Annotated in this window: 53 protein-coding genes (2 of these 53 running past the window's edge); 19 read left to right on the top strand and 34 right to left on the bottom strand. The window is 72.9% G+C overall.

Annotation, left to right across the window (positions count from 1 at the left end; translation table 11 throughout):
* Positions 1–1,335: the 3' portion of an AAA family ATPase gene (locus AAH991_RS23530; protein ID WP_346228061.1), read on the top strand. It extends 1,041 nt beyond the left edge of the window; only the last 1,335 of its 2,376 coding nucleotides appear in the window; the start codon falls outside the window, past its left edge; it ends in the stop codon at positions 1,333–1,335.
* Positions 1,335–1,679, top strand: coding sequence for a hypothetical protein (locus AAH991_RS23525; RefSeq protein WP_346228060.1), 345 nt, complete (start codon positions 1,335–1,337; stop codon positions 1,677–1,679). The genes AAH991_RS23530 and AAH991_RS23525 overlap by 1 nt, the downstream gene beginning before the upstream one ends.
* 4 nt (positions 1,680–1,683) lie before the next feature.
* Here AAH991_RS23525 and AAH991_RS23520 read toward each other — a convergent pair whose 3' ends face one another.
* Together AAH991_RS23520 and AAH991_RS23515 are read right to left on the bottom strand one after the other, a co-directional pair.
* On the bottom strand, positions 1,684–3,222 hold the full coding sequence (locus AAH991_RS23520) for a serine/threonine-protein kinase (protein WP_346228059.1): 1,539 nt from the start codon (positions 3,220–3,222) through the stop codon (positions 1,684–1,686).
* 24 nt (positions 3,223–3,246) lie between these two features.
* Positions 3,247–5,145, bottom strand: coding sequence for an N-6 DNA methylase (locus tag AAH991_RS23515; RefSeq protein ID WP_346228058.1), 1,899 nt, complete (start codon positions 5,143–5,145; stop codon positions 3,247–3,249).
* Between the two features lie 290 nt (positions 5,146–5,435).
* On the opposite strand from AAH991_RS23515, the gene AAH991_RS23510 reads away from it, so the two are divergent.
* Both AAH991_RS23510 and AAH991_RS23505 read left to right on the top strand, forming a co-directional pair.
* Positions 5,436–7,382 (top strand): hypothetical protein, encoded by a 1,947-nt coding sequence (locus AAH991_RS23510; RefSeq protein WP_346228057.1) that lies wholly within the window; start codon positions 5,436–5,438, stop codon positions 7,380–7,382.
* Between the two features lie 68 nt (positions 7,383–7,450).
* Positions 7,451–8,758 carry a serine/threonine-protein kinase gene (locus AAH991_RS23505; protein WP_346228056.1) on the top strand — a complete coding sequence of 436 codons (1,308 nt, stop codon included), beginning with the start codon at positions 7,451–7,453 and terminating at the stop codon, positions 8,756–8,758.
* Between the two features lie 7 nt (positions 8,759–8,765).
* Here the strand turns inward: AAH991_RS23505 and AAH991_RS23500 are convergent, their stop codons facing one another.
* The gene (locus AAH991_RS23500; protein WP_346228055.1) at positions 8,766–10,598 is read right to left on the bottom strand and encodes a serine/threonine protein kinase; all 1,833 of its coding nucleotides are present in this window, start codon (positions 10,596–10,598) and stop codon (positions 8,766–8,768) included.
* Between the two features lie 186 nt (positions 10,599–10,784).
* On the opposite strand from AAH991_RS23500, the gene AAH991_RS23495 reads away from it, so the two are divergent.
* From AAH991_RS23495 to AAH991_RS23485, 3 genes are read left to right on the top strand one after another with little or no spacing between them, the layout of a single operon-like run.
* Positions 10,785–11,450, top strand: coding sequence for a DUF4352 domain-containing protein (locus AAH991_RS23495; protein ID WP_346228054.1), 666 nt, complete (start codon positions 10,785–10,787; stop codon positions 11,448–11,450).
* Positions 11,447–12,493 carry an ADP-ribosylglycohydrolase family protein gene (locus AAH991_RS23490; protein ID WP_346228053.1) on the top strand — a complete coding sequence of 349 codons (1,047 nt, stop codon included), beginning with the start codon at positions 11,447–11,449 and terminating at the stop codon, positions 12,491–12,493. The genes AAH991_RS23495 and AAH991_RS23490 overlap by 4 nt, the downstream gene beginning before the upstream one ends.
* Before the next feature lie 20 nt (positions 12,494–12,513).
* Positions 12,514–13,113, top strand: coding sequence for a hypothetical protein (locus AAH991_RS23485; RefSeq protein ID WP_346228052.1), 600 nt, complete (start codon positions 12,514–12,516; stop codon positions 13,111–13,113).
* 12 nt (positions 13,114–13,125) lie between these two features.
* Here the strand turns inward: AAH991_RS23485 and AAH991_RS23480 are convergent, their stop codons facing one another.
* Together AAH991_RS23480 and AAH991_RS23475 are read right to left on the bottom strand one after the other, a co-directional pair.
* Positions 13,126–14,046 carry a DUF7669 domain-containing protein gene (locus AAH991_RS23480; protein ID WP_346228051.1) on the bottom strand — a complete coding sequence of 307 codons (921 nt, stop codon included), beginning with the start codon at positions 14,044–14,046 and terminating at the stop codon, positions 13,126–13,128.
* Positions 14,047–14,119: 73 nt separating this feature from the next.
* Positions 14,120–14,419, bottom strand: coding sequence for a nucleoside triphosphate pyrophosphohydrolase (locus AAH991_RS23475; protein ID WP_346228050.1), 300 nt, complete (start codon positions 14,417–14,419; stop codon positions 14,120–14,122).
* A 133-nt stretch (positions 14,420–14,552) separates the two neighbouring features.
* On the opposite strand from AAH991_RS23475, the gene AAH991_RS23470 reads away from it, so the two are divergent.
* Positions 14,553–15,539 carry an HNH endonuclease gene (locus tag AAH991_RS23470; protein ID WP_346228049.1) on the top strand — a complete coding sequence of 329 codons (987 nt, stop codon included), beginning with the start codon at positions 14,553–14,555 and terminating at the stop codon, positions 15,537–15,539.
* A gap of 32 nt (positions 15,540–15,571) precedes the next feature.
* Here the strand turns inward: AAH991_RS23470 and AAH991_RS23465 are convergent, their stop codons facing one another.
* From AAH991_RS23465 to AAH991_RS23450, 4 genes are all read right to left on the bottom strand, one after another.
* Positions 15,572–17,170, bottom strand: a complete 1,599-nt coding sequence (locus AAH991_RS23465; RefSeq protein ID WP_346228048.1) for a peptide chain release factor 3 — start codon at positions 17,168–17,170, stop codon at positions 15,572–15,574.
* Positions 17,171–17,342: 172 nt separating this feature from the next.
* Complete coding sequence (locus AAH991_RS23460) at positions 17,343–18,500, bottom strand: acetyl-CoA C-acetyltransferase (protein WP_346228047.1); 1,158 nt, start codon at positions 18,498–18,500, stop codon at positions 17,343–17,345.
* Between the two features lie 11 nt (positions 18,501–18,511).
* A complete protein-coding gene (locus AAH991_RS23455; protein ID WP_346228046.1) occupies positions 18,512–19,129 on the bottom strand; it encodes a TetR/AcrR family transcriptional regulator in 618 nt (205 codons plus the stop codon).
* A gap of 14 nt (positions 19,130–19,143) precedes the next feature.
* Positions 19,144–19,917 carry an SDR family oxidoreductase gene (locus tag AAH991_RS23450; RefSeq protein ID WP_346228045.1) on the bottom strand — a complete coding sequence of 258 codons (774 nt, stop codon included), beginning with the start codon at positions 19,915–19,917 and terminating at the stop codon, positions 19,144–19,146.
* Between the two features lie 113 nt (positions 19,918–20,030).
* Between AAH991_RS23450 and AAH991_RS23445 the strand changes: the two genes are divergently transcribed.
* From AAH991_RS23445 to AAH991_RS23430, 4 genes are read left to right on the top strand one after another with little or no spacing between them, the layout of a single operon-like run.
* Complete coding sequence (locus AAH991_RS23445; protein ID WP_346228044.1) at positions 20,031–20,909, top strand: enoyl-CoA hydratase; 879 nt, start codon at positions 20,031–20,033, stop codon at positions 20,907–20,909.
* Positions 20,899–22,029, top strand: a complete 1,131-nt coding sequence (locus AAH991_RS23440) for an acyl-CoA dehydrogenase family protein (protein WP_346228043.1) — start codon at positions 20,899–20,901, stop codon at positions 22,027–22,029. Before AAH991_RS23445 ends, AAH991_RS23440 begins: the two co-directional genes overlap by 11 nt.
* The gene (locus AAH991_RS23435; protein WP_346228042.1) at positions 22,026–23,039 is read left to right on the top strand and encodes an acyl-CoA dehydrogenase family protein; all 1,014 of its coding nucleotides are present in this window, start codon (positions 22,026–22,028) and stop codon (positions 23,037–23,039) included. The genes AAH991_RS23440 and AAH991_RS23435 overlap by 4 nt, the downstream gene beginning before the upstream one ends.
* A gap of 18 nt (positions 23,040–23,057) precedes the next feature.
* On the top strand, positions 23,058–23,237 hold the full coding sequence (locus AAH991_RS23430; protein WP_346228041.1) for a hypothetical protein: 180 nt from the start codon (positions 23,058–23,060) through the stop codon (positions 23,235–23,237).
* Here the strand turns inward: AAH991_RS23430 and AAH991_RS23425 are convergent.
* The 6 genes from AAH991_RS23425 to AAH991_RS23400 all read right to left on the bottom strand — a co-directional run bounded on the left by AAH991_RS23425 (position 23,223) and on the right by AAH991_RS23400 (position 28,073).
* Positions 23,223–24,050 (bottom strand): MBL fold metallo-hydrolase, encoded by an 828-nt coding sequence (locus AAH991_RS23425; protein WP_346228040.1) that lies wholly within the window; start codon positions 24,048–24,050, stop codon positions 23,223–23,225. The genes AAH991_RS23430 and AAH991_RS23425 overlap by 15 nt on opposite strands.
* Positions 24,047–24,634 carry a TetR/AcrR family transcriptional regulator gene (locus tag AAH991_RS23420; protein ID WP_346228039.1) on the bottom strand — a complete coding sequence of 196 codons (588 nt, stop codon included), beginning with the start codon at positions 24,632–24,634 and terminating at the stop codon, positions 24,047–24,049. The genes AAH991_RS23425 and AAH991_RS23420 overlap by 4 nt, the downstream gene beginning before the upstream one ends.
* A 19-nt stretch (positions 24,635–24,653) precedes the next feature.
* The gene (locus AAH991_RS23415; RefSeq protein WP_428834013.1) at positions 24,654–25,652 is read right to left on the bottom strand and encodes an NAD(P)H-dependent flavin oxidoreductase; all 999 of its coding nucleotides are present in this window, start codon (positions 25,650–25,652) and stop codon (positions 24,654–24,656) included.
* Between the two features lie 68 nt (positions 25,653–25,720).
* Positions 25,721–26,473 carry a CoA-transferase subunit beta gene (locus AAH991_RS23410; protein WP_346228038.1) on the bottom strand — a complete coding sequence of 251 codons (753 nt, stop codon included), beginning with the start codon at positions 26,471–26,473 and terminating at the stop codon, positions 25,721–25,723.
* Complete coding sequence (locus AAH991_RS23405; RefSeq protein WP_346228037.1) at positions 26,470–27,324, bottom strand: CoA transferase subunit A; 855 nt, start codon at positions 27,322–27,324, stop codon at positions 26,470–26,472. The genes AAH991_RS23410 and AAH991_RS23405 overlap by 4 nt, the downstream gene beginning before the upstream one ends.
* Positions 27,324–28,073: an enoyl-CoA hydratase family protein gene (locus AAH991_RS23400; RefSeq protein ID WP_346228036.1), complete on the bottom strand. Its 750-nt coding sequence runs from the start codon at positions 28,071–28,073 to the stop codon at positions 27,324–27,326. The genes AAH991_RS23405 and AAH991_RS23400 overlap by 1 nt, the downstream gene beginning before the upstream one ends.
* 91 nt (positions 28,074–28,164) lie before the next feature.
* Between AAH991_RS23400 and AAH991_RS23395 the strand changes: the two genes are divergently transcribed.
* On the top strand, positions 28,165–29,079 hold the full coding sequence (locus AAH991_RS23395) for an SDR family oxidoreductase (protein ID WP_346228035.1): 915 nt from the start codon (positions 28,165–28,167) through the stop codon (positions 29,077–29,079).
* Positions 29,080–29,341: 262 nt separating this feature from the next.
* A complete protein-coding gene (locus AAH991_RS23390) occupies positions 29,342–29,797 on the top strand; it encodes a hypothetical protein (RefSeq protein ID WP_346228034.1) in 456 nt (151 codons plus the stop codon).
* Between the two features lie 32 nt (positions 29,798–29,829).
* On the opposite strand, the gene AAH991_RS23385 is transcribed toward AAH991_RS23390, so the two are convergent.
* Entirely contained in the window at positions 29,830–31,257 is a 1,428-nt protein-coding gene (locus AAH991_RS23385) for a phospholipid carrier-dependent glycosyltransferase (RefSeq protein WP_346228033.1), read from the bottom strand.
* 155 nt (positions 31,258–31,412) lie between these two features.
* Here AAH991_RS23385 and AAH991_RS23380 point away from each other — a divergent pair, with 155 nt between their 5' ends.
* Both AAH991_RS23380 and AAH991_RS23375 read left to right on the top strand, forming a co-directional pair.
* Positions 31,413–32,069 carry a response regulator transcription factor gene (locus AAH991_RS23380; RefSeq protein ID WP_346228032.1) on the top strand — a complete coding sequence of 219 codons (657 nt, stop codon included), beginning with the start codon at positions 31,413–31,415 and terminating at the stop codon, positions 32,067–32,069.
* On the top strand, positions 32,066–33,223 hold the full coding sequence (locus AAH991_RS23375; protein ID WP_346228031.1) for a sensor histidine kinase: 1,158 nt from the start codon (positions 32,066–32,068) through the stop codon (positions 33,221–33,223). Before AAH991_RS23380 ends, AAH991_RS23375 begins: the two co-directional genes overlap by 4 nt.
* Here the strand turns inward: AAH991_RS23375 and AAH991_RS23370 are convergent.
* Entirely contained in the window at positions 33,220–34,512 is a 1,293-nt protein-coding gene (locus tag AAH991_RS23370; RefSeq protein WP_346228030.1) for a condensation domain-containing protein, read from the bottom strand. The two genes, AAH991_RS23375 and AAH991_RS23370, sit on opposite strands and share 4 nt — an antisense overlap.
* Positions 34,513–34,915: 403 nt before the next feature.
* Here AAH991_RS23370 and AAH991_RS23365 point away from each other — a divergent pair, with 403 nt between their 5' ends.
* Positions 34,916–35,428 carry an FG-GAP-like repeat-containing protein gene (locus AAH991_RS23365; protein WP_346228029.1) on the top strand — a complete coding sequence of 171 codons (513 nt, stop codon included), beginning with the start codon at positions 34,916–34,918 and terminating at the stop codon, positions 35,426–35,428.
* On the opposite strand, the gene AAH991_RS23360 is transcribed toward AAH991_RS23365, so the two are convergent.
* A complete protein-coding gene (locus AAH991_RS23360; protein ID WP_346228028.1) occupies positions 35,425–37,017 on the bottom strand; it encodes a FadD3 family acyl-CoA ligase in 1,593 nt (530 codons plus the stop codon). The genes AAH991_RS23365 and AAH991_RS23360 overlap by 4 nt on opposite strands.
* On the opposite strand from AAH991_RS23360, the gene AAH991_RS23355 reads away from it, so the two are divergent.
* A complete protein-coding gene (locus AAH991_RS23355; RefSeq protein ID WP_346228027.1) occupies positions 37,016–37,909 on the top strand; it encodes an SDR family oxidoreductase in 894 nt (297 codons plus the stop codon). The genes AAH991_RS23360 and AAH991_RS23355 overlap by 2 nt on opposite strands.
* Here the strand turns inward: AAH991_RS23355 and AAH991_RS23350 are convergent.
* The 16 genes from AAH991_RS23350 to AAH991_RS23275 form a co-directional block, all read right to left on the bottom strand.
* The gene (locus AAH991_RS23350; RefSeq protein WP_346228026.1) at positions 37,888–38,721 is read right to left on the bottom strand and encodes a MaoC/PaaZ C-terminal domain-containing protein; all 834 of its coding nucleotides are present in this window, start codon (positions 38,719–38,721) and stop codon (positions 37,888–37,890) included. The genes AAH991_RS23355 and AAH991_RS23350 overlap by 22 nt on opposite strands.
* A complete protein-coding gene (locus tag AAH991_RS23345; RefSeq protein WP_346228025.1) occupies positions 38,718–39,893 on the bottom strand; it encodes a lipid-transfer protein in 1,176 nt (391 codons plus the stop codon). Before AAH991_RS23345 ends, AAH991_RS23350 begins: the two co-directional genes overlap by 4 nt.
* Complete coding sequence (locus tag AAH991_RS23340) at positions 39,890–40,315, bottom strand: MaoC family dehydratase (RefSeq protein ID WP_346228024.1); 426 nt, start codon at positions 40,313–40,315, stop codon at positions 39,890–39,892. The genes AAH991_RS23345 and AAH991_RS23340 overlap by 4 nt, the downstream gene beginning before the upstream one ends.
* Entirely contained in the window at positions 40,312–41,424 is a 1,113-nt protein-coding gene (locus AAH991_RS23335; protein WP_346228023.1) for an acyl-CoA dehydrogenase family protein, read from the bottom strand. Before AAH991_RS23335 ends, AAH991_RS23340 begins: the two co-directional genes overlap by 4 nt.
* The gene (locus AAH991_RS23330) at positions 41,424–42,353 is read right to left on the bottom strand and encodes an FAS1-like dehydratase domain-containing protein (protein WP_346228022.1); all 930 of its coding nucleotides are present in this window, start codon (positions 42,351–42,353) and stop codon (positions 41,424–41,426) included. Before AAH991_RS23330 ends, AAH991_RS23335 begins: the two co-directional genes overlap by 1 nt.
* Positions 42,353–43,513, bottom strand: a complete 1,161-nt coding sequence (locus tag AAH991_RS23325; protein WP_346228021.1) for an acyl-CoA dehydrogenase family protein — start codon at positions 43,511–43,513, stop codon at positions 42,353–42,355. Before AAH991_RS23325 ends, AAH991_RS23330 begins: the two co-directional genes overlap by 1 nt.
* A 12-nt stretch (positions 43,514–43,525) precedes the next feature.
* Positions 43,526–45,187 carry a steroid-22-oyl-CoA synthetase gene (gene casI / locus AAH991_RS23320; RefSeq protein ID WP_346228020.1) on the bottom strand — a complete coding sequence of 554 codons (1,662 nt, stop codon included), beginning with the start codon at positions 45,185–45,187 and terminating at the stop codon, positions 43,526–43,528.
* 2 nt (positions 45,188–45,189) lie between these two features.
* Positions 45,190–46,431, bottom strand: a complete 1,242-nt coding sequence (locus tag AAH991_RS23315) for an NADH:flavin oxidoreductase (RefSeq protein WP_346228019.1) — start codon at positions 46,429–46,431, stop codon at positions 45,190–45,192.
* A 98-nt stretch (positions 46,432–46,529) separates the two neighbouring features.
* The gene (locus AAH991_RS23310; RefSeq protein ID WP_346228018.1) at positions 46,530–46,886 is read right to left on the bottom strand and encodes a hypothetical protein; all 357 of its coding nucleotides are present in this window, start codon (positions 46,884–46,886) and stop codon (positions 46,530–46,532) included.
* 3 nt (positions 46,887–46,889) lie between these two features.
* The gene (locus AAH991_RS23305) at positions 46,890–47,597 is read right to left on the bottom strand and encodes an ABC transporter ATP-binding protein (RefSeq protein WP_346228017.1); all 708 of its coding nucleotides are present in this window, start codon (positions 47,595–47,597) and stop codon (positions 46,890–46,892) included.
* The gene (locus AAH991_RS23300; RefSeq protein ID WP_346228016.1) at positions 47,594–48,337 is read right to left on the bottom strand and encodes an ABC transporter ATP-binding protein; all 744 of its coding nucleotides are present in this window, start codon (positions 48,335–48,337) and stop codon (positions 47,594–47,596) included. The genes AAH991_RS23305 and AAH991_RS23300 overlap by 4 nt, the downstream gene beginning before the upstream one ends.
* Positions 48,324–50,558 (bottom strand): ABC transporter permease, encoded by a 2,235-nt coding sequence (locus AAH991_RS23295; protein ID WP_346228015.1) that lies wholly within the window; start codon positions 50,556–50,558, stop codon positions 48,324–48,326. The genes AAH991_RS23300 and AAH991_RS23295 overlap by 14 nt, the downstream gene beginning before the upstream one ends.
* A 66-nt stretch (positions 50,559–50,624) precedes the next feature.
* Positions 50,625–52,043, bottom strand: a complete 1,419-nt coding sequence (locus tag AAH991_RS23290) for an ABC transporter substrate-binding protein (RefSeq protein ID WP_346228014.1) — start codon at positions 52,041–52,043, stop codon at positions 50,625–50,627.
* A gap of 61 nt (positions 52,044–52,104) precedes the next feature.
* Positions 52,105–52,866, bottom strand: coding sequence for an SDR family NAD(P)-dependent oxidoreductase (locus AAH991_RS23285; protein ID WP_346228013.1), 762 nt, complete (start codon positions 52,864–52,866; stop codon positions 52,105–52,107).
* Positions 52,867–53,210: 344 nt separating this feature from the next.
* Entirely contained in the window at positions 53,211–54,038 is an 828-nt protein-coding gene (locus AAH991_RS23280) for a phosphoenolpyruvate hydrolase family protein (RefSeq protein ID WP_346228012.1), read from the bottom strand.
* A gap of 1 nt (position 54,039) precedes the next feature.
* Complete coding sequence (locus AAH991_RS23275) at positions 54,040–55,323, bottom strand: Tm-1-like ATP-binding domain-containing protein (RefSeq protein WP_346228011.1); 1,284 nt, start codon at positions 55,321–55,323, stop codon at positions 54,040–54,042.
* A 117-nt stretch (positions 55,324–55,440) separates the two neighbouring features.
* Between AAH991_RS23275 and AAH991_RS23270 the strand changes: the two genes are divergently transcribed.
* Positions 55,441–55,558, top strand: the start of a protein-coding gene (locus AAH991_RS23270; protein ID WP_346228010.1) for an aminotransferase-like domain-containing protein. Its footprint extends 1,286 nt past the window's final position; only the first 118 of its 1,404 coding nucleotides appear in the window; it begins with the start codon at positions 55,441–55,443; its stop codon lies off the right edge, out of view.

Below are 55,558 nucleotides of genomic sequence, written 5' to 3'. Positions count from 1 at the left end.
TGCCCCACCTGCGGCACACCCGGCGCCCTCGGCGAGGACTGGGCGGCGCGGGCGGCCGAGGAGGTCGCCAGGCTGCGGCGGGAGGCCGCGGACGCGACGGCGGCCCGGCGGGAGGTGCGGGAGGCGGACGAGGCCGCGCGCGGGCTCGTCGCCGGCCCGCCGCCCGGCCTGCCGGAAGGAGCGGCGGAGGTCTGGCGGGCGTGGACGGCCTGCCGTACCCCGGGCGTCCTCGACCCCGGCCTCTTCGAGGCCGCCGGGCTGCGCCTGGCCGCCGAGTGCGCGGCCGTACGGGAGGAGGCCCGCCGCCGCCTGGCCGAGCTGGACGGCGACTGGCGGCGGCTCGCGCCCGAGCTGGCGGCCTGGTGCCGGGACGCCCGCGCGGGGCAGGAGGCGAAGGCGCGGCTCGCGCTGGTGAAGAAGGCCGATGCCTGGGCCCGCGACCTGCACGACACGTTGCGGGCCGAGCGGATGGCGGCACAGGGCCAGGAGGCGCGCCTCTACTGGCAGATCATGCGCGGGCACAGCAACGTGGCGCTGCGGGAGATCCGTCTGGAGGGCAGGGGCAACCAGCGCCGCGCGGAGCTGAGCGTGGCCGTGGACGACATCCCCGGCGCGGCGCTCGGCGTGATGAGCCAGGGCGAGCTGCACGCGCTGGCCCTGTCGCTGTTCCTCCCCCGCGCTCTCGCCGGCCGCAGCCCCTTCCGTTTCCTCGTCATCGACGACCCCGTCCAGTCGATGGACCCCGAGAAGGTGGACGGGCTGGCGCAGCTGCTCGACGAGGTGGCCAGGCACCGGCAGGTGGTCGTCTTCACCCACGACACGCGGCTGCCGCAGGCGATCCGGCGTCTGGGGATCGAGGCCGCCATCCTCGAGGTCCGCCGTGGGGAGCGCTCCGAGATCGACGTCGCCGTCGACCTCGACCCGGTGGAGCGCGCGCTGCGGGAGGCACGCGGGGTCGCGCTGAACCCCAGGCTCCCCCGCGACGTGGGCCAGGCGGTCCTGCCGGGGCTGTGCCGCGTGGCGTTGGAGACGGCGTTCGTGGAGGCGGCCCGGCGCCGGTTGCCGGCGGAGGGGACCGACTACGCGGAGACCGAACGCCGCATCTCCGCCGCCCGGTCGACCGGTGAGATCGCCGCCCTCGCCCTCGGCGTACGGCGCGAGGAGGTGCCGGTCCGGCTGGACCGCCGCTTCGGCGGCTGGGCGGGCGCGGTCTACCGGGCGTGCAACCAGGGCGCTCACAACCCGCAGCGCTTCTACGACATCCTGCGCGGGCACGGCGATGACCCGATCGGCAACGTCACACGGCTGGCCCGTGCGCTGCGGGAGGTTCGCTGATGTCCCGGTGCGTCGCGTTCCTCGACGACGCGGACGCCCTGCTGCGCGGCAGGGGGGACACGACATGGCCGCGCGCGGCCGCGTTCCTCATCCGGCTGGCCCTCGAGGCGTGCCTCGCCGACTACTGGCGGAGGACGGCGCCGGGCCTGGAGCGCTGCGACACGCACGTCCAGATCGTGTGCCTCAAGGGCTACGGCGATCCCGTCGCCGCCCGGCTCGCGGCGGGTTGCTGGGCCGCGTTGAGCCGCGCCTGCCACTATCACGGCTACGAGCTCAGCCCCACCGCCGCGGAGCTGCGCGGCCTGCACGGGGAGGTGCGGACGCTGGCCGGGCGCCTGGGGTGACGGTCTACAGGCCGGCCAGGATCTCGCGTACGCGCTCGGTGGCCGGGTGTGCGGCGCCGTAGAGCGCCGTGAGGTCGCCGAGCAGGCTGTCGAGCGTCCGCCGGGCCGCCTCGTGCCGTCCCGCGGCGATCTCCAGCTCGCCGACCTGCCGGCGCAGCTCCAGGGTCCGCGGGTCGTCCTCGGGCGAGGCGTGCGCCTCGCCCGCCAGCAGCTCACGCGCCAGCCGCAGGGCCGTCTCGGTGTCGCCGAGATGCAGGAAGCAGGTCGCCTCGCGCATCCCGAGCTGGAAGGCCCGGTCGTCTGCCGGGCCGAGCTGCGCGGCGAGCTGGTGGAACGCCTGCGCGGCCGCCAGATGCTCGCCGCCCTCGAAGAGCACGTCGGCGAGGTGGACGCCGAGGCTCAGCACCTCGCTGTCGTCCGCGCCGAGCACCCGGCCGGCCGGGGCGACGGCCTCGGTCAGCACGGCGGCCGCCTCCGCGTACCGGGACTCACGGACGAGCGAGTCCGCACGCTGCCGTGCGCGGCGCAGGTCGCCGCGGCTGAACCCGTCCTGCCCGCCGCGACGGTCCCCGTCCCGGGACGCGGCGGGCGTGGCCGCCGTGCCGCCCGTGCCGCCCGTGCCGCCCGTGCCGGTACGGCCGGCCGCGGCGGCGTACATCCTGGCCGGGCTCGGCGCGGGCGAGGTGAACCCCGGGAGCGGCGCGGTGTCTGTCAGGTACGGCATGAGCCGGTCGTGGACCTCCCCGGCGCTCGCGGGCCGGTCCCGCGGGTCCTTGGCCAGCATCGACAGCAGCAGGTCGTCCAGCCCGGCGGGCACGCCGTCCCGCCATCGGCCCGCGGGCGCGGCCGGCACGCTCACCTGCTGCCGCATCACGCTGAAGAGGGTCGGGCCGGTGAACAGCGCCCGCCCGGTCAGCAGTTCGTGCAGCACGCAGCCCAGCGCGTACAGGTCGCTGCGGGCGGTGGGCTCCTCCTGACGCACCTGCTCGGGCGACATGTAGGACTCGGTGCCGAGCCACTCGCCCGTCCGGGTCAGCTTCGTCAGCGCGGGGTCGTGCATGATCGCCAGCCCGAAGTCGACCACCCGGACCGAGCCGTCGCGGCGCAGCATCAGGTTGGCCGGCTTGAGATCGCGGTGCAGGATCCCCCCGGCGTGCGCGGCGTCGAGCACCGCGGCCACCTGCGCGCCGATCGACGCCACCCACCCCACGGGCAGGGCCCCGATCTCGGCGACGACGTCGTCGAGCCCGGCCCCCTCGACGTACTCCATGACGATGAACTGCCGCCGCCCGCGCAGCGGGTCGTCGTACGCCCCCATGTCGTGGACGGCGGGCGTGCCCGGGTGGCACAGCCTCGCCATGATCGTGGCCTCGTGCCGGAAACGGGCCTCCCAGTCGCGGTCGGGCACGTCACCGGGGAACCGCACGAACTTGATCGCGACCCGGCGCCCCAGTCGCTCGTCGACGGCACCCCAGACCTCGCCCATGCCGCCCCCGCCGGCCCGTGCCGGATCGAGCCTGTACCTGCCGGCGATGAGGGTCACCCGCGCCTCCCCGGGACTGTCAGATCATTCGAGTCGCAGGGTGCCATCGAACAGGCCGTCGAAGCCGGCCGCAACCAGGGTCTCGCTCATCTCCCGCGCCGACCTCATCGCGTCCTCGAACTCGAGCAGCCGGCGGAAGGCCTCGCCGTACCGGCGCTGCTCCTCGACGGCGAGCCGGGGTAGCTGCGCGCGGCGGGGATCGAAGCGCATCGAGGAGCCCAGCCTGGTCGAGGTGCCGCCGGCCGCGCGCAGGCATCCCGCGAGGAAATGCGGGTCGAGCCGCTCGGGATCGGCCCGGATGAGCAGGAGCTGGGCGCCCAGCACCGCGCCGGACCCCGTCATCACGCGCGGGACCGGGCCGCTTCCCGCGATGAGCGGCGCGACCACGTCACCGGCCTCGATCCGCACCTGGCCCGCCACGTCGGCCGTACGGCCGCTGGGCTCCCGGCCCAGCATCAGGTCCTTGGCGGTGAGCACCGGCAGGTCGCCCTCGTCGGGCATCCTGAGCGGGCCCTGCGTGATCGCCACCACACCCGCGCGGGCGAGTTCGCCGAGCGTCGTCATCGGCCGCTCCGCGCGTCCGCCGGCCACCAGCCTGGGCAGCTCCGCGTCGAGGCCGCGCAGCAGCGCCTCGGTCCGCTCCCGCACGGCGGCGTACCCCGCCGAGCCGGGCTGCTCCGGCGACACCACCCGGTGGCCGGTGGTCAGGTCCACCTCCTCGTCGAGGAGGTCGATGATCCGCACACTGCCGCTGCCCGGAGGCAGCTCGTCACCCTCGGCGAACGCCTGCCACGCCTTGCCGGCCAGGGCGAGATCCTCACCCGCGTTCACCATCAGCACGTCGGACGGCGGGCTGTCCCCCGGCGCCGGCCGGCGCAGCACCCACAGGTCGGGCGCGCCGCTGGAGGCGGGAGCGGCACCCGGAGAAAGCGTGATGACCGCCCGCAGCGCCCCCGCACGCAGCAGGTTGCCCCGGATCCGCCTGCCGGGACGCCTGGCGGCCGCGGTGCCCGGCATCATGATGACCACCAGGCCGCCGGGTTTCACATGGGACAGGCAGTGCTGCACCCAGGCCAGCTCCGACTCGCCGCGCGGCGGCAGGCCGTACTCCCACCGGGGATCGCTGGTCAGTTCCTCGTAACCCCAGCCGCGCTCGTTGAACGGCGGGTTGCAGACCACCACGTCGGCGAGTTCGCCGGGGAAGGCGTCGGCCCGCAGCGAGTCACCGGCCGTCACGACGCCCGCGACGTCCGCGAACCGCAGGCAGATCCCGGCGAGACGCGCCGCGCTCTCGTTGAGCTCCTGCCCCAGGGCGCGCGTGGCGCCGGAGGCGAGCAGCAGCGTGCCGATCCCGCAGGCGGGGTCGAGGACCGTCGCACCGGCCGTGCCGCCGAGCCTGGCCATCAGCTCGGCCACGGGACGCGGCGTGGCCAGCAGCCTGCGCGAGTGCAGCTCGACATAGCGGTCGCAGATGCCCCGGAACGCCGCGGCGGGGCCCTCGGCCTCGCCCACCTCGGCGATGGCCCTGACCAGATCGGCGTCCACGGCGACCCCGTCGGGCGGGGCCTCGGGTAGCCGCCCCAGGAGGGCGTCGTCGCCGAGGTCGCGCCAGCTGCCCGGATCCTCGCGTACGGACAGCAGCAGCGTTCCCGCGTAGGCGACGGCGTCGCCCAGCCGGATGTCGTCGGTGCTGGCCCGCAGCCGCTGCCAGAGCCGCTCGACCGGTGCGACCTCGACGTACCGGCCGTGGCGGCGCAGCCACGCCTCGATGTCCGCAAGGGAGAAGGCCGGGCTGCTCGCCGTGCCGCCGACCGGCTGCGGGAAGTCCTCGAACCGCTTGCGCCAGTTGCTCACCGCGGCCCTGCCGACGTCGGCGAGCCGCGCGATGTCGGCGGCGTTGACCGTTACGTCCTCACGACTCATCGTCGTTCCTCCGAGACCCCGCCCGCCGGAACCCCCACGCTCGTCCCGCGCCGACCATACGTATGAACCCCCCGGAATCGTCCACGCTCACCAGCATGCCAGGTTCACACCAATCTTGACGGGTGCCGCCAGCTCAGCCAATCGGTCCCCTACCCTAGCGGAGGGCCGGGTCACTGGCCCAGATTCGGACGGTTCTATTTGTTTAGCCGATTCACACGGCGGCCACTCCTTGTCCTTGTTACGCTGCCATGTCCGGAAACGCCCCAAGCGGCAAGCGGAAGGATCGGCTCATGGCACCGACGCAGCTCTACCAGGCGGTTCTGCGGGATCCCGGCCGGCCGATCTGGGTGCGGTTGCACCGGGTCTTCTCCGCCTGGGCGCAGACCAAGGGCTTCCCCTCGCCGGACGCGGGGAGGCCGCGGGCCGAGCACGAACACGCGGGCGCACGCCTGGTGATGGAGCGGCGCGACGGATGCGGGCGGTACGTCCTCGAGGAACCCGTGGACGGCGGACGGCTGCGCACCAGGGCGGTCTTCCTCGACGGCGCTCCCGGCTGGGTTCAGGTCACGGTCGAGCAGGAGGGGGACGCGCGCCGCGACGCCCGGGCCCCCGGCTTCGTCCCCGCCTATCTGCGGACGGCGCGCATCACCGACGGCGGGATCCATCTGGTGGACCGGGCGGAGGTGCTGACGGAGGACGAGGTGCACCGCTTCCTCCGGGTCCTGACCGAGCCCCGGCGCCGGGTTCCCGTGGTGGTGGTGTCGCCCGGCCACAACGGCGAGAACACCGCCCGGGCCGAACGGCTGGCGGAGGCGACGGCCGGGGCGGGAGTGGTCGTCCGGCTCGCGGACAGGCGCACCGAGAACCTCTTCAACCGTCTTATGGGGGACGAACTGGGCGTGTACGGCGGGGCGATCCGCACCTACGCCGCCCCCTTCGACCCGGCGACCGAGCGCAGCCCCTACCGGCATCCGCCGATGCGGCCCGCGAAGTTACGGGAGGAGGGCGCGCTCGAGACGATCGCCGACGGCGTGATCGGCCGTGCGTCCGCGGCCGACCAGCCCCCCGAGGTCCGCCGGTCCCTGCCCGTCGTGCTGCGGGTTCTCGCGGGCCGTGCGGAGGTCGCGGCGCTGGACGGGGCGATGACGCCGCCTCCCGCGCCCGTGGACCCGGCACGGGAGGAGCTGCGGCGGAAAATGATGGCGCTGACCGTCCGCCCGGCGCCCCCGATGCCTGCGACGTCCCTTGGGCCTCCTGCGGCACCGCCGGTCTCGGCCGAGCCCGGACCGGCGCCCGCGCCCGCGCCCTCGTCCTCGCACTCGCCCTCGCCCGCGCCCTCGTCCTCGCACTCGCCCTCGCCGGAGCCGGTCGCCGTGCTCGACGGGTCGCCGAACCCCGATGTCGCGCACCGGGTGGCCGAGATGGTCGTCAAGGCCATGCGCCAGGAACTCGACACCGCGCTCGGCCTGGCCGCCGGCGCCGACACCAGCCGCGACGTGCTGCGGGAGGTCCGCACCCTGGGCCTGCACCTGGCCGGGCTGCGCGAACTGGTCGTCCCCGCCGCGCCCGCCGGGAGCGAGGACGACCTGCGCGTCGCGCACGAGTTGCTGCGGGAGGAGTACGCCGAGGTCGTCACCGCCGCCCGCGTGTTGCAGGAACGGGTCCGATGGCTGGAGCGCACCCTCGCCGAGTCGGGTCATCCCGTCTACGGCGTCGCGACGCCCGGCGAAGCCTTCACGCCCGCGAGCCTCGCCGAGACCCTGGTCGAGGCCCGATCCCGGCTCGCCCACCTCGTCATCGGCCAGACCGACGCCGCCGCGGTCCGGCTCGACCACGCCGACCCGGTGCTCAGCCGTACGTGGGCGGCCAAGGCGTGGGACGCGCTGCTCGCTCTGGACGACTTCGCCCGCGCACGCTCCTCCGGCTTGTTCGCCGGCGGCTTCTACGACTGGTGCGCGGACGGCTCCGGCGGCCGGCGCGTGATCCCGCCCGGGATGCTCGCCATGCGCGAGTCCGCGTCGGTCACCAACAGCGCCAAGTTCACCCAGCCGCGCACCTTCCCCGTCCCGGCCGAGGTCCATCCCAGCGGGAAGATCGTCATGGAGGCCCACGTCAAGCTGCGCGCCGTGGGCTACCCGGCACCCCGGATGTACTTCCACGACGACTCGGGCGGCGTGACCGGCAAGATCTACGTCGGCTACCTCGGCGATCATCTCCCGAACACCCGGACCAACTGAGTAACGCCGACATGGAACGGGCCAAACACTCAAATTTCCATCGCGCTGATCGCCTATCATGCTGACCCATGCTCCCCGGCCCGCCTTATCAGTACGGTTCCCGCGGACCCGGAGGCGACCAGTCGCGCAAGAGCTTCTGGTGGGCACTCGCGCCGCTCCTCACATGCGGCCTGGGGACACCCTTCGTCGTCGCCTTCGCCGCCATCCGGCTGCGAGAACGGCGGCTCGCCCTCGCCGCCGGCGGCTACTCCCTGGGGCTCGTCGCCTTCATCGTCGCGACGAACCTGCTGGAGGGCGTTCCCCGCGACGACTGGCGCAACAACGTCACCGCCATCGTCTGGTTCGGCACGATGTGGGCCGGGGGAGCGATCCACACCTTCCTGCTGCGCCCCAGGGTCTTCCCCCGCGTCGTGCAGGCGGCGCCCCAGTCCCATCCCGCTCCGCCGTCCTACCCCGCTTCGCGCGCCTACGCCGCCCCGGTGCCGCCCGCGTACGGCGCCGGGGCCCCGGCGACTCCGCCGACCCGGCCGCTGCCGCACGCCTCCGGCCCGTACCCCACCGGCCCGTACTCCTCCGGCCCGCACGCGGCGCCCGGTCCGAGCGCCGGCGTGGCCTGGGTGGGGCCGTACGCGCTGCTCACGAAGGTCGGCGAGGGCGGGCAGGGCACGGTCTACCTCGGCCAGGCGCCGGACGGGCAGCAGGTGGCGGTGAAGATCCTGCATGTCAGGATCGGGCCGGACTCCGGCGAGCGGGACGCCTTCGTCAGAGAGGCGCTGGCCGCCCGGCGCGTGCCGTCGTTCGCCACCGCCCGCGTCATCGACGTCGGCGTCGAGGGCGGCCTGGCGTACATCGTGAGCGAGTACGTCCACGGTCCCTCCCTCGACCGGCTCGTCAGGGAGCAGGGGCCGCGCAATCCCGACAGCCTCACCAGGCTGTCGATCTCGACGCTGGCCGCGTTGCGCGGGATCCACAACGCGGGCATCGTGCACCGGGACTTCAAGCCCGCCAACGTGCTGCTCGGGGCGGACGGGCCGCGCGTGATCGACTTCGGCATCGCGAGGGCGATGGACCGGCTCACCACCAGCGCCGGAACGAAGGGGACGCCGGCCTTCATGTCCCCCGAGCAGGTGCTCGGAGAGCAGGCCGGCCCGGCCTCCGACCTGTTCAGCTGGGGCAGCACGATGTACTACGCCGCCAGCGGCAGGCTGCCGTTCGACGGGCCCTCGGTCTTCGCGGTGTCCCAGCAGATCATGGAGCACTCCCCCGACCTCGGTCCGCTGCCCGCCGCACTGCGGCGCCCGCTCGCCGCCGCCCTCGCCAAGGACCCGCGCGCCCGTCCCACCGCCGCCGACCTGCTGCTCGCGCTGTCCGGCTGACCCGCCGTCACACCGGCGCGGCGTGCGCGTAGCCGAGCAGGTTGGCCGACGCGGCGATCTGCCGGTAGCCCTTCGCGTCCTCGGGCCGCGCGCTGAGCACGAAGAGGGAGACCTTCGACTGCGGCAGATGCCAGATCTTGATGCTGTAACCGCCGTAGTCCGAGCACCACACCTGCCACTCCCGGTAGGCGGCCTTCCTGCCGTCGGCCATCTTCGTCAGGCTGTAGCCCGTGCGACGGCCGTCGTAGGCGAGGACGTGGTAGGCGTAGGCGCCGTAGTCCATGCCGTAATCCCCTGCCGGGTCACGCCACACGTGGCCGTCCCGCAGGCACGGCATGGGGCTGCCGACCTGCCAGCCGTAATAGGGGTCGTCGATCGAGTAGCCGGGCCACCGGCTGTTGCTCGCCCCGGTGCGCAGGACCAGCGCGTCCGGCTCGCAGTCGAAGGGCCAGGGGCCGCTGTCGCCCTGACTGTGGGGCGAGTCGATGCACGCGAGGTCACCGCGGACCTGCCGCATCCGCCAGCCCTTGGGGAGGGTCAGCGTGATGCCCTGGAACGACACCCTCCTGGCTTTCGGCTTGGGCTTCTTCTTCGCGCTCGGCGTGGAGGCCGGCGTGGAGGTCACGGTGAACGTGGCGGCGGGGACCGGCGTGGCGGGCGAGGGCGGCGGGGAGGCCGCCGGGGACGGCGCGGCCATCTCGGCCACCGCCGTGGAACGTTCCCGATCGGACGCGGAGGAGGCGATGATGGCCGTCACGACGATCAGCGTCACGGCCGCGGCCGTCGCGATGTACGCGTGCACCCAGTTCGGGCCGGAACGCGGGCCGGCGACGACGGCAGGAACGGCGACGGAGGCCGCCGCGGGCGCCGGGAGCGTTCCAGGATCTTCCCGTTCCTGCTCGACACGCAGGAGTGTGGCCGGCGGCGGCGGAGGGACGGCCGGCGTGGGCCATTCCGGGGTCTCCTTCTCGGGCAGCACCCACGTACGCTCGATCAACGCGGTGACGTCGGGCCGGTCCTCTTCGCTCTCCGCTCCCCGCCAGGCGGTGCTCACCTCGGCGAGCGCCTCGCCGGCGGTGGGCCGCGCCGCGGGGTCCTTGGCCAGCGCGCGGTGCACGAGGTCGCGCAGCGTCTCCGGCACAGGTGCGACGTCCGGCATCTCCTCGCGCACCCGGTAGGCCAGGATCTCCGGGCGGCCGGGGCCGTACGGCGGCTCACCGGTGGTGGCGTAGAGCACGAGCAGCGCCCAGCCGTACACGTCGGCGGGGGTTCCCGCGCCGCCCTCGCCGTACTCCTCGGGGCTGATCCAGCCGGGCGAGCCGACCAGCGTGCCCGTGTGCGTCATGGAGGTCTCGTCGAGGACCTTGGCGATCCCGAAATCGATGAGCCGGGGGCCCTCCGGCGACAGGATCACGTTCGGCGGCTTGAGGTCGCGGTGGACGACCCCCGCGGCGTGCATGGTGACCAGCGCCTCGGCCAGCCCCGCCGCCAGACCGAACAGCGCGTCGCCGGTCAGGGGTCCCTCGCCCCGCACGTGCTGCTCCAGCGTGGGGCCGGGGACGAACTCGGTGGCGAGCCAGGGCCGCTCGGTGCCGGGATCGGCGGCGAGAACGTGGGCGACGCAGGCGCCCTCGACCCCGGTCAGCACGGTGACCTCCCGGCTGAACCGACGGCGGAACTCCAGGTCGACCGACAGCGCCTCGTGCACCACCTTGACCGCCACTCGACGGCCCGAATCGTCGACTGCCGCGTAGACCACGCCCATACCGCCCGCGCCCAGCCGGCCGACGACCCGGTATGGACCGATCTCATGGGGATCGCCCCCCAAAAGCGGCTGCACACGACCTCCGTGGTGATCTCGCGGTTTGTGGGGCGATTCAACCAGATTCGCCGCTCTGTTCGCCAGGAGAACTCTATAACGACTCGGACATAGGGCAGCCGCAAACAACTTGTGTGAAGAGTTCACATGTGCTCTACTGGCTCCACCCGTCGCCGAGGTGTGGCGGAGAGGAAGGAGAGCTGTCAGGTGCACCAGAATCCGCAGCAGCCGTACCCCCGGCAGCCGCACCCCGGGCAGCCGTACGGCCAGCAGTACCCGCCGACCGTGATCGTCCAGAAGAAGGGCAACGGCTGCCTGAAGGCCGTGCTCGGCGGCGCGGCCGTGCTCATGGTCCTGATCGTCATCGGAGTCCTTCTCGGCGGCGGCGACGACTCTCAGGTGAGCCTCACGGACGGCACCGGGGAGACGGCGCAGGCGGCCAAGCCCCGCACGTCCCGGCCCTCGCGCGAAGCCCCTCCCCCGGGCCTGGGCGACGTCGTCAAGGACGGCAAGTTCGCCTTCAAGGTCACGAAGGTGGAGAAGGGGCTGTCCCAGGTCGGGGAGGGCCTCACGGCCCACAAGGCGCAGGGACAGTACGTCCTGGTGCACCTCACGGTGAAGAACATCGGCGACGAGGCCCAGACGTTCTCCGACTACGCGCAGAAGCTCATCGACACCAAGGGACGCACCTTCGACGCCGACACGGGGGCGGCCATCTGGCTGCAGGACTCCAACGCGTTCCTGGAGAAGATCAACCCCGGCAACAGCGTGAAGGGCTTCCTGCTCTTCGACGTGCCGAAGAACCTGGCCATCAAAGCGGTCGAACTGCACGATTCGGCCTGGTCCGGCGGCGTCACCGTCTCCCTGCGATGAACGGGCTCCGGCGCATCGCCACCCTGCGGTCCCGCGTCCTGGGCTGTCTGCTCGGCGGGGCGATCGGGGACGCGCTCGGCAACCCCGTCGAGTTCCTGTCGCTGCGGGGGATCCGCGCGGCGTACGGCCAGGATGGTCTGGCCACGATGGTGGGCACCGAGGTCACCGACGACACGCAGATGACCCTGTTCACCGTGGACGGGCTCGTCCGCGCCCTGCTGCACGGACGGGACACGGTCGCCGCCGTGCACGACGCGTACCTGCGCTGGCTCGACACGCAGGACCACCCCGCGCCGCCGCCGGAGGACGGCGGGTTCCGCACCGGGTGGCTGCGTCAGCAGCCCTGGCTCTACGCGGTGCGCGCGCCCGGTCTCACCTGCCTGTCCGGGCTGCGGTCGGGCGTCCGTCCTCGGTCCGACGTCGAGCCGCCGGACCGTACGGGACCCGTGAACCCGCACTCGAAGGGCTGCGGAGCGGTCATGCGCGCGGCTCCCTTCGGGTTCGTCGGCCTGCGCTTCGAGCACGCGGCCCGCTGCGCCAGGATCACCCACGGGCACCCGGCCGCCGCGGCCGCCGCCGGCGCCCTCGCCCTGATCATCGGCGGTCTCGTCCACGGCGAGGACCTCCGGCGGGCGGTCGGCCGTGCCCTCGGCCGCCTCGGCTGCGACGGCGGGGAGCCGGCCGCGGCGCTCCGCGCGGCTCTCGATCTCGCCTCCGCCGGCGCCCCCTCGGCGGAGAAGGTCGAGGGGCTCGGCGGGGGCTGGGTCGCCGAGGAGGCCCTCGCCATCGCCGTCTACTGCGCGCTGACCGCACCCGATGCCCGTACGGCCCTGCTGCTGGCGGTCAACCACTCGGGCGACTCCGACTCCACCGGCGCGATCTGCGGCAACATCCTCGGCGCCCGGCACGGCGCCGGGGCGTTCCCCGCCGAATGGGCCGCCGCCGTGGAGGGCCGCGACACGATCACCTCCGTCGCCGAGGACTTCGCCGAGGTTCTCGCCACCCGTCACCTGCCCGCCGAGCGGGCCGTCCGCTATCCCTGACCCCCTTTCCGAGGAGAACCATGCTCCGCCGCATGCTGGCCGTGTTCGCCCTGACCGCCGCCGCGCTCACCACTCCCACCGCCGCCCAGGCCGACACGAGGTTCCACGGCGAGGGCGACGACGTCGTACGGATCCACACGACCAAGGCGCCCGGCCTCCTCCGCCTCACCCACCGCGGCGAGTCGAACTTCATCGTCCACACCGTCGACCCCCGGGGGAAGACGGGCGAGTTGCTGGTCAACGAGATCGGCCCGTACGACGGGACCGTCCTCTACAACGACTACGGCACCAAAGGCACCGGCGGGCTCTCCATCAGGGCCGACGGCGTGTGGACCGCGACCTTCATGCCGCTGGGCAAGGCGCGCTGCTGGTGTGCCGCGACCCTTCGCGGCCGGGGTGACCAGGTGCTGAAGCTCTCCCCCACCCGGGGACTGCGCACGATGCGGGCCGCGCACGGCGGCGAGGCCAACTTCATCGTGCACGCCTACACCCGGACGGGGTCCTACTCCGACCTGCTGGTCAACGAGATCGGCCGTTACAAGGGCAAGGTGCTGCTGCCGACGGGCACCCGCCTGGTCACCGTCCACGCCGACGGCCCCTGGACGCTCACGCGAAGCTGAGACCGGGAAGCCTCAGTCGCGGACGAGACGGTAGAGGCCGCGATCGACGCGCTCCAGGTCGTCGTAGGTGACCGCGTTGTTGTCCGGCGCGTTGCGGCACATGTGTCCGGTGACCATCGTGCGGATCGTGGTCTCCGCATAACCGGTGCCGCGTCGCCTCATCTCGTCCACCACCTCCGCGGGAGTGAACGTGCCGCGGCGGGTGCGGGCGAGAACGGCGCGGATCGCGGCCAGGATCTCGCCCCTCGCGCCGTCCCTCGGGCCCGGCGGAGCCACCGGGCCCGTAGGCCGCGACACGCCGCGTGGGGCCCGGTGCCCCGCCCCCGGATCGGGGGCCGGGCCGAGCGGGTCCACCTCGTAGACCGCGAGCCGCAGGGTCGCGTCCACGTCGATCAGCACCGTCCGCAACGCCTCGACCCGGTTGGCGGCGAGTACGGAGCCGATGATGCGCTGCGCGGTCATGGGCAGCCGTGCTACGCCGTCCGGGCGCAGCACGATCACATCGGTGTCGAGATCCAGGCCGTACCGCTGCGCGACGGTCTTCATGTACCGGCGCAGGTCGGCCGTCTCGACGTACACGAACAAGCGCTCGGCGGGCGCCGGGCACATCGCCAGCCGGTAGAAGTCCTTGAGCACCTCCCCCAGAGCGTCCGTCCAGGCGGCGTTCTGCTCGTCGGGCTCACGGCAGTACTTGAATTCGAAGAACGTGGGCCGCGCTCCCCCTGCCATCAGGTTGATGCGCGCCCCCTTGAGGACGGGGTGGGGCCACTCCACCCCGAACGCGGCGGGATCGAGCCCCGCGTCCGCCAGCGCACGCGCGGTGATGAACCGCACGGTGTCCACCGTGAGCAGCCGGCCGAGTCCGGCGCGCCGATGGCGCCGCAACTCGGCGGCGACGGCTTGCCACACCCACGCCTCGATGCCCGCGCCCACACCGGTGAATCTAAATCAGCCGGCCGAGGGTGTCATCGGATCCGCACGACCGGAGCGGACTGCGGCCCGGTCATCAGCCGAGGTAGAGGCGATCATCGAACCCGCCCCGCTCGGCGCGTTTGGCGTCGGCGAGCCTCTCTATGTCCCGCCAGTCCTGGCCGTGAACCCGTGCCAGGGTGTGGAGGACTTCGAGCACGTCGGCGATCTCTTCGGGCACCTGTGCCGGAGGGGCCTCGCTGAGCTCGGTCGACTCCTCGAACAGCTTCGCGAGCAACGCCTCACGGAAGCCGGCCTCGTCCAGCACGGTCACAACCGGCTCCCTGCCGTCCCGGCGGATGATGTCCGGAATCTTGTCGCGTACGAGCTTTCCCATTGCCCTCGCGTCCACCCCTCATGTTCTCGTTCGGGTGCCCAGAGGGTAGCGCCGCGGACCGTTCCGCACTCGGTGATCGAGATCTAGTCTGTACCGGACATTCCTTGATCTACGCATGCAGAGTGGCACGAGGATGGATTTCTTCGAATACGAGCCGTCCGCCCGGACGTCATGGCGACTGGCGATCCTGATGGGAGCCAATGACCGCACCTACAAGTTCGCCCTCGGCACCGCGCTGCTCGAAGCCGCCGCCGACGGCCGAACGGAGATTCCGCTCCGCGAACTGGCGGCGCCGTACGCGATGGGTCTGGTTGAACGCATGGGAGCGGCTCCCCAGGCGAAGCCGAAGACGGTGCGCAACCCCACCGACTATCTGGCCGTGGCCGAAGCCGAGGCGGCGGAGTCCCTGCGGCTCGGGTCTCCGACCGAGAAGCTGCTGGCGGCGACTCTGAAGTCGATGCCCGAGATGGTCATGCGGAAGTTTCACAACCTGCGGGGCGCGGGACAGGTGCCGCACCGCTTCTACGAGGTGACCGGGCCCTCGAGAGAGCGGGTCGTCCGCCTGAGCGAAGACCTTCGCGCCGTCGCCGCGAGCGAGCAGACGGCGAGCCTGCGCGATGAACTGGACGCCCGGTGGAGCATCGTGGAGACGTCCTTCGCGGCCGGTGTCGGCCGCAGCCTCATAGAGGAAGGGATCATGGTCGACCCGGACACCCTGCGAATCACGGACAGGCTACGACGCAGATCCGTGACGGGGGTGATCGAGGCGGTGATCGGTTTCCAGCACGGACGTTGCCTGATCTGCGCAGAACCGCTCACACCCGGCACGGACGAGATCGCGGTGGACCACGTCTTCCCCTTCTCGGCCATGCATCGATACCGTCTGGCGATCGACCTCGACGCGATCTGGAATCTCGCTCCCGCCCACGCGGCCTGCAATCTGGGCAAGAGCAGCCGCCCGCCCAACGACGCCGAGCTGAACGGGCTGGCCCGGCGAAACGAGGCGATCATGGGATCTCCGCACCCGCTGCGCAGGACCCTGGAGCTGACCCTCGGGCCGTACGCGCGCAGGGGCGGCTGGCGCGCCTTCATCCAGGACGTCTACCAAGAGCTGTCCTGACCGGAGCTGACGTCGGCGATGCGTACGGCCGGTCAGGCGGAGGGGCCGGGGAGGCCTTGGCCGGCGATCAGGGGTTCGAGGGTGAGGCCCTCGTGTTCGCGCTGGATGGAGCGCATGCGCCACTGGTCGGTGAACACGGCGAGCAGGGCCTGGTCGCGGCTGCGGGTGAGGACCTCCGCGCCGCGCTGGCGCCGGAGCACCTCCGCGGACTCGGCGTCGGTGCGGAGGGCGAGCGTGTAGTCCAGCCGGTCGAGGACGATCTCCGCGCCGAACTCGGTGGCCAGGCGGTGCTGCACGACCTCGAACTGCATGGGCCCGACCGCGGCCAGCACGGGGGCCTGGTCGCCGCGCAGGTCGGAGCGGAGCACCTGGATCACGCCCTCGCCGTCGAGCTGGTCGATGCCCCGGCGGAACTGCTTGGCCTTGGCGGTGCTGCGGGAACGGGCGACGGCGAAGTGCTCGGGGGCGAAGCTGGGGATGGGCGGGAACTCCACCGGCCTCCCCTCGTAAAGGGTGTCCCCCGGCCGCAGCGCGGTGGCGTTCACCAGCCCGACGACGTCTCCCGGGTACGCCTCGTCGATGGTGGCCCGTTCCTGGCCGAACACCGACTGGGCGTACTTGGTGGCGAACGGGCGCCCGGTGGCGGCGTGGGTGAGCACCATGCCGCGCTCGAACCGGCCGGAGCAGACCCGGACGAACGCGATGCGGTCGCGGTGGGCGGGGTCCATGTTGGCCTGCACCTTGAAGACCAGGCCGGAGAACGGCGCGTCCAGCGGCCGGGCCGCGGCCTCGACGTCGAGCCGGGGCGCGGGGGCGGGGGCCAGGTCGACGAGCACGTCCAGCAGCCGCGCCACGCCGAAGTTGGACAGCGCCGCGCCGAACAGCACCGGCGTGGACTCGTGCGCCTCGAACGCCTTCTGGTCGTGCTCGGCGCCGATGGCGGCGAGCAGGTCGGCTTCCTCCCCCGCGCGGGCCCAGTCGTCGCCGAGCTCGGCGGCGGCCTGCTCGGGGGTCAGCTCGGTCTCCAGCGCCTTGGTGGCGCCGCCGGGCGTGCGGGTGTAGCGGACGATGCGGTCCTCCAGGCGGTCGACCACGCCGTGGAAGTTCCCGGCGGCGCCGATCGGCCAGGTCACCGGGGTGGGACGCAGGCCGGTGCGCTCCTCGATCTCGTCGAGCAGTTCCAGCGGCTCCTGGCCGGGCCGGTCCCACTTGTTGACGAACGTGATGACCGGGATGCGGCGGTGGCGGCAGACCTCGAACAGCTTCATGGTCTGCGGCTCCATGCCCTTGGCCGCGTCGAGCAGCATGACCGCGCAGTCGACCGCGGCCAGCACCCGATAGGTGTCCTCGGAGAAGTCCGCGTGGCCCGGGGTGTCGACCAGGTTGAACACGTGGTCGCGGTAGTCGAAGCGCAGCGCGGCCGAGGTGATGGAGATGCCGCGGGCCCGCTCCATCTCCATCCAGTCGGACGTCACACCCCGCCGGCCGGCCTTGCCGTGCACGGCTCCCGCCTGGGTGATCGCCGAGGCGTGCAGGGCGAGCGCCTCGGTCATCGTGGACTTTCCGGCGTCCGGGTGGCTGATCACCGCGAACGTGCGGCGGCGCGCCGCCTCACCCGTGACGGCGCTCATCGCCGGATCCCCGAAGCGTGGATCCCCGGGACGCGGGTCGTCGTGGTGCGGTCGTGGTGCGTGCAGGCCATCCGGGCTCCCAAACAGCGGTGGACGGTCGAGGTTACCGCGCCGGGCGCCGCGCTCCGGAATCGGCGCCGCCCGGGGCGGTCCTCACCGCGATCGCGGGGAGCTACAGGCGCTCGATGATCGTGACGTTGGCCTGGCCGCCGCCCTCGCACATGGTCTGCAGGCCGTAGCGGCCGCCGGTGCGCTCGAGCTCGTGCAGCAGGGTGGTCATCAGCCGGGCGCCGGTCGCGCCGAGCGGGTGGCCGAGCGCGATCGCGCCGCCGTTGGGGTTGACCCGGGCGGGATCGGCTCCCGTCTCCTTGAGCCAGGCCAGCACGACCGACGCGAACGCCTCGTTGATCTCGACGACGTCCATGTCTCCGATCGACATGCCGGTCTTCTTCAGCGCGTACGCCGTGGCGGGGATCGGCGCGGACAGCATGCGGATGGGGTCCTCGCCGCGGGCGGACAGATGGTGGATGCGGGCCCGGGGCCGCAGGCCGTGCGCCTTGACGGCGGCCTCGGAGGCGATCAGCAGCGCGGCCGCGCCGTCGGAGATCTGCGAGGCGACGGCGGCGGTCAGCCGCCCGCCCTCCTCCAGCGTCTTCAGGCCGGCCATCTTCTCCAGGGTGGTGTCCCGGCGGGGGCCCTCGTCGGCGGTGACGCCCTCGAGCGGGGCGATCTCGCGGGTGAAGCGGCCCTCGTCGGTCGCCCGGATGGCCCGCTGGTGCGACTCGAAGGCGAACGCCTCCATGTCCTCGCGGGAGATGTCCCAGTCCCTGGCGATCATCTCGGCACCGCGGAACTGCGACACGTCCTGCTTGCCGTACCGGGCCTGCCAGCCGCGCGAGCCGACGTACGGGCCCTCGGTGAGGCCGAGGGAGTCGGCGGCGCCGCGTGAGGCGAAGGCGATCGGGATCTGGGACATGTTCTGCACGCCGCCGGCGACGACGAGGTCGCTGGTGCCGGACATCACGGCCTGCGCGGCGAAGTGGACGGCCTGCTGGGAGGAGCCGCACTGCCGGTCGACGGTCACGCCCGGCACCTCCTCGGGCAGCCCGGCGGCCAGCCAGCAGGTGCGGGCGATGTCGCCGGCCTGCGGGCCCACCGTGTCCAGGCAGCCGAAGACCACGTCCTCCACCGCGGCCGGGTCCACCCCGGAGCGCTTCATGAGCTCAGTGAGCGCGTGCGCGCCGAGGTCGGCGGGGTGGACGCCGGAAAGGCCTCCGTTCCGCCTGCCCACGGGGGTGCGCACCGCCTCGACGATGTATGCCTCCGCCATCGCAAAACTCCTCAGGTTGTCAGGATCCCTTCCAGGACCATCGCTATGTACTGCCTGGCGATCTCTTCGGCCGGCAGCCTGCCGTCGCCGCGGTACCAGCTCGCGGCGAGCCACACGGTGTCGCGGATGAAGCGGTAGATCAGGCCCGTGTCGAGGTCGGCACGGAAGACGCCGTCGGTGACCCCGCGGTCCAGCACCGCGAGCCACATCTCGCGGAAGCGCCGCTGCGACTCCGTGAGGTAGGAGAAGCGCGGGCTCGTCGCGAGGTGCTTGGACTCGTTCTGGTAGATCACGACGGCCGGGCGGTGCCGGTGGATCGTGCGGAACGACTCCACGATCAGCGCCTCGAAGGTCTCCCGAGCGCCGAGACCGGAGCCGGTCACCTTGTCGTACGCCGCCCACAGCTCGGTGAGGAACGCGGAGAGGATCTCGTCGACCATCGACTCCTTGGAGTCGAAGTGGTAATAGAGGCTGCCGCCCAGCATGTCGGCGGCCTCGGCCACCTCGCGGACCGTCGTGGCCGCGTAGCCCCGGGACGCGAACACCTCGGCCGCGGTGGCCAGCAGCTCGGCCCGCCGCTCGGCGCGGGCGGCCGCGGTGCTCTCTGCGTCTCTGCGTCGTGGGCTCATGGGTAGTCGACCTCTCAGGGATGCTGGCTGGAGACCGAGACGACCTCTCCGGTCATGTAGGAGGAGTAGTCGCTCGCGAGGAAGACGATAACGTTGGCGACTTCCCATGGTTCCGCGTGGCGGCCGAAGGCCTCCTTCTTGGTCAGCTCGGCCAGCAGCTCGTCGGTCGTGACCTTGGCCAGGTGGGGATGCATGGCCAGCGAGGGCGCGACGGCGTTGACCCGCACGCCGTACGGCGCGGCCTCGATCGCCGCGCACCTGGTCAGCGCCATGACGCCGGCCTTGGCCGCCGCGTAGTGCGCCTGCCCCTCCTGCGCCCGCCAGCCGATCACGGAGGCGTTGTTGACGACGACGCCGCGGCCCCTCGGCTGCATGCGCGTCAGCGCGGCGCGGGTGCAGCGCATGGTGCCGGTCAGCGTGACGTCGAGCACCCGTCCCCACTGCTCGTCGGTCATCTCGACGAGCGTCGCCGTGCCGCCGAGCCCGGCGTTGTTGACGACGACGCCGACCGGGCCGAAGCGCTCCTCCGCCTCGGTGAACAGGCGCTGGACCTGCTCCTCGGAGGTGACGTCGCAGGGCACGGCGGTCACCGCGTCCGCGCCGAACTCCTCCCGCAGCACGGCCAGGCTCTCGCCGAGCCTGCGCTCATGGGCGTCGCTGACGACCACCCGCGCGCCCTCCTCCAGCATGCGCCGTGCGCAGGCGCCCCCGATGCCGGTGCCGGCCGCGGCGGTCACCACGGCCACCCGGTCGCGCAGCAGACCGTGACCGGTCACGTAGGTCGGCATGCCCTCTACCCTTCACGGACCCGGAAGGGCCCTCTCCTCGCCGTGCGTCTCGTGGTTTACTCTACCAAATAGTTGTTAGAAAAAAGCGAGGGTCCCATGACGTGGAGGTTCTCATGACGGATGGCCCTGGGAAGGGTTCCGGGAAGGGTCCCGCGGAGGTCGTCCGCTACGAGCGGCGCGGCCCCGTGGCGGTGGTCACGATGAACCGCCCGGAGTACCGCAACGCGCAGAACTCGGCGATGACGTACGCCCTGGACGAGGCCTTCTACCGGGCCGTGGCCGACGACGAGGTCAAGGTGATCGTCCTGGCCGGGGAGGGCAGGCACTTCTCGGCCGGGCACGACATCGGCACGCCCGGCAGGGACGCCCACGTCTCGTTCGAGCGCAGGGCGAGCCTGTGGTGGGACCACGTCGGCAAGGAGGGCGCCGAGAGCCGCTTCGCGCGGGAGTCGGAGGTCTACCTGGGGATGTGCCGGCGGTGGCGGGAGATCCCGAAGCCGACGATCGCCATGGTGCAGGGCGCGTGCATCGCGGGCGGGCTCATGCTCGCCTGGGTCTGCGACCTGATCGTCGCCTCCGACGACGCGTTCTTCGCCGACCCCGTCGTACGGATGGGCATCCCGGGAGTGGAGTACTTCGCCCACCCCTGGGCGATGCCGCCGAGGATCGCCAAGGAGTTCCTGTTCACCGGCGACCGGATGCCCGCCCGGCGGGCGTACGAGGTGGGCATGGTCAATCGGGTCGTGCCGCGCGAGGACCTGGAGACCGAGACGTTCGCGCTGGCCGGGAAGATCGCCGCCATGCCGCGGATGGGCCTGGCGCTGACCAAGAAGGCGGTCAACCAGGCCGAGGACCTGCAGGGCATGCACGCCGGGATGGACTCGGTCTTCGGCCTGCACCACCTCGCCCACGCCCACAACGCCGAGACCTCGGCCGACTCCCTGGCCGGGATGGACCCCAAGAGCATGAAGGCGGCCGCCGATGGATCTTGACCTGTCGTCCGTGGAGCCGTTCCGCGCGGAGGTGCGCGCCTGGCTCCGCGAGCACGTGCCCGCCGCTCCCCTGCCGTCCCTGGAGATCGAGGAGGGCTTCGCCGCCCACCGCGCCTGGGAGCGTGAGCTGCACGAGGCCCGCCTGTCGGTGGTGTCGTGGCCCGAGGAGTACGGCGGCCGGAACGCCACCCCGCTGGAGTGGCTGGTCTTCGAGGAGGAGTACTACGCGGCCGGCGCGCCGGGACGGGTCAGCCAGAACGGGATCAACCTGCTCGCGCCCACGCTCTTCCAGCACGGCACACCCGAGCAGCTCGCCCGTGTCCTGCCGTCGATGGCCTCCGGCGAGGTGATCTGGGCGCAGGCGTGGTCGGAGCCCGGGGCGGGCAGCGACCTGGCGTCCCTGCGCGCGACCGCGACCCGCACCGACGGCGGCTGGCTGCTCAACGGCCAGAAGACGTGGAGCTCGCGGGCCGCCTTCGCCGACTGGGGCTTCGGGCCGTTCCGCTCCGACCCCGAGGCCGAGCGGCACCGGGGGCTGACCTACCTCATGTTCCCGCTCGACGCCGAGGGGATCACCCGCAGGCCGATCGGCCGCATCGACGGCAAGCCGGCCTTCGCCGAGCTGTTCTTCGACGACGTGTTCGTCCCCGACCGCGACGTGATCGGCGAGCCCGGCTCGGGGTGGAAGGTCGCGATGAGCACCACCGGCAACGAGCGGGGGCTCACGCTGCGCAGTCCCGGCCGGTTCCTGGCCGCCGCCGACCGCCTCCTGGAGCTGTGGCGCGAGCACGGCGACCCCGCCGACACCGCGATGCGCGAGCGGGTGGCCGATGCGTGGATCAAGGCGCGCGCCTACCGGCTCAAGGGCTTCGAGACGATCTCCCGCACCGAGGACGTGGGCGCCGAGTCCAGCGTCAACAAGATCTTCTGGTCGGAGCTGGACGTCGCGCTGCACGAGACGGCCCTCGACCTGCTCGGCCCGGACGGCGAGCTGGGGGGCGAGTGGCTGGAGGGCTACGTCTTCTCCCTGGCCGGCCCGATCTACGCCGGGACCAACGAGATCCAGCGCAACGTGATCGCCGAGCGCGTGCTCGGCCTGCCGAAGGCGGGAAGCCGATGAGATTCGTCCTCGACGCCGAGCAGCGGCTGTTCGGCGAGACCCTCGGCAAGCTGCTCGCCGAGGCGGCCGTGCCGGGCGTGGTGCGCGACTGGGCCGCGGGGCGGCACGAGCGCGGCCTGGCGTTGTGGCGCACCCTGGCCGAGGCGGGGGTGCTCGCGGTCGCCGTGCCCCAGTCCGCGGGAGGGGCCGGGCCGCTGCCGGTCGAGCTGGTGACCGCCTTCCACGAGCTCGGCAGGCACGGCGTGCCCGGGCCGTACGCCGAGACCGTGGCCGCCGCCGTGCTGCTCGACCGGCTGGGCGACGGGCTGGGCGACGGGCTGGTCGATGAGGCTCTCGCGGTCCGGTGGCTGCCCGCGATCGCCGAGGGCGAGGCACTCGTCACGCTCGCGCTGCCCCCGGCGGTGCCGTACGCGCCGGACGCCGACGTCGCCGGCCTGGCGCTGCTGGTGGACGGCGAACGGATGCGCGCCGCCGTCCCCGGGGAGGCCCGCACGTCCCTCGACCCCGCCCGGCGGCTGTTCCCCGTCACACCGGGCGATGTGCTGGCCGAGGGACCGCGCGTCGCGGCGGCCGCCGCCGAGGCGTACGACATGGGCGTGCTGGTGTGCGCCGCGCAGCTCGTGGGCACGGGACGCCGCCTGCTGGAGGTGTCGGTGGACTACGCGAGGACCCGGCGGCAGTTCGGCCGGCCGATCGGCGAGTTCCAGGCGGTCAAGCACCACCTGGCCGACGCCCTGGTCGGGCTGGAGTACGCCCGGCCGCTGGTGCACGGCGCCGCCCTGGCGTACGGGACGCCGGATTTCGGCCGGGACGTGTCGGCGGCCAAGGCCGCGGCGTCCGAGGCGGCGTACGCCGCGGCGAAGATCGCCCTGCAGGTGCACGGCGCGATCGGCTACACGGACGAGTACGACCCCAGCCTGCTGATCCGCAGGGCCCGCGCCCTGCACACGGCGTGGGGCTCGCCGTCGGACCACCGGGCCCGGGTCATGGCGGCGCTGACGGGCGGCTGACGTTCAGCCGAGCATGCGGTGCAGGCCCTGGGACAGATCGGTGAGCGCCGCGCCTCGCGTTCGGGAGGAAAGGCGCGGACGCCCGCCGTCGCCGTGCCGACCGACCAGGACGGCGTCCTGGTCCCCGCCGTCCGGAGAGCGGACAACCTGCTCACCGGACGGGAGCCGGGCGCGGGGGCCGCCTCACCCGCCGGCTGACCCGGGCGCGGGGCCGTACCGCTCGAACTCCCAGGGGTCGTGGGCGGAGAAGACCTCGACCTCGCCCGCGTGGTCGCGGACGAGCGCGCGCAGCCGGTCGCGGTTGCGCAGCCGCAGCTCCGCGTCGACCTGGGAGCCGGTCTGCACGAGGTCGAGCAGCGGGTGCGGTTCCGGCTCCCCCGCCCGCAGCTCCCCGTGGTAGAAGTACGCGTCGCCCGCGTGCAGCAGCCACCGGTCGCCGTCGCGCACGGCCACCGCCGCGTGCCCGGCGGTGTGCCCGCCGAGCGGCACCAGCAGGAACTCGGGCGGCAGCCCGTCCGGCCGCCGTACGCCGCCGAAGCCGAACCACTCCTCGCCCACGCCGGACTCGTACGTCGCCCAGCGCGGCCCGTGGGCCCAGTGCGCCGGGCGGTAGCGCCTGCTGGGGGCCTCGGCCAGGGCGGCGGCCAGTTCCTCCGCAAGGACGTGCACCCGCGCGCCGGGGAAGTCCGGCAGCCCGCCCGAGTGGTCGACGTCGAGGTGGGTCAGCAGGATGTGCCGCACGTCGGCGGGATCGTGGCCGAGCCGCTCGACCTGGCGCACGGCGGTCTCGGCCGGGTCGAGCACCGGGCCGGCCATCTCCGTCCAGTCCGCCGCGAGCGAGCCCGCCGGGTCGCGCACGTCGCCGAGCCCGAGCCCGGTCTCCACGAGCACCAGGCCGTCGCGGGCGGTCTCGGCGAGCAGGCAGTGGGCCACGGCATGCGCGGGCGCCGGGCCGTCGTAGGTGGGCTCGACCTTCCGCATCGATCCGCAGTTGAGGTGGTGGACCTTCATGCGGGCCCCTCCCCCCGGGCGGCGGCCGCGACCATGCCGCCGATCCGCCGCGTCACCGAGTGGATGACGCCGGTGTCGCGGCGTACGCGGGCGAGCAGGAGCGCTCCCTGCAGCGAGGACAGCACCAGGTCGGCGAGCGCCTCGGGCTCGTCCACGCCGTGCCCGTGCAGGTAGCCGGCCAGGCCGCGCAGCCAGGAGGCGTACGCCGCGTCGCAGGCCGACCGGATGGGTTCGCTGCCGCCGGCGGCCTCCAGGGCGACCGTGGCCACCGGGCAGCCTTCCTCGAACCCCGACTCCTCCAGGTTGCGGGCGAGCAGGTCGCCGAGCCGGGCGATCGCCTCGGCGGGGCCGGGGGCGGCGGCCACGGCGGCGGCGATCCGCTCGCCGAGCTCGCCGCCCGCGATCACCACCGCCTCGGCGGCCAGCTGTTCCTTGCCCTCGGGGAAGTGGAAGTACAGCGAGCCCTTGGGCGCCCGGCTCTCCGCCAGCACCTGGTTGAGGCCGGTGGCGTTGTAACCCTGCCGCTGGAAGAGCCCGGCGGCCGTGCGCAGGACCCGCTCGCGCGTGTCGTTCCTTCGCGTCATGCCGTCAGACTAGACCGGTCTACATAGTTTCGGCAAGATTCCGGCCGAGAGCGCGGACGACCCCGGCGGCCTGCGTGACGACGGAGTCGATCAGCTCCTCGCATGTGGGCAGGTCGTCGATGAGCGCGACGACCTGGCCGGACGCCATCACGCCCAGGTCAGGGCGGCCGTCCACCATGGCCGCCTTCAGCAGCATCGGGGTGTTGGCCGCCATCAGGACCTGCGACCAGCTCAGCTCCTTGCCGTGTTTCATGGCCAGGCCGTCGCGGATCATGCCGGGCCACGACATGCCGGAGATCCTCCGGAAGCGCGCCGCGTTGCGCACCGCGCGGACCAGTCCGGACACCTTCCCCGACCGCTCCAGGCCGTCCACCAGGTCGGTGCGCAGCACGCGGTGCGGCATTCCGTCCACCTGCCGGGTGACCACGGTCTCCGACATGCCGAGGTAGGTCCTCTTGACCGCGTCGGGGACCGAGCTGTCCGAGGTCAGCAGGAACCGGGTGCCCATGGCCACCCCCGCCGCGCCGTACGCGAGGGCGGCGGCGAGGCCGCGCCCGTCGAAGAAGCCGCCGGCGGCGATCACCGGGATGTCGACGGCGTCCACGACCTGCGGCAGCAGCAGCGTCGTGGCGACCGCGCCGGTGTGGCCGCCGCCCTCGCCGCCCTGCACCAGCACGGCGTCGGCGCCCCACGCGGCGACCTTCTCCGCGTGCCGCCGGGCGCCGACGGACGGGATCACCACGATCCCGGCGTCCTTGAGCTTGGCGATCAGCTCCCGGCGCGGCGCCAGCGCGAACGAGGCCACCTTCACCCGGTTCCTGATCAGCAGGTCGACCCGCTCGCCCGCGTCGCCCGCGTCGGCCCGCAGGTTCACCCCGAACGGCGCGTCGGTGCGCGAGCGGACCTCCTCGATGGCGGCGGCGAGCTGGGCCACGGTCATCGTGGCCGAGGCGAGGATGCCGAGACCGCCCGCGTTCGCCACCGCGGAGACCAGCCTGGGGCCGGCCACCCAGCCCATGCCGGTCTGCACGACCGGGTGGCGCACGCCGGTCAGCCGCGTGAGCGGGGTCTCCAGCGTCTGCCCGATCACGGCTTCACCTCCCGCTCCCGCAGCGACCGCGGGTCGAGCACCTCGCGGATGAGGCGCAGCTCCTCGCCGGTGGGCTGCCGGGTCTCCGGCACCTCGCCCTCGACGACCAGGTCGAAGCCGGTGGCCGCCCGCACCTGCTCGACCTCGATGCCAGGATGCACCGAGACCAGGCGCATCGAGCCGTCGGGGGTGGCGAAGTCGAACACGGCGAGGTCGGTCACCACCCGGCGCAGGTCGTGGAAGCGGGCCGCCTCCGGGCCCAGCCCGGCCGCGCGGTCGTGGCCCACGCCGCTGACCACGTCCACCTTGGGCACGAAGACGCGGGTGGACTGCCGGGGAATCCAGTAGCTGGTCGGGTTGCAGATCGTGTTGCCGGGGGCCCCGCGCACGCCGAGCAGCTGCGACTTCGGCCGAGTCCAGTCGCCGATCGCCGAGATGTTCGTGTTGCCGTATCTGTCGATCTGAGAGGCGCCCATCATCACGTGCCTGCGCCCGTTCTGGACCAGCCACAGGTGCTCGCGGAACGGGAGCCAGCCCTCAGCGGCTCCGGCGGGAGCACCGATCGGCACCGCCTCGGCGGTCAGCAGCGCGCCGCCGTCCGTGGTCAGGAGGCCGGGCTCGAACGTGAGCCGGGCCAGCCGGGCGCCCAGGATCGAGCAGGTGCCCATCGCCGCCGCCAGGATCTCGCCGTCGCCGCGCCACGCCTCCGCGCAGGCCACGACGCAGATCTCCGCCCGGGTCGCGCTCATCGCCCCTCCTCCTCGTGCCATTGCCGTACGGCCTTCCGGTAGGCCTCCTCGTCGCCGGTCAGGAACCGGTCCGCGAACGCCGCCCACGCCTGCGGGTCGGCCGCCGAGGCGGCGTAGTGCCGCTGAAACGCCTCGTCCCGGCCCTTCTCCCCGAGATCGGTGAAGTGGCCGCCGTCCGGCGTCTCGACCACGCCAGTCACGTGCATGCGGCTGACCAGCAGCGTCTGCGGCGGGCCGGCCAGCTCGCCGGGCTCGACCATCCGCTCGCAGGACACGAAGCACCGCCCGGCCGCCTTGGCGAACAGGTCGTCCATGTAGGGGTCGGGGCCGAGGTAACGGCCGTTCCCCCGGGTGTCGGCGACGTCCAGGTGCACCAGCGCCGCGTCCATCGTCAGCGCGGGCACCGCGACCAGTTCCTCCCCGTCGTCGTACGGCGAGCGGACCGTGCGCAGGCCGGGGTTCACCCGCATCACGTCCGAGCCGAGCCCGGCCCGGGTCGGCAGGAACGGCAGCCGGTGCGCCGCCGCGAGCAGGCCGAACATGAACATGCCCTCGTCATACTCGGTGAACTCGACCGTCCCGCGTTGCCGGGCCGCCCGGAAGTGCGGTTCGAGGGCGATCGAGTCGAGCGTCACGAACGGGGCGACGACCCGGCGCACCTTGCCCGCCGCGCAGAGCAGGCCCACATCCGGCCCGCCGTAGGACACGATCGTCAGGTCCGTCAGGGAGGACCGGTAGACGGCCCGCACCAGCGCCATCGGCTTGCGCCGCGATCCCCAGCCGCCGATGCCGATCGTCATGCCGCTCTCCAGCGAGCCGACGATCTCCTCCACCGACATCCGCGTGCCCATCACCGGCCTCCTTCCGTGACGAAGGCGTCCCGGTGCCGGTCGCCGGCGCCCATGAGGTTGAGTTCGAAGGTGAAGCCCTGCTCGAAGCGGTAGCTGCGCTTGACGTCGACCGGGTCGATGCCGTTGAGGGACTCCTTGGCCCGCCGGATGACGTACGGGTCCTTGGCGGCGATCTGTGCCGCCACCTCCAGCGCCGCGTCGCGCAGCCGCTCGCGCGGCACGACCTCCAGCACCGAGCCGAACGCGTGCAGCTCGGCGGCGGTGACGTTGCGGCACGTGTAGACCATCGCGCGCATCAGGTGCTGAGGCACCAGCCGGGCGAGATGGGTGGCCGCGCCGAGCGCGCCCCGCTCCACCTCCGGCAGGCCGAAGTAGGCGTCGTCGGAGGCGACCACGACGTCGGCGTTCCCGGCCAGCCCGACCCCGCCGCCCAGGCAGAAGCCGTGCACCGCGGCGATCACGGGCACCTCGCACTCGTAGACCGCCGCGAACGCCTCGTAGCAGCCGCGGTTGGCCCCCACCAGCGCGTCGTGCCCGGTGGTCGCCTGCATCTCCTTGATGTCCACGCCCGCGTTGAACCCGCGGCCCTCGGCCCGCAGCACCACGACGCGGGTGTCCGGGTCGCGCCCGGCCTCCCGTACGGCGTCGGCCAGGTCGAACCATCCGCGTACGGTCAGCGCGTTGACCGGCGGGGCGTCCACCACGACCTCGGCGACGCCCTCGCCGTCACGGCTGGTCGAGATTCCCATGCGGCACCTTTCCATCTAACATTTGTTAGAAAGTACGCTAGCAGAGCGGATCGCCCCAGGCGATGCCCCTTGTCCGATCGGAGAGACCGAGATGATCTGCAGGGACCGAGTCGTCATCGTCACCGGCGCGGGGCGCGGCCTCGGCCGGGCGCACGCGCTGGAGTTCGCCCGTCAGGGTGCGAAGGTCGTGGTCAACGACCTCGGGGTCAGCCTGACCGGCGAGGGCGGCCCGGAGACGGGATCAGGAGGCCCCGCCCAGGAGGTGGTCGAGGAGATCCGCGCGCTGGGCGGCGAGGCGGTGGCCGACCGGTCCGACATCGCCACCGACGAGGGCGCGCGGCGGCTGGTGGCGACCGCGGCCGAGCACTTCGGCCGCCTCGACGTGCTGGTCAACAACGCCGGGTTCCTGCGCGACCGCATGCTGGTCAACCTGTCGGAGGAGGAGTGGGACGCGGTGATCCGCGTGCACCTGAAGGGCCACTTCCTGCCGCTCAAGCACGCCGGGCTGCACTGGCGCGCCGAGTCGAAGGCCGGCCGGCCGGTGGACGCACGGGTGGTCAACACCTCCTCCGGCGCGGGCCTGCTCGGCAGCGTGGGGCAGGGCAACTACTCGGCCGCCAAGGCCGGCATCGTCGGCCTGACCCTGGTCGCGGCGGCCGAGCTCGGCCGCTACGGCGTGACCGTCAACGCCATCGCCCCGGCCGCCCGCACGCGGATGACCGAGCAGGTCTTCGCGGCGACGATGGCCGCTCCCGGGGAGGGCGCGTTCGACGCCATGGCCCCGGAGAACGTCTCCCCGCTGGTGGTCTGGCTCGGCTCGGCCGAGTCGAAGGACGTCACCGGCCGGGTCTTCGAGGTCGAGGGCGGCCGGATCTGCGTCATGGAGGGCTTCCGGCACGGCCCGGCCGCCGACAGGGGCGCCCGCTGGGACCCCGCCGAGATCGGGCCGGAGGTGGCGAAGCTGCTCGGCCGGGCCGCCGCGCCCGAACCCGTCTACGGCGCCTGACCCTCCTCCGCGGGCCCCGCACCGCGCCTGCTCGCCGTACGGCGGGTCGCATGCCGGGTGAAAGCCGTTTGCAAGGAGCCGGGCCTACAACTGGTCCTGCGAAGGCCGGTTGAAACGGAGCTCGGGAACTCCCCGGAGCGAAGCGGATGTGCGGAGGTCGTCGCGCGGACACCCTGTGATCTCACGGGGGCCGGAATCGCACGAAGCGGGAAATGCCGCCGCGGCTCGCGGCGGCGGACCATTCACCGGAAGGGACCGGAAAATGACGAACTTCACGCGCAAGACCCGGCTGAGCCTGAGCTTCGCCGCGATCGCCGTGGCCTCCTCGGCCGTTATTCCGGCCTCCGCCGCGACGGCGAGCACCGCCACGACCGCAACGACCGCGACCGCCACGACGTCCACCGCCTCGCTGGCCTGGCACTCGGGCTACTTCACCAAGAACATGTGCTACAAGGACGCCCGCTCGTTCGCCCAGAGCGCGCTGCGGGGCCGCGGGTACACCGTCGTCTACAACCCGGCCAACGCCGTTCTCGGCACCAACGGCACCACCGCCGTCGAGGTCTCCTTCGCCCCGGCCCAGACCAGCTACAACCCCGGCACCTTCTCCAAGGTCAACTTCACCGTGACCGCGATCTCCAACACCTCCAGCCTCGCCGAGACCGCCCGCAACAGCGTCCGCGAGAGCATCGTCAAGCAGGTCTACTTCGACTACTGCTGATCCGGCCTGACGGTGGAGATCACGGGGGAGGATCAGCGGTCAGCGGCTCGGGCGGTGGACAGGCCCGGCCGGCGCAGATTCCATGGACGCAGATCCCGGAGGCCCAGGGCTGCCGCGGCGCAGGCCACCGGAACGGCGGGCAGCATGTAGCGGTGGTCGAAGTCGAGCGCGGCGATCGGCCCGAGGAACAGGTAGACGGCCGCCGCCCACGGCAGCAGCGCCGCCCGGCGCCGGCCGGCCGCGCCGATCCCGCCGAGCAGCAGGGCCATGCCGAACAGCGGCCCGTGCAGCAGGCCCGGGAAGCGGTACACGCCGAGGAGCGACGCGTACGGCTCGACCGACGACATGCCGCGGATGGCGGGGTCGTACTCGCCGCGCACGGTCTCGATGAGCGGGAAGGACGGCAGCGGCCAGGACCCGACGGGGAACGACAGCGCCGGGGACACGCGCGCGGGGTGCCGCACGGGGGTGGGCGCGAAGGCGAGCGAGGCGTCGTGCACCACCTCGCGCAGGTAGTCCAGCGGCTGCGCCGCGATGGCGCGCAGCGCGAACCGGCGGGCCAGGTCGTTGTGCGAGAAGCGGTCGCCGGGCAGCAGATTGAGTGAGGCTCCCGGCGCCCACACGTACTCGGACGCGGCGTCCACCACGGTGCCGTTCGGGCACAACTTCGCCTCGTCCGCGGGCGGCCTGACGACCGCGCAGTCGGCGAACGTCATGGTCCGCGCCCACAAGGCCACCCCGTCGGAGCCGCTGAGCGCGAAGCGCCCATGGTGGGCCTGATACCAGCCCGCGTAGGCCGCCAGCGGCAGCACCCCGGCGAGGGCCAGCGCGGCCACCTGACGCACTCCCGCCCGGCGCACGACCAGATACAGCAGGACCAGGCCGAGCAGCGGCACCGCGGCGGTCCGGGTGAGCCCGGCCATCGCGAGCAGGGCCCCGGCCATCGCCGCCGCCCGTACGGATGGTCTCGCCCGCCACATGACGACGGTGAGGGCGGCGACGACGAAGAAGATCAGCTGGGTGTCGGAGAGCACGGCGTGCTCGAGGCGGACGAAGGCCGGGTCGAACAGCACGGGCAGCGTGGCCAGGGTCGCGCCCCACGCGGGCAGCCGGTGGCGGCGCAGCAGCGCGTAGATCATCACGGCGGTGCCCAGGCCCATGGCGTGCTGCACGCCGGCCACCAGCTCCACGCTGTGGAACGGCCACAGCAGCCGCAGGAAGAAGGAGTATCCGGCGGGGTGGAAGGCCCCGCCCGGCTTCAGATGGACGGCCGTGTCGAGATAGGTGAAGGAGTCGTACCAGTAGAGCTGGGCGGTGTCGTAGGCGAGCATGACGACGACGCGCAGGACGGCCGCCGCGGCGAGCACCGCGGCGAACAGGCCGTGTCCCCCGGTCGCCACCCGTTTCACGCGGCCGCGCCCGAGCTGTGCCGTCCGCGGGGCGGGTGTCGAGGTGAGCATGGACGATCCCCCGGATCCGAGCCGGGGCGGCTCCCCGGCGATGCCCCGACACTCCAGCGAAAGATCGATAAACTCCCCGTCACCTGATTCGGTTACGTCCTGGTTATGCCGTTCCTGGCAGCCTGGTGCGGTTTCGACGGGTGAAGGGGGCATTGATGCGGGTGCTGGTCGCCGAAGACGAGCGCATGCTCGCCGACTCGATCGCCGAGGGCCTGCGGGAGGAGGCGCTCGCGGTGGACGTCGCCTACGACGGCGACGGGGCGCTTGAGCGGGTGCGCGTCCACGACTACGACGTGCTGATCCTCGACCGGGACCTGCCGGGGACGCACGGCGACGACGTCTGCCGGGCGGTGGTGGCCGAGGCCGCGCACGTCCGCGTGCTCATGCTCACGGCCGCGGGCGACGTGCGCTCGCGGGTGGAGGGGCTGTCGCTGGGCGCCGACGACTACCTGCCCAAGCCGTTCGCGTTCGAGGAACTGGTGGCGCGGGTGCACGCGCTGGGCCGCCGGGTGCGGCCGGCGGACCCGCCGATCCTGGAGCGGGCGGGCATCCGGCTCGACTGGGCGCACCGGCAGGCCTTCCGCGACGGGCGGTACGTGCCCCTCGCCCGCAAGGAGTTCGGCGTGCTGGCCGAACTGCTGCGCGCGGGCGGCGCGGTGGTCTCCAGCGAGACGCTGCTGGAGAAGGTGTGGGACGAGCACATCGACCCGTTCACCAACACGGTCCGTACGACGATGATGAAGCTGCGCCGCAAGATCGGCGATCCGCCGGTCATCGAGACGGTCACGGGAGCGGGGTACCGCATCCCATGACGAAGAGCCTGCGGCTGCGGTTCGCGCTCGCCTGCGGCGGGGTCTTCGTCCTCGCCGGCGCCGTCCTGGTCGGGGTCGCCGCCCTCGTCGTACGGCAGAGCCTGGAGCCCCGGGACGGGCTGCGGCAGCCGCGGTGGATCCACGTCGCCGGCTCCTACTACTCGCCCTGGCACTTCCAGTACTCGGTGGCCCAGCAGCGGGCCGAGCAGGTCAGGCGCGTCTATCAGGCCGACGCGGTCAAGAACGTGCTCGTGGTGGGCGGTCTCGCCCTCGTACCCGGGGGCGGGCTCGGGGCGCTGCTCGGCTGGCGCGCGGCCGGGTGGACGCTGCGGCCGATGCGGTCGGTGACGGCGAGCGCGCGGCGGATCGCGCAGAGCCACGACCTGAGCGAGCGCATCGCGCACGACGGCCCGGACGACGAGCTCAAGGAACTCGCCGACATCGTGGACACCGTGCTCGGCCGCCTCGCCCGTTCCTTCGACGGCCAGCGGCGCTTCGTCGCCAACGCCTCGCACGAGCTGCGCACGCCGCTGACCATCAACCGCACGCTCGTGGACGTCGCGGTGCGCCGCGCCGACGCGAGCGAGGACGTCAAGCGGCTGGGCGAGTCGCTGCTGCTGGTCAACACTCGGCACGAAAGGCTCATCGACGGTCTGCTCGCCCTGGCCGAGGGCGAGCAGAAGGTGCTCGACCGGCGGCCCTTCGACCTGACCGACGTGGCCGAGCACGTGCTCGACGCCGCGGCCGAAGAGGCCGGGGCGGCCCGGGTGACCGTGCACCGGCTGCTCGACCCCGCGCCGACGGCGGGCGAGCCGGTGCTGGTGGAGCGGCTGGTGCAGAACCTCGTGGAGAACGCGATCCGGCACAACCACCCCGGCGGAGAGGTGTGGGTGTCCACCCGGCGGCGGGCCGACCGGGTGGAGCTCGTCGTCGCCAACACCGGGCTGCCCGTGCCGCCGTACGAGATCGAGACGATCTTCGAGCCGTTCCGGCGGCTGCACGGGGACCGGCTGCGGTCCGAGCGCGGCAGCGGCCTCGGGCTGTCGATCGTGCGCGTGATCGCCGACGCCCACGGCGGCGTGGTCACCGCCACCCCCCGAGAGGAGGGCGGCCTGACGCTCGCCGTCGAGCTGCCCGGTGTCGAACCCCTCTAGGAGAGCGGCTGAGCCGCGCCGACCACGAAGGCCTCCAGCCGGTGCAGCAGGGCGGCCATCTCACTTCCGGGCAGGCGCGTGGTGTCGGCGCTCAGCTCCACACCGAGGGTGCCCTTCCAGCGCATCAGGGCCACGCAGAAGTCGCAGCTGCGCTTGTCCGTGCCGGGGAGCCACTCCAGCTCGGACTCCCCGTCGCCGCCGCCCGGGTCCTCGCCGGGGCGCAGGTCGTTGAAGCAGCACGACGGGAACATGGGGACGCCCCGGTCGGCGCTCATCCGGTCGATCATCGCGTCCAGGGCCGGCTTGTCGAAGCGGGCACGCCGGTAGGACGCGAGCACCGCCGGATAGGAGCTCACGAGGGTCTCGGGAAGGCTCCCACACGGTCCCAGCGTGAACAGCCCCAGCTGGTTCAGGCTGGTGACCAGGTTCCGGGCCCGGTCGTCGAAGCGGTTGTGCACGATCGGGGTGATCGCGCACACCTCGTGCCCGGTCAGCTCGCGCAGTTGCATGGCGACCGCCACCAGCAGGACCGTCGCGGTGCTGACGCCGGCACGGCGGGCGAGCACCTGTACGGCGTGGTTGAGGCGGGGCGACGACAGCACGGCCCGCGCGTACCTCGGCGTCGCGCCGGGTCCCGCCGCGTCCGGGAACATGGCGGACGGCACGGTGCGCAGAAGCGTCTCCCACTGGGCGATCGACCGGTCCGAGCGGGCCTGCGCCGCCTGTTCCTCCCGCACCAGGTCGAGCAACTGCGACGGCGCCGGTCCCGCGACCGCTCCGCGGAGCAGCAGCATCCGCAGGTCGCGCACCACGACGTCGGCCGCGCGCCAGTCCGCGACGACGTGGTCGAGCACGAGCGCCACGTGGGTGACGAGGCCGTCGCGGACCACGAACCCGGCCCGCACCGGCTGCTCGCCGTCGCCGAAGGACCGTGCGGCCAGACGGGCGACGAGGTCCGCCGCGGCGTCGTCCGCGTCGCCGGGCGCCGCCTCGACCAGCTCGACCGACATGGTCCCGGCCCCCGCCACCTCCTGGTACGGCCCGTCCGCGCCGAGCCGCACGAGGGATCGCAGCGCGTCGTGGCGGCCCATCACCTTCGCCAGGGCGGCCCCCACGGCCTGCGGGCGGTGCGGGCCGCCCGTGCGTGGCATGGCGAGCAGCCGGGGCACGTTGAAGTAGTGCGCGCTGTCCGGCCCCACCTCCCGGATGGCGCCCCAGATGTCCCGCTGTCCCCACGCGAGGTCCGCTGTTCCGGAACGGTCGGAGGCGAAGTCCACCGAAAGCCGCATGACTCTCCTTCGCCGTACCTGTCGCGGGGGGATGTGGGAACGCTCCCATGAAGGCTAGGTATCGCCTCCGCGCGGGTCAAGATCCCCCGTCGCACGCGTCTCCCGGCTGTGCCCCATATGTGCCCGGGATGGCGGTAAGAGGCGCGCCGGAGCGCGGTTGCGCCAGCTCAGAGGGCGCACCGCGGCGCGGTGGCGGGATCCCTGAAAGGGTTCGGGGGCTTGACCCTCCGCACGATCGGCCGGCCGGGCTCCTGGGCTTCCATCGCGGTCGACCCCGGCACCGGCCCAGGGCTGGATCAACAACGGCGCGGACACCACCGGGGACCACTGGATCGACCGCGGGATCATCGCCTCCGGGACCGGAACCGGCGTCGGCAACGGCGTCCAGGTCTACTTCGCGGACATGGACGGCGACGGCCGCGACGACTACCTGGCGGTCGACCAGAGCTCCGGCTCGGCTCACCTGTGGCTCAACGTCGGCGCCGACCGGGCCGGCGACCGCTGGGCCGACCAGGGTGTGATCGACTCCGGCACCGGCACCGGGGTCCGCACCGGTGGCCCGCAGGTCGCCTTCGCCGACCTCGACGGCGACGGCAAGGATGACTACCTCGCCGTCGACCCCGCCACCGGTGCGGCCCACGCCTGGCTCAACCGCGGCGCCCACACCACCGGCGACCACTGGCTCGACGGCGGGGTCGTCGCGTCCGGGACGAACACGGGGGTCGCCACCTCCGGTCGCCGCGCGTACCTGGCCGACCTGAACACCGACCGGCGAGCCGACTACCTGGCCGTGGATCCGAACAACGGCGACATCCGAGGGTGGCTCAATGACGGCGCCGTGACGGTCGGTGACCACTGGATCGGCCTGGGCACCATCGCCACCGGGAACGGCAGGAACGGCGGGGCAGGCGACTAGCCGCGCCGGACGTCGCCGGCGGGGGCAGCGGCGAGCGCGGCCTTGTCGATCTTGCCGGTGGCGTTGCGCGGCAGGCCGTCCACGAGGACGACCTCGCGCGGGACCTTGAAGTTGGCCAGCCGCTCCCGGCAGTAGGCCGTCAGCTCCTCGGGGGTGAGCGCCGCGCCGGGGCGGGGCACGACGTAGGCGCGGCCGACCTCGCCCATGCGGGGGTCCGGCACGCCGATCACCACGGCCTCGGCGACGTCCTCGTGGGCGGCGAGCACCTGCTCGATCTCCGCCGGGTACACGTTGAAGCCGCCGGTCACGAACATGTCCTTCGACCGGCCGGTGATGGCGAGGTAGCCCCGCTCGTCGAGGCGGCCGCGGTCGCCGGTGACCAGCCAGCCGTCCACGACCGCCGCCGCGGTCGCCTCGTCGTCGTCCAGGTAGCCGACCATGACGTTGTGCCCGCGCACCAGGATCTCGCCGTCCTCCCCCACGGGCACCGGCGCGCCGTCCCGGCCGGTCACCTTCACCTCCACGCCCTCGATCGGCCGGCCGGAGGTGGTGGCCACGGTCACGTCGTCGTCGTCCACCGAGCAGGCGGTCACCGTGCCGCACGACTCGGTCAGCCCGTACGCGGTGACGACCTGGGGGAACAGCTCGGCCCGCAGGCGGCGTACGAGCGCCACCGGGACGACCGAGGCGCCGGTCACCGCGAGCCGCAGCGACGACAGGTCGTGGCGGGAGCGGCCGGGGGCGTCGAGCATGGAGACGTAGATGGTCGGCGGCCCGGGCAGCACCGTGATCTTCTCGGCCTCGACGAGCCGCATCGTCTCCTCCGGCTCGAACACCGGCTGGAGCACCATCGTGGCCGCCTTCAGCAGGCAGGCGAACACCCCGGCCTTGTAGCCGAAGGTGTGGAACATCGGGTTGACGATCAGATAGCGGTCGCCGTGGCGCAGGCCGGTCCGCGCGCTCCAGGCCAGGTAGGTGCGGACGTTCTGGCGGTGGGTGCACATCGCGCCCTTGGACCTGCCGGTGGTGCCGGAGGTGAACAGGATGTCGGCCAGGTCGCCGGGGCGCACCGCCGCCGCGCGGTCCCGGGCCGCCTCCTCCGGCACGCCCACGCCCGCCGCGAGGAAGTCGGCCCAGCTCGTCGCGCCCGGCCGCGGGCCGTCGTACGCCACGACCGTGGCGAGGCCGGGCAGGTCCGGCGTGCCGGCGGCGGTGACACCGAGCATGGCGAGGTAGCCGTTGCCGAGGAAGCCGTCCTCGGTGAACAGAACCCGGGCGCGGCTGCGGGCCAGGAGCCAGCGGGCCTCCTCGCCCTTGTACCTGGTGTTGATCGGGACCACCACGGCGCCGGCGCAGAGCGCGCCGAGAGCGGTCACGATCCACCGCGTGCTGTTGGGCGCCCAGATCGCGACCCGCTCCCCCGGCTCCACGCCGAGCGCGAGGAAGCCCCGGGCCGCCTCGCGCACCCGGGCGTGCAGCTCCGCGTAGGTCAGGCGGGACGCGCCGTCCACCACGGCCTCCGTGCCCGGAAAGTCCCGGGCCGCCCGCTCCAGCACTCCCGGGATCGTCAGCGCCTCGTTGTCGGTCATGACCGTCATGGTGGCCGTCGCGGCCCGGCCCGTCAGCCGTGGTCCCGCTGGCCGGTACCTCTCCCCCATCGGCGGGCGGGCGGCCGTACCCTCCCTGGGTCGTATCGAGAGGCGGGAGGACACGGTGGACGTGACGATGGATTTCGGCGGCCGGGCGGTGCTGGTCACCGGGGGGACCAAGGGCATCGGCTTCGTGATCGCCGAGGCGTTCCTCGCCGCGGGCGCCGAGGTCGTGGTGTGCGGGCGGAACGAGCCGGAGACGCTGCCCGCCGCGGGCGGCAGGACGGCCCGCTTCGCCGCCGCCGACATCCGGGACCCCGGGGAGGCGGCGCGGCTGGTGGAGCAGGCCGTGGATCACCTGGGCCGTCTGGACGTGCTGGTGAACAACGCCGGGGGCTCGCCGAACTCCGACGCGGCGACGGTCTCGCCGCGGTTCGTCGAGCGGATCGTGGACCTCAACCTGCTCGCGCCGTTCTACGTGGCCCAGCCGGCCAACCTCGCCATGCGCGAGCAGGAGACCGGCGGCTCGATCATCAACATCGGCAGCGTCTCCGGTGTGGACCCGCAGCCCGGCACCGCGGCGTACTCGGCGGCCAAGGCCGGGCTGCTCGTGCTCACCAGGGCGCTGGCGCTGGAATGGTCGCCCAAGGTGCGGGTCAACCACATCACGACCGGCCTCATCAGGACCGAGGCCGCCGCCTCCATGTACGGCGAGGACGGCGGCGCGGCCCTGTCCGAGGTGATCCCGATGCGCCGCATGGCGGTGCCGCGGGACGTGGCGAACGCCTGCCTCTTCCTGGCGAGCGACCTCGCCTCCTACCTGACCGGGGCGGACATCCCGGTGCACGGCGGAGGCGAGGTGCCGGCCCGCTACCTGGTGACGCGCGGCTGAGCCTCGCGGAAGACGGCACGCCCGCCCGTCAGCACGGGCGTGCCGTTCACCGCCGCCTCGAAGACCACGGCGCCGTCGGCGTCCCACGTACGCAGGTCGAGGCGGTCGCCGGGGAAGACCGGGGCGGCGAACCTGCCCGCCAGCTCGGTCAGGTCCGCCGGGTGCGCGCCCACGGCGTCGGCCAGCGGCAGCGTGACCGCCGCCAGCGTGCACAGGCCGTGCAGGAACGGCCGGGGCATCCCGGCCGCCTTCGCCGCCTCCGGGTCGATGTGCATGTGGTGCCGGTCGCCGAGCAGGCGGTAGAGCGCGGCCTGGTTGGGCGAGGTGTCCAGCCTGACCTGGTGGGCGGGCGCGATCTGCGGCCGCGTGGGCGCGGACGGCCCGCGTTCGCCGCCGAACCCGCCGCAGCCGGGCGCGAACAGCGACCAGGTGGCGAGGAAGAACTCGCTGTCCACCTCGACCTCGAAGACCGCGGCGCCGCCCTTGTCCCAGACCCGGGCGACCCGCGCCGTCATGGTCAGCTCGCCCGCGGGCGGCAGCGGCTCCCGCACCACGAGCCGCTGGGAGCCGTGCACGGCGGTCCGGGTGTCGAACGCGCCGAGCGAGCCGAGCGCGTCGGGGGCCCACTGGGCCTTGGTCAGCGCGAACGTCGGCAGCGCTCGCAGCCGCTCCTCGAAGACGAGGTCGAGGTCGCCGGCCGGAGCGCCGACGGCGAGCGCGTAGAGGATCACCTCCCGCTCGTCGTAGGCGACCGTGCGCTCACCGAGGTCGTGGCCGGCCCACTCGGCGGCGTTCGTCCCGCCGGTGTTCACCGGTCCGCCCCGAGGACGAGGCCGCTGGTGGGCACCCCGGTGCCCGCCGTCACGATCACGTTGCGCACTCCTTCCGGCTGGTTGACGCTGGTGCCCCGCACCAGGCGCACGGCCTCGGCGATGCCGTTCATGCCGTGCAGGTACGCCTCGCCGAGCTGGCCTCCGTGGGTGTTGCAGGGCAGCCGCCCGCCGAGCTCCAGGTTGCCCTCGGCGATGAAGTCCTTGGCCTCGCCGGGGGCGCAGAAGCCCAGCTCCTCCAGCTGCGGCAGCACCAGCGGCGTGAAGTGGTCGTACAGGATCGCCGCGTCCACGTCGGCGGGGCCGAGCCCGCTCTGCGCGTACAGCTGCCGCCCGGCCAGCCCCATCTCGGGGATGCCGGTGATGCGGGGACGGTAGTAGCTGGTCATCATGTGCTGATCGTCGCCGGAGCCCTGCGCCGCACCGAGGATGACGGCGGGCGGGTGCGGCAGGTCGCGCGCCCGCTCGGCCGAGACCACGACCAGCGCCTGGCCGCCGTCGGTCTCCTGGCAGCAGTCCAGCAGGTGCAGCGGCTCGGCGATCCAGCGCGACGCCTGGTGGTCCTCCAGCGTGATGGGCCGCTGGTAGAACCAGGCCGCCGGGTTGGTCGCGGCGTGCTTGCGGTCCACCACGGCCACCCGGCCGAAGTCCTCGCTCGTCGCGCCGTACTCGTGCATGTAGCGGCGGGCGAACATCGCCACCCACTGGGCGGGCGTCGACAGGCCGAACGGGTTGAGCCAGGCGTACGCCGCGCTGTCGGCGCCCGTCTCGATCGGCCGGTCGGCCTGGCCCAGGCCGTAGCGCACGCCGGACCGCTCGTTGAACGCCCGGTAGCAGACGACCACCTCGGCGACGCCGGTCGCGACGGCCAGCGCCGCCTGCTGGACGGTGCCGCAGGCCGCGCCGCCGCCGTGCGGGATGCGGGAGAAGAACGTCAGCTCGCCCATGCCCGTGTTGCGGGCGACGTGGATCTCGGCGTTGGTGTCGGCGGTGAACGTCACCATCCCGTCCACGTCGGACGGCTTCAGCCCCGCGTCGGCGAGGGCCGCGAGCACCGCCTCGCAGGCGAGCCGCAGCTCGCTGCGGCCGGAGTCCTTGGAGAACTCGGTGGCGCCGATGCCGGCGATCGCGGCGGCGCCGGAAAGACTGGTCATGTCGCGCCCTTCGCCGGGAGCCGTACGACGGCGATGCCGGTGACGTGGGCGCCCAGGCCGTTCTCGCCGCGTACGGCGATCTCGACCCGGCGGTCCTCGTCGTGCTTGGCGGTCACCGTGCCGGTCAGCGTCATCGTGTCGCCGGGGTAGTTCGGCACCCCGAGCCTGATCTTGATCGCCTTGACGACGGCGGCCGGGCCCGCCCATTCGGTCACGTAGCGGTCGACCAGGCCGTTGGTGGTGAGGATGTTCATGAAGACGTCCTTCGAGCCGCGCTCGACCGCGAGGCCGGGGTCGTGGTGGACGTCCTGGTAGTCGCGGCTGGCGATCGCGGTCGCCACGATGAGCGTGCGGGTCAGCGGGATCGGCAGCGCGGGCAGCTCCTCCCCCAGGCTCACCTCGTCGTACGTCCGCCCGTTCATGACGCGATCCTTCCGGCGGCGACGAGCTCGCCGAGCCTGGCGAGGCCGGCGCTCGGCCCGCCCAGCGTGCCGGAGATCTGCCTGGCCCACAGGAAGTGGCGGTGCACGGGGTAGTCGACGTCGACCCCGATGCCGCCGTGGACGTGCTGCACCCGGTGCGCCACGGTCAGCCCGGCGTCCCCGGCCCACCACTTGGCGACCAGCACGGCCGCCGCGGCGTCCTGGCCCTCGTCGAGGGAGGTGACGGCCTGCCACAGGCACACGCGCATCGCGTCGGCGTCGATGTAGCAGTCGGCGAGCTGGTGCTGCACCGCCTGGAAGGTGCCGAGCGGACGGCCGAACTGCCTGCGCTCGGACAGGTACGTCACGGCGTGCCGGATCGCGCCCTGGGCGACGCCGAGCTGCACGGCCGCCAGCGCGACCGCCGCGCGCTCGATCGTCCACGCGACGGCGCCGTCCCCCGGCGTGCCGACCGCCTCCGCCGGGGCGCCGTCCAGGGTGAGCGTGCCGGCGAGGTCGTGGGACGTGGTCTCCTCGGCCTCCCAGGAGACGCCCTCCGCGTCCGAGCCCACCAGGAACAGGCCCGGCCCCGCCCCGGCCGCCGCCGCCGAGACCAGCACGTGGGCCGCGCCGAACGGCGAGGGGACCACCGCCTTGACGCCGGTCAGCCGCCAGCTGTCCCCATCCGGGCGGGCGGCGCAGCCCGGCTCGGCCGGATCGCCCGGGCCGAACTCCTCCAGCGCCACGGTGAGCCGGGACGAGCCGTCCGCAGCTCCGGGGAGCAGGCTCTCGCGCTGCTCGCGGGTGCCGTGCGCGGCGACCGCGAGCGCGCCGACGGCGGCCGGCCACAGCGGCACCGGGGCGACGTGGCGGCCCTGCTCCTCCAGCAGCACGCACAGCGCGCCCAGGCCGAGCCCGGCGCCGCCCGCCTCCTCCGGCAGCGCGATGCCGAGCAGGCCGGCCTTGCCCAGCTCCGCCCACAATTCCTCGTCCAGCCGGGCCGGGGAGCCCTCCACCGCGCGTACGCGCTCGGTCGTGGCACGGTCGGCGAATATCTCGTTCGCCAGGACGCGGACCGCTTCGAGTTCTTCGTCCAGCGTGAAGTCCATCAGTCGTTCTCCTGCGGGCGGAACACCGGAAGTGACAGGTCGGGATCGGCGTCCAGCCAGTCGAGGACGACGGGCATGCCGATCTCGACCTTTCCGGGTTCCACGCCGACCAGGTTGGTGATGAGCCGCGTGCCCTCGTCGAGCTCCACGACCGCGACGATCAGCGGATAGTCGAACGCCGGGTGGCGGGGGTGGTGGTTGACCACGAAGCTGTAGACCCGCCCGCGGCCGGACGCCCCGGCGGCGTCCCACTCGAACGAACCGCAGTGGGGACAGCACGGGCCGGGCGGGTGGCGCAGCGTGCCACAGCCGCCGCACCGCTGGATCACCAGCCGGTGCTCACGCGCCGCGTCGAACCAGAACGCGTTGTCCCGGTTGATCGCGGGGCGTGGCCGCAGCGCCTTCGGCTCCCCCGTTTCGGCGGGGGCCTTCGGCCTGAAGCGCAGCAGACGCCAGCGCTGCACGGCGACGACCTCGCCGTCCTGGTCGGTGTAGGTGCGGACCGTGGTCACGAACCTGCCGGCGCCGAGCGCCGTGTTCTTCTCCGGGGAGATCGACTCCACGACCTCGCGGACGCTCACCCGGTCGCCGGCCACGAGCTCGCGGTGGAACTCGAACTCCGAGTCGGTCGCCACCACCGAGGTGTAGCCGTCCTTGTCCAGCAGCGCGTTCAGCTCCTGCGCCCCGGCGCCGACGTTCGAGCCCTCCATGGTGGCGGCGTAGCCGCGCATCGTCCACGCCTGCGTCATCGACGCGGGCGAGACGATCCCGGGACGGCCGGTCGCGCGGGCGGCGTCGGCGTCCAGGTAGACGGGGTTGCGGTCGCCCATCGCCTCGGCCCAGTGCCGGATCATGGGCACGTTCACCGGGTCGGGCCCCTCCCGCAGCGGGACGATCTCCCGCCCGGCGAAGTCCTCGTAGGCGGTCATCAGCGGCCCGCCCGGGGGAGGCCGAGGCCCTGGGTGGCGACCATGTCCCGCAGGACCTCGTTCACGCCGCCGCCGAAGGTGTTGACGATGCCCTGCCGCGAGAGCTGCTCGATCTGCCCGGCGAGCACGGCGCCCGGCGACTCGGGGCGGATCCGGCCGCCCGCGCCGATGATGCCCGACAGCGTGCGCTGCACGTCGATGTGGGTCTCGGTGCCGTAGACCTTGGCCGCCCCGGCGTCCGCGCCCGACAGCGCGTCACGCGCGACCGCGTCGGTCATCTTCCAGTTCATCAGCCGCATCGCCTCCAGCCGCGCGTACGTGCGGGCGAGGTCCCGCCGGACCCACGGCAGCTCGATGGCGCCGTTGTCCCGCGCCCAGTCCACGACCTGCTCCCAGAGCTGGATCATCCGGCCGCCGAGCGCGGCCAGGCCGATCCGCTCGTGGTTGAGCTGGTGGGTGATGAGCCGCCAGCCGCCGTTCACCTCGCCGACGACCGCATCGGCCGGAACCCGTACGCCGCTGTAGTAGGTGGCGGTCACCACCATGCCGCCCACCGCCTGGATGGGGCTCCAGGAGAAGCCGGGCGCGTCCGTCGGCACGATCAGGATCGTGATGCCCTTGTGCTTGGGCGCGTCCGGGTCCGTACGGCAGGCCAGCCAGACGTAGTCGGCCGTGTTGGCGCCGCTGGTGAAGATCTTGCTGCCGTCGATCACCCACTCGTCGCCGTCCCGTACCGCCCGGGTCGTGAGGGAGGCGAGGTCGGTGCCCGCGCCGGGCTCGGTGTAGCCGATCGCGAAGACGACGTCGCCGGACAGGATGCCGGGCAGGTAGCGCTGCTTCTGCTCCGGCGAACCGTGGCTCATCAGCGTGGGGCCGACCGTGTTGACGGTGACGAACGGGAACGGCAGCCCGGCCCGCTGGACCTCGTCGAAGAACACGTACTGGTCCTCGATCGAACGGCCCTGCCCGCCGTACTCGGCCGGCCAGCCGATGCCGAGCCAACCGTCCGCGCCGAGGCGCTTGACGACCTCGCGGAACCGGGCGCCGCCGACGCCCTCCTCGCCGACGCGGCGCCGCTCGTCCTCGGGCAGCAGGCCCGCGAAATACTCCCTCAACTCCCGGCGCAGCTCGCGCTGCTCCGGACTCTCACGCAGGTCCATGTCCGCTCTCCTTCACGCCTGACCGAGGAAGCGCAGGCGCCCGTTGGCGGCGAACTCCTCGCGCAGCGCGGCCTTGTCCTGTTCGGTCATGAGGCTGTATTCGGGTGCGCCCCGGCCGGCCCAGCGGTAGACCCGGTCCGCGGTCCGCCAGCCGTCCATCTGCATCTCCTTCTTGCGCAGCTTGTTCGACCCGGTCGCCGGCAGCGCGTGGGAGACCCGCACGTAGCGTGGCGCGCCCTTGGTGCCGAGGTCCTCCTGCGCGGACAGGAACTCCGGCAGGCCGAGGTCCTCGAACGACGTGCCCTCGGGGATCTCGATCGCGGCCATGACCTGGTCGCCGGAGCGCGGGTCGGGCACGCCGAAGACGCCGGCCGCCACGATCAGCGGGTGCCGGCGCAGCACCCGCTCGGTCAGCAGCGCGGAGATGTTCTCGCCGTCCACCCGGATCCAGTCGCCCGACCGGCCGGCGAAGTAGAGGTAGCCGTCCTCGTCGACGTAGCCGAGGTCGCCCGTCCAGTACCAGCCGTGCCTGACCCGCTCGGCGTCGGCCGCCTCGTTCTTGTAGTAGCCCTCGAACCTCGCCGCGCCGTCGACGTCCACGATCTCGCCGATGGCCTCCTCGGCGTTGGCCACCCGGCCGTGCGCGTCGAGCACGGCGCGCGGGCAGGTCTCGCGGGTCTCGGGGTTGACCACCCGTACGCCGGGCCGCGCGGGGCGGCCGAGCGCGGAGGCCGGTCCCTCCGGGGCGAGTTCGATCATTCCGGCGCCCTCGCTGGAGCCGTACGCCTCGATGAGCCGGCAGCCGAACCTGCGCAGGAACTCGGCCTGGTCCTCCGGCGAGGCCTCGGTGCCGAAGGCGTGGTCGAGGGTGGTGTCGGCGTCGTCCGGCCGCTCGGGCTGGGCCAGGACGTACGCGATGGCCTTGCCGACGTAGGTGAAGAACGTGACGCCGTAGAAGCGCACGTCGGGCAGGAAGCCGGAGGCGGAGAACTTGGGCACGAGCACGACGGTCGCCCCGGCGGTCAGCGACGGCGCCCACAGCGCCATCAGCGCGTTGCCGTGGAAGAGCGGCATGCAGCAATAGCTGACGTCGTGCCGCTGCACGTCGTACTTCTCGCAGTTGGCGTAGCCGAGCCCGGTCAGCCGGCCCTGGGAGCAGACGGCGGCCTTGGACGCGCCGGTCGTGCCCGAGGTGAACAGCAGCAGCATCCGCGTCTTCGGGGTGATCTGCGGGTCGCGGACCGGCTCGCAGGCGTGCGCCGCGACCGTGCCCGCGTAGTCGCCGCCGTCCACCAGCAGGAAGCGGTCGCGCGGGACGCCGATGTCGAGCCCGTCGAGCAGCTTCAGGCCGGCCTCGTCGGTGACGACGAGCTGCAGGTCGGTGTGCCTGACCTCCTGCTCCAGGTAGGCGCCGCGGCGGGTGCTGTTGATCCCGACGATCGTCGCGCCGGCCAGGGCGGCGGCGCCGAGCCAGAAGACGTACTCGGGGGTGTTGTCGAGCAACACGCCGATGTGGAAGGGGCCCTCCCGGCGCAGGCTCCGGGCCAGCGCCGCCCGGGCGGCGCTCTCCCGCACCACCTCGTCCCAGGTCCAGGTGCGCCCGCGGGTGCGCAGGCCGGGGTGGTCGTCGCCCAGACGGTCGAGCAGCAGGTCGGCGATGGTCTCCCGGCGCACCGCTAGCCCTTCCGCTGTGTGGGGATCGGGCCGGTAAGCACGCAATGGGTGCCGCCGTAGATCGCGGTCATGCACTTGTTGCAGTGGATGCACAGCGATCTGACGCTCTCGTCGGCCTTGATCCGGTTGATCAGGTCCGGCTCGCGCAGCAGCGCCCGGGCCATGGCGACGAACTGGAAGCCCTCGGCCATCGCCTGGTCCATGACCTGCTTGTTGGTGATCCCGCCGAGCAGGATGAGCGGCATGCTCTTGAGCGCGGCGCGGAACTGCCGGGCGTCGTCGAGCAGGTAGGCGTCCTTGTAGGGGTAGGCGCGCAGGAAGTGCTTGCCGACGAGCCGGACGCCCAGCTTCACCGGCTGCTTCATCACCGCGGCGAACTCGCGCAGCGGGGCGTCGCCCTTGAACAGGTACATGGGGTTGAGCAGCGAGCTGCCGGCCGTGAGCTCGAGCGCGTCGAGCGAGCCGTCCTCCTCCAGCCACTGGGCGACCTTGATGGACTCGTCCAGCCAGAAGCCGCCGGGCACGCCGTCGTCCATGTTGAGCTTCGCGGTGATCGCGATCCGGTCGCCGACCGCGTCGCGCACGGCGCGGGCGATGTCCCTCGACAGGCGGGCCCGGTTCTCCAGGCTGCCGCCGTACTCGTCCTTGCGGTGGTTCAGCTTCGGGCTGAGGAAGGAGCTGGCGAGGTAGTTGTGCCCGAGGTGGATCTCCACGGCGTCGAAGCCCGCCTCGATCGCCATCGTCGCGGCGTGGGCGTGGGCGGCGACGATGCGCCGCAGGTCGTCGCGGGTCGCGGCCTTGGTGATGCTCGTCGTGGTGGCGTGGAAGTGCCGGGTGGGGCCGAGCGCGGGCAGCCCGTTCGACTTGGGGTTCGCCACCGGGCCGGCGTGCCCGATCTGCGCGGCGACCGCGGCGCCCTCCGCGTGCACGGCGTCGGTGAGCTTGCGCAGGCCGGGCAGGGCCTCGGGGGTCCACTGGATCTGGCGCCGGTCGGTACGCCCCTCGGGCGCGACCGCGCAGTAGGCCACGGTCGTCATGCCGACGCCGCCCTGGGCGTGCCGTACGTGGAACTCGATGAGCTCGTCGGTGACCAGGCTCTTGCGGCTCAGCCCCTCGTAGGTGGCCGCCTTGACGATGCGGTTGCGCAGGGTCACGGGCCCGAGCTTGGCCGGGGCGAGCACGTCCGGAACGTTCTGCGCGGCCTCCGGGGGCGGGGGCGCTTTCCGGGGCGCTTCCTGAGTCATTGGGGATCCTCCACTCCGGTCTTCGAGCTGTCCAGACGTTAGTCAGCGGGACCCGCCGGCGATCCGGCGAATCCCGCTGACCGGGAAGAACACGGTGGTCAGGCGCCGCGTCCCTCCAGGGCGGCGGCGATCCGGTCCGTGTGCGCCTGGCCCTCCAGAAGCTGGCGCAGCAGCCACAGCCGCAGCACGCGCGCCACCGCCGCGGCGAGGTACAGCGCGGCGCCGAGCACGGTCACCGCGGCGCACGCGGTCGCGAGGATCTGGAAGGAGGCGATGTCCCGCAGGTCGTCCTGGGTGAGGGAGTTGTTGTACGCGACGAGCCCGCCGGCGACCCCGGCGATCATCAGCAGCACGCCGGCGACGCGCACCGCGCCGTCGTGCTTCGACCCGTCGGTCTTCAGCTTCATCCGCGCCACGTCAGATGTGAACCGCTCGCGTCGTTCCTCGGTCAGCATGGGTCAGCCTCCTAGGTAGCTGCTTGAGAGTTGGTCCTCGATGTCGCCGGGGCGGCCGGACGCGACGACGCGTCCGTGCAGCATCAGGGCGGCGGTGTCGGCGATGGGCAGCACGGCGCGGGCGAACTGCTCGGCCACCAGCACCGACAACCCCTCCGCCACGAGCTGCGCCACGGTCTCGTACATCTGCGTGACGATCATGGGGGCGAGCCCCATGGACAGCTCGTCGAGCAGCAGGATCACCGGATCCGTGCCGAGCGCGCGCGACAGCGCGAGCATCTGCTGCTGGCCGCCCGACAGCGAGCCCGCGAGCTGGTGGCGGCGCTCCCCGAGGATCGGGAAGCGGGTGTAGGCGGCCTCCTCCAGGTCCGCCAGGCGCGCCCCGGTCCCGGTCGCGGCCCACAGGTTCTCCCGCACGGTCAGGTTGGCGAACACTCCCCTGCCCTCCGGGATCGAGCAGATGCCGAGCCGTGCGGCGTCCTGGGCGGTGATGCCGTTGACCCGCCGCCCGGCCAGCCGCAGCTCGCCGCCGGTCAGCGGCAGCAGCCCGGCGCAGACCTTCATCGTGGTCGACTTGCCGCCGCCGTTCGGGCCGAGCAGGGCGACCACCGACCCCGGATGGACCCGCAGGTCCACCCCGTGCAGCACCTGGATCGGCCCGTACGCCGCCCGGGCGCCGGCCAGCTCCAGCAGCGGCTCCTGTCCGCTCACGCGACCTCCCCGGTATTGACCTCTTCGGTGCCGATGTAGGCCGCGACGACCTCGGGCGACTCCCGGATCTCCTTCGGGGTGCCGGAGGCGATGAGCCTGCCGTAGTCGAGCACGTGGATCGTCGTGCACAGCCGCATGACCAGCGGCAGGTCGTGCTCGACCAGGCAGATCGCCAGTCCCTCGGCGGCGAGGCCGGTCAGCAGCGCGGCGAACGCCTCGGTCTCCCGCTCGGTCTGGCCCGAGGCGGGCTCGTCGAGCAGGAGCACGCGCGGCGCGGTCATCAGTGCCCTGGCGACCTCCACCACCCGGGCCCGGCCGGTCGGGATGGCCGAGACCTCCAGGTGGGCGATGTCCTCCAGCCCGGTGCGCGCCAGGATGCGGTCGGTCTCCTTCTCGACGTCGACCTCGCGCCCGGTGGCGCGCAGGACGTCCCCGGCCACCCTGACGTTGTCGCGCACCGACAGCGACAGGAACAGCTCCAGCCGCTGGAAGGTGCGGGCCAGGCCCAGGCGGGCCCGCCTCGCCGGGACGAGGCGGGTGACGTCGGCGCCGTGGAGCAGCACCTGCCCGGCGGCCGGCCGCTGCAGGCCGGTGACCGTGTTGAACAGCGTGGTCTTCCCGGCGCCGTTCGGGCCGATCAGACCGGTGACGCACCCGGCCTCGACGCCGATGCTCACCCCGTCGACCGCGGTGTTGCCGCCGAAGCGCACGGTGACGCCGCGTGTCTCAAGCAACGGCATGGACGCTCGCCTCCTTCGCCGTGCGCTCGCGGACGGGCAGCCCCAGCTCACGGTCGAGCCGCTCGCGCAGCTCGTCGGTGTACGGCTCGTCCACGCCGGCCAGCTCCGGCGGGGTCCGCCTGACGGGCGCGGCCGCCCGCATCCGGCCCGCGACGGGCAGCGCCATGACCAGGCACGCGGTCAGGATGGCGAACCACCAGTTGCCGACGACACCGGTCAGCGCCAGGACGTACAGCGCGGTCTCGACGGCGGCGGCCCCGGCCAGCAGGCCCTTGGCGCCGCGCAGCGCGCGGTAGCCCTCCACGATGTCGTGGACGGTGCCGCTGGGGTTCTTGCCGACGCCCATGCCGATGAGCGCGGTGGCGACCACGAGGAGCTGGCCGATCGCCTTGTAGATCGTCTCCATCGAGGGGTGTGCGGTGGCGAGGTCGTTGAACGTGCCCACCATGATCGTGAATCCGACGCCGGACATCAGGCCGCCGAACAGCGCGCCGCTGATGTAGCCGATTCCGCCGACGACCGTGAGCATGACCAGCGCGAGGCTCGCCATGATGGCGAAGTTGTCGCCCGAGACCGAGCCGGCGGCGCTCGCCATCAGCAGTCCGCCGAGGCCCGCGATGGCCGCCGACAGCATGAACACGCCGAACTTCAGCTTCACCAGGTTCTGGCCGAGCATGGCGGCCGCCGCCGGGCTGTCCTTCATGGCCGCCAGGCGCCGGCCGTACCCGCCGGCGCGCAGCGCGGCCAGGCCGACCCCGATCAGCGCGAACAGCACGGTCGCGGTCATCAGGGACGTGCGCGGGTCGCGCAGGTCGAGCGGGCCCACCCGGAGCGGCGGCACGATCAGCGTGCCGTTGGGGAAGATCGAGAACGTCACGCCGAGGACCGTGTGCTCGGTGGTGTCACGCAGCACCATGTTCGACAGGAACACGCCGAACGCCATCGTGGCGAGTGCCAGGTAGAGTCCGCGCAGCCGCAGCGCCGGCAGCGCGACCAGACCGCCGGCCACGGCGGTGACGAGGACGGCGAGCAGCACCCCCCACAGCGTCAGCCGGGAGGCCGATCCGCTGCCGGTGACACCGAAGTGGAACCCGATGATCGTGGCCACCGCGCCGAACGACAGCGGGGCGAGGTTGATCTCCCCGGCGTAGCCGGTGAGCAGGGTGAGCGAGAGCGCGACGATCGCGAACGTCATCCCGAGCGCGAACGTCGTGATCGACGCGTCGTCCAGGAGCAGCGCGAGCAGGAAGACCGCGGCCACGAGCGCGACACCCCATACGGCCGCCGAGCGCGGCGTGGGTGGCCGGTACCGCTCCCGGGTGCGCACCGCCGCCACCCGGAGCCGGTCCTGGGGCAGCACGATGAGCACCACGAACAGGATGATCATCGGCAGCGATACGCGGAAGTTGCCGGCCCACGTCCAGTCGGTGGGGAAGTACGCCATGACGTACGTCGCCGTCATGCCGAGCACCATCGCGCCGGCGAAGGTCCGCGGGATGCTGCGCAGCCGGCCGAACATCGCGGCCGCGAACGCGTCGATGACCAGCAGCGTCAGCTGGTTGGCCTCCAGCGCGCCGCCGCCGATCGGGGTGACCAGGATGCCGGCCAGCACGGCGAGGGTCGAGCCCGTCGCCCACGACAGCATGGCGATCCTGTCGGGGTCGTGGCCGTTCAGGCGGAGCAGGTCCGGGTCGTCCACGGCGCCCCGCATGACCACTCCGGCGCGCGTGCGGGTGAACAGCAGCCGCAGCCCGATCGCGACCGCCACGGCGACCACGAGGCAGATGATCTCGTGGACGCGGACGACCACGCCGCCGAACTCGATCTTCGCGTTCGCCCCGAAGAACATCTCCATGATCCGGGCCTCTTCGGGATGCCAGACCCATTGGGAGAGGTAGACCATCCCGAGCAGGATGGCGACGGTCACGACGATCTTGGTCACGTCCGCCGTCTCACGCAGCCCCCTCATGATCAGCGTGTGGAGCAGGGCCCCCATCGCGGGCCCCGCCAGGCCCACCACGACGACCAGTGACAGCCAGGCCGGCCAGCCCCAGCCGTAGGTGAGCTGCCAGTAGAGGAACGTGCCCAGCATGGCCTGGGCGCCGTGCGCGAAGTTGAAGATTCCCGAGGTGGTGTAGGTGAGGACCAGCCCGGACGCGGCGACGGCGTAGACCGCGCCGAGGACCAGCCCGAGGATCGTGAAGGTCAGGAACGACGTCATGCGAGGCCCTTGCTCTGGACGGCGAGGACGGCGGCGAGCCGGCGGACCGGCCCGCCGCCGGAGCGATCAGGCCTGCGGCTTGATCACGTCGGAGGTGAGGAAGGTGGTCGCGACCCGGTCCTCGTCGAGCTTGGTGCCCCAGGTTCCCGGGTCCGTCTTGAGCAGGTTGCTCTTGTCGCACTCGAACTCGCCGACGGTGGCCGGAGCGACCTGCTTGTAGGTCGACCCGGTGAGCTTCACCATGAGGGTGCAGTCGGACGGCATGTTGGCGCCGGGGTCGGTCGGGGCGTGCAGGCCGCCGCCGGTCCACTCATGGACCTGCGACAGCTTGTCGACCATGCACTGGCGGGTGAGTTCGGAGCCGCAGTCCTTGGCCGCGGTGGCCCACAGCAGGAAGGCGGAGGTCGCCTGCATGCCGAGCAGCGCGGTCTTGCCGCCCTCGGCGTTGACCAGGTCGAGGTACTTCTTGACGGCCGGCACCTTGTCGGCGTTCTCGAACGGCTGGAAGATCAGGCCGGCGTGGATGTTGTCGCCCTGGCCGCTCGTGTTCCACTTCGCGACGGCCTGGCTGTACCAGGTGGCCTCGAACACCAGCGTCGGATGGGCGTCCACCCGGTCCAGCGACTCGAGCAGGCTGAACATCGCCGGGTCCGGCGACTTGGACGTCCACAGCGCCTTGACGCCGCACGACTTGAACTTCTCCGCGAACGGCACGTAGCTCGGGTCGCCCTCGGCGTTGAGCTGCACGCCGCACTTCTTCGGCGCGATGCCGATGTCCTTCATGGCGGCCGCGATCTTGTTGCTGCCCGCCATCACCGCCGGGGAGGTGGAGGTGACCAGGTCCACGGCCGAGGCGAACTCGGGGAAGGTCTTGGCGGCCAGCTTCAGCGGCGCGGCGTTGTAGTAGTCCACCGGGTACGGCACGGCCTCGAACTTCATCGGGCCCATCGCGGCGTTCGGGCCGACGGTGTAGCCGGCGACCACCGGCAGCTTGCACGCGACGCGGTACTGCTCGGCGGACTCGTCCATCGCGAAGCCCTCACCGACGAGCATGAAGTCCTGCGTGCACGCCTTCTGCATGACGGTGGCCGCCTGCATGTAGGCCGCGTCGTACTGGTGGCCCACGATCTGGCGGCCGTTGACGCCGCCCTGCGCGTTGCACCACTTGATCATGGCGCTCACCGCGTCGCCCATCTCCTTGGACAGGCCCGGCGCCTTGGTGAAGCCGCGGTCGTCGCCGTAGCCGATGGCGATGGTGGTGTCGGTGACGCCCTGGTCGGTGGCGCCCTTGGCGTCACCGGGCCCGCAGGGCGAGGCCAGGGTGCCGAACGTCTCCTGACCCTGACCGCCCGCGGCGGCCGGCGACTGCGCGTCGCCGCCGCTCGCCGGCACCGCCGCCGAGCCGCCGCGCTCGCCGGCGCAGCCCGCCAGCATCGCGAGGGCCAGGGCACCGGCCGCCACGCGGCCGATCGCCTTGCCGTTCATCCGGTGGTTCTCCTTTCGCTGACCGCCAGACGGCGGCAGGTGGTGCGGGGGGTGCGGCGGCTCAGCCGAAGTAGGCCTGCCCGCCGTCGAGGGGCACGGTCGCGCCGGTCAGGTAGCGCATGTCCGGGCCCACGAGTGCGACGACGGCGCGCCCGATGTCCTGCTCGCAGTCGCCGATGTAGCCGAGGGGAATGGTCGTGCGGAACTCCTCCGCCTCCTCGGGGAACGCCTCCGTCCACCGCTTCAGGCCCGGGGACAGGGCGTGCGGGGCGATGTTGTTGGCGCGGATGCCGTCGGGCCCCCACTCGGCCGCCGCCGTGCGGGTCAGCGAGCGCAGCGCCTGCTTGGCCGCGGCGTACGCGCCGTACGTGGAGGGGTCCCAGCGGACCATGGCCGAGGTGACGAGGTTGACGATGCTGCCGCCCCCGCGCGCCTTCATGTGGGGGTGACAGGCCTTCATGAACGCGAAGGCGGCGAACGGGCCGCTGCGGAAGCCCTTCTGGAAGGCCGCGTCGCTCATCGACAGGAGCGTGCCGTACGCGCCGGTGTAGGCGTTGTTGACGAGGATGTCCACGCCGCCGAACCGGGTCACGACGGCCTCGACCACCGCGGGGATCGTCTCGGTCTCGGTCACGTCGCACGCGAACGGCTCCGCCGTCCCGCCGCGCTCCCGGATCAGCTCGCAGGTGGTTTCCAGCTTCGCCACCGTGCGGCCGAGCACCGCCACGGACGCGCCTTCGGTGGCGAGGGCCAGCGCGATGCCCTGGCCGACGCCCTGACCGGCTCCCGTAACAATCGCGACTTTTCCGTCCAGGCTTCCCATGCGTCTTCCGTTCCGCCGTGTGTTGGGCCGAAATAGTGCTGTGACGCGGCACACCGAAAGTGGGCAGTCCCGCTCACCGGGAACCAGGCTTCACCGCCGCGCGGCTCCGGCGTGCGCCGATCCCGGTCACCGGGAAGCGCGCCACCGCGCAGGCCGGCGCCGGATTATGTGGGACAGCCGAGTGTCCACGTGTCGGCGTGGTGCGCTACTGCGACCGCTTCCGGGTGGCGGCCCGCACGGGAGATCATGTATGCGTCAAGCGGGGCTGCCGGGCCCCGAACCGAAGAAGGCCGTACGGACCGGGCATGACACCCGGCCGCGTACGGCCCTTCTCGTGGCTGGTCTCACCTGCCGAGGCGGAGGCTCTTGAACCGGGTCGCCTGGGCGGCGATCGCCTTCTCCGTGGGGAGACGTTCCATGGACGAGGCCCCGAAGAAGCCGGCGATCCCGTCCGTGTGGTCGAGGACGAACTGCGCGTCGTCCGGTTCGGCGATGGGGCCGCCGTGGCACAGGACGATGATGCCCGGGTTCACCGCGACGGCGGCGTCGCGCATCTCCTGCACGGCGGCGGCGGCCTCGTCGAGCGTGAGGGCGGTCTCCGCGCCGATGCTGCCGCTCGTGGTCAGCCCGACGTGGGGCACGAGGACGTCGGCTCCGGCTTCGGCCATCGCCGCGGCCTGGCCGGCGTCGAAGACGTAGGGGGCGGTGAGCAGATCGCGGCGGCGCGCTTCGCGGATCATGTCCACCTCGAGCCCGTATCCCATCCCGGTCTCCTCGAGGTTCTGCCGGAACTTGCCGTCGTACAGGCCCACGGTGGGGAAGTTCTGCACGCCGGCGAAGCCCATCGCCTTCAGCTCGTCGAGGAAGGGACCCATGAGGCGGAAGGGGTCGGTGCCGCAGACCCCGGCCAGCACGGGGGTGTCGCGCACGACCGGGAGGACTTCCCTGGCCATGTCGACGACGATCGCGTTGGCGTCGCCGTACGGGAGCAATCCGGCGAGCGACCCCCGGCCGGCCATGCGGTAGCGGCCCGAGTTGTAGATGATCAGCAGGTCGACGCCGCCGGCCTCGGCGGCCTTGGCCGAAAGGCCGGTGCCGGCGCCCGCTCCGATGATGGGCCGGCCGGCCTCGGCGGCGGCGCGCAGGCGTTCGAGAGCTGTCTCGCGGTTCATGTCAATCTCCAGTCCGGCGTGCGCTGATGAGACGGTGCAGGGCTTCGGCCGCGGCACGGCCGAAGCCGGGATCGTTGATCGCGGCGTCCACGTCGTGGACGGGGACGCCGGTGTCCTTCAGGGCGTCCCGCAGCGCGCTGAAGCAGGCGGCGTCGGCGTCGGGGTCGGCGAAGGGCCCGCCTTCGACGTCGATCCCGGAGACGCCCTTCGTCGGCAGGTAGACCTCCACGGGCCCGGTGGCGCGGCTGAGCTTGCCGCCGATCCTGGCCCCCAGCGCCGCCATCTCCTCGCGGGTCGTCCGCATGAGGGTGACCGTGGGGTTGTGCACCAGGAACTTCCGGTCCGCGAACCTGTCCGGGACCGTGTCCCGGGGCCCGAAGTTGACCATGTCGAGCGCACCGACGCTGACCACCTGCGGGATGCCGGCCCGCCCGGCCGCCTCCAGCCGGTCGGGGCCGGCGGTGAGGACCCCGCCGACGAGGTCGTCGGCCAGCTCGGTGGTGGTCAGGTCGAGGACGCCGTCGAGCATGCCGGAGGCGGCGAGGGCCTCCATGGCCCGCCCGCCGGACCCCGTGGCGTGGAAGACCAGCACCTCGTAGCCGAGGCCGGTCAGGTGGTCGCGGGCCTCGTCGACGGCGGGCGTGGTGAGCCCGAACATCGTGGCCCCGATCAGCTTCCGCTCGTCGCCGCTCTCCGTGCCGCTCTCCGTGCCGCTCTTCGTGCCGCTCTTCGTGCCGGTCTCCTCGCGGGCCCTCGCGTGCCGCAGGGCCATGCCGGCCACTGCGGCGGCGGCGTTGCCGAGAACCGCCCGCGAGAGCCGGTTGATGCCGGAGATGTCCACGACGGAGTACATGAGGGTGACGTCGGCGTCCCCGACGTAGGGGCGGACATCGCCCGAGGCCATGGTCGAGACCAGCAGCTTGGGCACGCCGACGGGAAGGGACTGAAGCGCGCGGGCGGCGACGGACGAGCCGCCGGAGCCGCCGATCGCGAGCAGGCCGTCGAGGCGTCCCTCGTCGAACAGCCGCCGGACGATCACGGCGGCGCCGGTCCCCATCGCGTCCATCGCGGCGCCGCGGTCGCGGGCGTCACGGAGCCGGTCGAGCTCGGCGCCCGCCGCCCGGGCCACCTCGTCCGCGCCGATGTCGGCGAGTTCCGCCCCGTGGGCGAAGGTGCCGACGTTGACCAGGATCACGTCGCAGCCCGCCTCGCGCAGCCGGTCGCGGACCCAGCGGTACTCCTCGGCCTTGGTGTCCAGTGTTCCCAGCAGCACTACCGTCGCCACCGCGACCTCCTGTCGTCGTCGACCTGCGCGTACGGTCGACGATGTCCGGCCGTGGCCGGATCGGCCAGGCCAATCACGCAGAATTGGTCTACTCGTACACAGTCGGGGGTGGGTGGGATGGCACGCGCGGAACACGTCGACAGCGCCGCGCTGGCCCGCCTGATCGGCGGGTGGCGGGCGGAGGACGTGCCGCTGCCGCACGCGCTCGCCGACGCGCTGCACGAGCTGATCGCCG

Source organism: Microbispora sp. ZYX-F-249, assembly GCF_039649665.1.
Taxonomy (GTDB): domain Bacteria; phylum Actinomycetota; class Actinomycetes; order Streptosporangiales; family Streptosporangiaceae; genus Microbispora; species Microbispora maris.
Note: the sequence above shows the minus strand (reverse complement) of the source record. Positions and strands in the feature narration are given on the sequence as shown.

Coding starts and splice junctions, on each gene's coding strand:
- AAH991_RS23525 (WP_346228060.1), top strand. CDS start 1,335: ATGTCCCGGTGCGTCGCGTTCCTCGACGACGCGGACGCCCTGCTGCGC.
- AAH991_RS23515 (WP_346228058.1), bottom strand. CDS start 5,145: ATGAGTCGTGAGGACGTAACGGTCAACGCCGCCGACATCGCGCGGCTC.
- AAH991_RS23510 (WP_346228057.1), top strand. CDS start 5,436: ATGGCACCGACGCAGCTCTACCAGGCGGTTCTGCGGGATCCCGGCCGG.
- AAH991_RS23505 (WP_346228056.1), top strand. CDS start 7,451: ATGCTCCCCGGCCCGCCTTATCAGTACGGTTCCCGCGGACCCGGAGGC.
- AAH991_RS23490 (WP_346228053.1), top strand. CDS start 11,447: ATGAACGGGCTCCGGCGCATCGCCACCCTGCGGTCCCGCGTCCTGGGC.
- AAH991_RS23485 (WP_346228052.1), top strand. CDS start 12,514: ATGCTCCGCCGCATGCTGGCCGTGTTCGCCCTGACCGCCGCCGCGCTC.
- AAH991_RS23475 (WP_346228050.1), bottom strand. CDS start 14,419: ATGGGAAAGCTCGTACGCGACAAGATTCCGGACATCATCCGCCGGGAC.
- AAH991_RS23470 (WP_346228049.1), top strand. CDS start 14,553: ATGGATTTCTTCGAATACGAGCCGTCCGCCCGGACGTCATGGCGACTG.
- AAH991_RS23465 (WP_346228048.1), bottom strand. CDS start 17,170: ATGAGCGCCGTCACGGGTGAGGCGGCGCGCCGCCGCACGTTCGCGGTG.
- AAH991_RS23460 (WP_346228047.1), bottom strand. CDS start 18,500: ATGGCGGAGGCATACATCGTCGAGGCGGTGCGCACCCCCGTGGGCAGG.
- AAH991_RS23455 (WP_346228046.1), bottom strand. CDS start 19,129: ATGAGCCCACGACGCAGAGACGCAGAGAGCACCGCGGCCGCCCGCGCC.
- AAH991_RS23450 (WP_346228045.1), bottom strand. CDS start 19,917: ATGCCGACCTACGTGACCGGTCACGGTCTGCTGCGCGACCGGGTGGCC.
- AAH991_RS23445 (WP_346228044.1), top strand. CDS start 20,031: ATGACGGATGGCCCTGGGAAGGGTTCCGGGAAGGGTCCCGCGGAGGTC.
- AAH991_RS23440 (WP_346228043.1), top strand. CDS start 20,899: ATGGATCTTGACCTGTCGTCCGTGGAGCCGTTCCGCGCGGAGGTGCGC.
- AAH991_RS23435 (WP_346228042.1), top strand. CDS start 22,026: ATGAGATTCGTCCTCGACGCCGAGCAGCGGCTGTTCGGCGAGACCCTC.
- AAH991_RS23425 (WP_346228040.1), bottom strand. CDS start 24,050: ATGAAGGTCCACCACCTCAACTGCGGATCGATGCGGAAGGTCGAGCCC.
- AAH991_RS23420 (WP_346228039.1), bottom strand. CDS start 24,634: ATGACGCGAAGGAACGACACGCGCGAGCGGGTCCTGCGCACGGCCGCC.
- AAH991_RS23415 (WP_428834013.1), bottom strand. CDS start 25,652: ATGGGCTGGGTGGCCGGCCCCAGGCTGGTCTCCGCGGTGGCGAACGCG.
- AAH991_RS23410 (WP_346228038.1), bottom strand. CDS start 26,473: ATGAGCGCGACCCGGGCGGAGATCTGCGTCGTGGCCTGCGCGGAGGCG.
- AAH991_RS23405 (WP_346228037.1), bottom strand. CDS start 27,324: ATGGGCACGCGGATGTCGGTGGAGGAGATCGTCGGCTCGCTGGAGAGC.
- AAH991_RS23400 (WP_346228036.1), bottom strand. CDS start 28,073: ATGGGAATCTCGACCAGCCGTGACGGCGAGGGCGTCGCCGAGGTCGTG.
- AAH991_RS23395 (WP_346228035.1), top strand. CDS start 28,165: ATGATCTGCAGGGACCGAGTCGTCATCGTCACCGGCGCGGGGCGCGGC.
- AAH991_RS23390 (WP_346228034.1), top strand. CDS start 29,342: ATGACGAACTTCACGCGCAAGACCCGGCTGAGCCTGAGCTTCGCCGCG.
- AAH991_RS23385 (WP_346228033.1), bottom strand. CDS start 31,257: ATGCTCACCTCGACACCCGCCCCGCGGACGGCACAGCTCGGGCGCGGC.
- AAH991_RS23380 (WP_346228032.1), top strand. CDS start 31,413: ATGCGGGTGCTGGTCGCCGAAGACGAGCGCATGCTCGCCGACTCGATC.
- AAH991_RS23375 (WP_346228031.1), top strand. CDS start 32,066: ATGACGAAGAGCCTGCGGCTGCGGTTCGCGCTCGCCTGCGGCGGGGTC.
- AAH991_RS23370 (WP_346228030.1), bottom strand. CDS start 34,512: ATGCGGCTTTCGGTGGACTTCGCCTCCGACCGTTCCGGAACAGCGGAC.
- AAH991_RS23365 (WP_346228029.1), top strand. CDS start 34,916: ATGGACGGCGACGGCCGCGACGACTACCTGGCGGTCGACCAGAGCTCC.
- AAH991_RS23355 (WP_346228027.1), top strand. CDS start 37,016: ATGACCGTCATGGTGGCCGTCGCGGCCCGGCCCGTCAGCCGTGGTCCC.
- AAH991_RS23360 (WP_346228028.1), bottom strand. CDS start 37,017: ATGACCGACAACGAGGCGCTGACGATCCCGGGAGTGCTGGAGCGGGCG.
- AAH991_RS23345 (WP_346228025.1), bottom strand. CDS start 39,893: ATGACCAGTCTTTCCGGCGCCGCCGCGATCGCCGGCATCGGCGCCACC.
- AAH991_RS23340 (WP_346228024.1), bottom strand. CDS start 40,315: ATGAACGGGCGGACGTACGACGAGGTGAGCCTGGGGGAGGAGCTGCCC.
- AAH991_RS23335 (WP_346228023.1), bottom strand. CDS start 41,424: ATGGACTTCACGCTGGACGAAGAACTCGAAGCGGTCCGCGTCCTGGCG.
- AAH991_RS23330 (WP_346228022.1), bottom strand. CDS start 42,353: ATGACCGCCTACGAGGACTTCGCCGGGCGGGAGATCGTCCCGCTGCGG.
- AAH991_RS23325 (WP_346228021.1), bottom strand. CDS start 43,513: ATGGACCTGCGTGAGAGTCCGGAGCAGCGCGAGCTGCGCCGGGAGTTG.
- AAH991_RS23315 (WP_346228019.1), bottom strand. CDS start 46,431: ATGACTCAGGAAGCGCCCCGGAAAGCGCCCCCGCCCCCGGAGGCCGCG.
- AAH991_RS23310 (WP_346228018.1), bottom strand. CDS start 46,886: ATGCTGACCGAGGAACGACGCGAGCGGTTCACATCTGACGTGGCGCGG.
- AAH991_RS23300 (WP_346228016.1), bottom strand. CDS start 48,337: ATGCCGTTGCTTGAGACACGCGGCGTCACCGTGCGCTTCGGCGGCAAC.
- AAH991_RS23295 (WP_346228015.1), bottom strand. CDS start 50,558: ATGACGTCGTTCCTGACCTTCACGATCCTCGGGCTGGTCCTCGGCGCG.
- AAH991_RS23290 (WP_346228014.1), bottom strand. CDS start 52,043: ATGAACGGCAAGGCGATCGGCCGCGTGGCGGCCGGTGCCCTGGCCCTC.
- AAH991_RS23285 (WP_346228013.1), bottom strand. CDS start 52,866: ATGGGAAGCCTGGACGGAAAAGTCGCGATTGTTACGGGAGCCGGTCAG.
- AAH991_RS23280 (WP_346228012.1), bottom strand. CDS start 54,038: ATGAACCGCGAGACAGCTCTCGAACGCCTGCGCGCCGCCGCCGAGGCC.